Consider the following 57671-nt stretch of genomic DNA (forward strand, 5'->3'; position numbering starts at 1 on the left):
AAAAAGTAATCGACCATGTGATCAAGGAATTCCAACGTGTTTACAAGGCAAAAGATGAAAATATCGAGTATGAAAAGGAACTGAACGCAGAACTGAACAAGCTACGCAAGTCCCGTGAAAAATATATGGACATGTATACCGATGATTTGATTTCCAGAGAGGAATTAAATGAGAAAATCGGTGGAATGAGAAAAGAGATTGATAGATTGGAAAACGAATTGAAGATGGTGTCCTATCATCTGACAAAAGGAGAGCAGTTAGAGGCGATTCTTAACAGTACCTTTAAGCAGATGGAGGATATTACAGATGTTCATGAAATGACCAACACTCAGCTTAAACGCCTGATTCAGAAAATCGAAGTGGACAAGGATGGTAATGTAGATATTTACCTGCGCCTTATTGGAGACCTGGGGCTGGACGAAACCGTGCTGATTGATGATGAAACAACCAAAGACGAGACCGTTCCAAATCGTACCAACCGCACATAAGGATGTAACAGAGCGTCTTGTCCAGATTAATCCAACCCTTGCAAAAGAAGCACGAAAGGTTCTGGACGTGAATAAACAGGAACGTCATATTCGTGGGGGACTTGCTACAAGAGAAAAATATCTGCATCAGCATATGTAAAATGCAATTGAAAATTGACAACTATGTAACAATATGATAATATACATCAAGAAAACTGATTAAAATTATCACTATACAGTACGAAAGATGTATGTTATCATAAGACCCATGAAAAGCAAAGAAGAGGAATAGTAGCTGTAAAGGAACTTACAGAGAGCCATCGGTGGTGGAAGATGGCAGGGACGATGCAGTGAACTGGCCTTGGAGCCTCCGGCTGAAGTATATAGTAGGCTGAGACGGGTTCTCCCGTTACAGAGATAAGCATGGAAGTGCTGATGAGTGCATGGAAACATGAAGTAGAGTGGTACCGCGCAGGATTTTATATCTTTCGTCTCTATTGTCCGTTTCGGATAGTAGGAACGGAAGATTTTTTATATCATAGGAATGGCTTCCTATGATATAAAAAAGCGTTCCGCTAAAGATCGCAGCTCGCGGAGAAGAATTTAGTCGTAAACGACACCGCTCGCGCGCGGCGAATTCCGCAAGCGGAATTCTTTTTTACATTAATAGATTTTTTAGCATCAAAGTTTGGAGGATTGGAAATGAAGAACTACGAAAAGTATGAACGACAGTATTTTATGCCACCAGAAGTAACTTATGATTGGGTGAAAAAAGAATACATTACAGAAGCACCGATTTGGTGTAGTGTAGATTTGCGTGATGGAAATCAGGCATTAATCGAGCCTATGAGTCTGGAAGAAAAACTGGAATTTTTCCAACTCTTAGTAGACGTAGGATTCAAGGAAATCGAAGTAGGATTTCCGGCAGCTTCCGATACAGAATACAATTTTATGCGTGCATTGATTGAACGAAACATGATACCGGATGATGTTACTGTTCAGGTACTGACTCAGGCAAGAGAGCACATTATTCGTAAAACTTTTGAAGCAGTAAAGGGTGCGCCTCATGCAGTGGTACATCTTTACAATTCTACTTCTCTTGCACAGCGTGAACAGGTATTTAAGAAGAGCAAAGAAGAGATAAAGCAGATTGCCGTTGATGGAGCAATTCTTTTGAAAAAACTGGCAGATGAAACAGAAGGAAACTTTACCTTCGAATATAGCCCGGAAAGTTTTTCCGGAACAGAAGTAGATTATGCATTAGATGTCTGCAATGCAGTACTTGATGTATGGCAGCCAACTGCAGATAATAAGGCAATTATCAATTTGCCAACTACCGTAGAAAATGCAATGCCTCATGTTTTTGCAGGACAAGTAGAGTACATGAGCAAGAACATGAAATATCGTGAAAATGTAGTACTTTCCCTTCATCCGCACAACGACCGTGGTGTAGGTATCTGTGATGCAGAGTTTGGTATTTTAGCAGGAGCAGACCGTATCGAAGGAACTTTGTTTGGAAACGGAGAGCGTACCGGAAACGTAGACATCGTAACACTTGCCATGAATATGTTTTCACATGGAGTTGATCCAAAGCTTGACTTTACAGATATGTCAAAAATTGTAGAAGTCTATGAGAGATGTACCAGAATGCAGGTTTCTCCACGTCAGCCATATGCCGGAGAACTGGTATTTACTGCATTTTCCGGGTCCCATCAGGATGCTATTGCAAAGGGAATGGCATGCAGAGAAAAGAATCCGGATGGAAAATGGACGGTACCATATCTGCCAATCGACCCGAAGGATGTGGGACGTACTTATGATTCTGACGTTATTCGTATTAACAGTCAGTCCGGAAAGGGCGGCGTTGCTTATATTCTGAAACAGAATTATGGAATGACTATTCCTGATAAAATGCGTGAAGAAGTGGGCTATACAGTAAAAGGAGTTTCTGACAGACGTCATATGGAACTTTCTCCACAACTGGTTTACCAGATTTTTGAGGAGCACTATGTCAATGATATGCCATATTTCCAGATTGCAGAGTGTCATTTCAAGCAGGTTGATGGAATCATGGCAGAGGCAACCATTTCTCATGGTGGACAGGTGCGTACGGTAGCAGGAAATGGAAATGGACGTTTAGATGCGGTAAGTAACGCTTTGAAGCAGTATTTCAACGTAAGCTATGAATTGTCCGTATATGAAGAACACTCCATGTCTACCGGTTCTTCCGCAAAGGCAGTAACCTATGTGGGAATCAGCTGTAACGGAAAGATGTACTGGGGCGTTGGTATTGATGAAGATATTATTAAGTCCTCTATCGCAGCACTTTGCGTAGCAGTAAATAAATTGGATGCGGTAAAACAGTTAGACCAGTGCAGAGATGAGCGTTTGAATGAAATCATGAACTACATTCAGGAAAACTATCTGACTGTAACCTTGGAAGAACTGACAGAGCAGATGCATTTATCTAAACCGTATCTGTCAAAGTATATCAAGGAAAAGTCAGGAAAGACCTTTGGAGAAATTGTAAAATCCGTGCGAATGAAAAAGGCACGTACCCTTCTGAAAAATACAAGCATGACGGTGGAAAACATTGCCGATAGCGTAGGGTACCAAAACGTGGAGCATTTTAACCGCTTGTTTAAGAAAAAATATGGAATGACACCGGTACAGTATCGCAATAGCAAACAGGATGTGAAATAGAAAAGTTCGGGTTTCCGAACTTTTCCCCTTGTAAATACACGATTCCTCCTATATAATAGGGAAAGATAGAAATAAGTTGTAGGAGGAAAGAACTTTGAATAAAGAGACAGTAATCGTTCTTGACTTTGGCGGACAGTACAATCAGTTGATTGCACGTCGTGTGCGTGAATGTAATGTCTACTGTGAAGTAAAGCCATATACAATGAGTCTGGATGAAATCAAAGCAATGAATCCAAAGGGAATTATTTTTACCGGCGGACCGAACAGTGTTTATGATGAAACATCTCCTCATTATCAGAAGGAAATCTTTGAGTTGGGTATTCCAATTCTTGGAATCTGCTATGGTTCACAGTTGATGGCATATACTTTAGGCGGAACAGTAGAGACAGCTCCTGTCAGTGAGTATGGTCATACGGAAGTAGAAATAGACAACACAGATGTGATTTTTGAAGGAGTATCTTCAAAAACAGTTTGCTGGATGAGTCATACGGATTATATTGCAAAGGCACCGGAAGGATTTAAGGTAACAGCACATACTCCGGTTTGCCCGGTAGCAGCTATGGCATGTCCGGAGCGAAAATTATATGCAACTCAGTTTCACCCGGAAGTAATGCATACTCAGGAAGGAATGAAAATGCTCAGCAATTTCGTTTACAAGGTATGTGGATGTACCGGTGACTGGAAGATGGATTCCTTTGTGGAAACTACCATTCAGAGCCTTCGTGAGAAAATCGGAAACGGTAAGGTGCTGTGTGCATTGTCCGGTGGTGTAGACTCTTCTGTTGCAGCAGTTTTACTTTCAAAGGCAATCGGAAAGCAGTTGACTTGTGTATTCGTAGATCATGGTCTGCTTCGCAAAAACGAAGGAGATGAGGTGGAGGCTGTATTTGGACAAAACGGACCTTATGAGCTGAACTTTATCCGTGTAAATGCACAGCAGCGTTATTATGATAAATTAAAGGGCGTAACAGAGCCGGAAGAAAAACGTAAGATTATTGGTGCGGAATTTATCCGTGTTTTTGAAGAAGAAGCGAAGAAAATCGGAGCTGTGGACTATCTGGTACAGGGAACCATTTATCCGGACGTTATCGAGTCAGGACTTGGAAAATCCGCAGTTATCAAGTCTCACCACAACGTGGGAGGACTTCCGGACGTAGTTGATTTCAAGGAAATCATCGAGCCGCTTCGTATGCTTTTCAAGGATGAAGTAAGAAAAGCAGGATTAGAACTTGGTATTCCGGAATATCTGGTATTCCGTCAGCCATTCCCAGGACCGGGACTTGGTATCCGTATCATCGGAGAAGTAACGGAAGAAAAGGTAAAAATCGTGCAGGATGCAGATGCTATCTACCGCGAGGAGATTGCAAAGGCAGGACTGGACAAGCAGTTAGGACAGTATTTTGCAGCACTTACTAATATGCGTTCTGTAGGAGTTATGGGAGATTTTAGAACTTATGACTATGCAGTAGCACTTAGAGCAGTAAATACTTCTGACTTCATGACAGCAGAAGCAGCACAGATTCCGTGGAAAGTGCTGAGCAAGGTGACAAATAGAATTGTGAATGAAGTGAAAGGGGTTAACCGCGTATTTTATGATTGTACGGGAAAACCACCTGGAACGATTGAGTTTGAATAATTTTCAAAAGCTCGCAAAAGCCTATAAAATGGGCATTTGCGAGCTTGTTTTTTGCCGTTTGGTACTATAATGGTACTAAAGTGAGCTGTGCATGAATAGAAAATTGATGGCTTGGAATGCTTGCATTCCATAGACAGCAAGTTTCTATTCATATAGGGCGAACGCCCTCCATCGAGATGAAGCGAAGCGGAATCGAGATGGTGCACAGCGGATGATAAGCAATATGCTTTACGCATGCGGCCATGTGATTTTCCACTCAAAGTATTCATTTGGAGAAATATCTCCATTATTTAATTTCGTTTTCATTTCACACCAGTCTGACAAAAAGTCATTTACCAATCCATATTCAAAAGTTAATGCAACGGGTGCACCTGCGCAGTCATAATCATCTTCGTTATAAGTTGGTTTTGCTGTTTCAGAAGGCTTTGAAGGTGTCATTGCAGTTAAGTGAATCAGATTACCTGGTGCAGTGTACTCAGGAAATCTTGTCCCTTTTCCTCGTGCAGGAAGAGAAGAGGCACTTTCCTCGAGCCAGAAGAGTGTTTCGATAATATCTTCCGCAGCACCTAAACTGTAGTCAGAGATTGCTTTGTAATTACAGTGCAATGCGTCGGCAAGCTTTTGAATCATATCATCACCGGGAATGCGGGCACCGGTTTCGTATTGAGAGATACGGACAGACATATTTTTTCCCTCAAAACCGAGAGCACCACCCAGGTCATCCATTGTCATTTTGCGGAATACCCGTATTTTCTTTATTCTTTCACCTATTGTCATAGTGTAGTTCCCTCCATTTAGATGTGTTATGGACTTTTAAGGAGAGTATAACACGAAAAAAATGAAAAGGGAAGTTTTTCTATACAAAAACATTAGAAAAACTTCTTGACAATTCAATATGATATGGTATAGAATAATCACAATCTATTTATCTATACTATATAGTATTGAAAAAATGAATGAGCGATATCGGAAATCTAACAGACATTTGCCAAGACCTTTCAAGAAGCGAGCGAATGAAGACACTCCCCTAAGTGGACTGAATACCTCGAGCAGGAGCGGGCGGTATTATCTGAAATAATCTTTCGGGTAATGAGGCTGGTTGGAACACCGGCAGAGCCGATATGAGAACGCCAACATTTTTGAATGCTATGGAATGTGAACAGTTGGACGGAAAAATCTGATTACAATTCCTACGGACAAATACATAATACAGAATTTATGCAGCAGTTATTGTGACTGTATCATAAATCTCTGTATTTAAACACAGGAAGAAGGGAGGCGCAGTGCATGAACGAGAAGTTTTTAAAAGTAGATGATGTGATGCAGATACTGGGCATTTCAAAATCGGCTGCTTATAACATTATGCGACAGTTGAATAACGAACTGAAAGAAAAAGGCTATGCAGTTATTCGTGGCAAGATTAGTCGTAAGTATTTTGAAGAGCGATTTTATGGAATGACAGAAGCTGTATAACAGCAAAAAATATTAGTACACAAAGCCGGTGGGACTTAAGATGTCCTATCGGCAATAGGAAAAGGAGATGATGAGTATGCCAGCATATAAGGATAGTAAGACTGGTACTTGGTTTGTCAAATTCTATTGCAAGGACTGGACTGGGGATAATAAGCAAATAAAGAAAAGAGGATTTGCAACAAAGAGGGAAGCTTTGGATTATGAGCGTAACTATAAGATTCGTCAGGAAAATAATCTGGATATGACATTCGGAGAGTTCTGGAAGTTATATACAGAAGATGTGAAGAATCGGGTTAAGCTCAATACCTGGCTTACCAAGGAACACATTGTGGAGACAAAAATCTTACCGTACTTCAAAAATCTGAAGATGAATGAGATTACAGCAGGAGATGTGAGAAAGTGGCAGAACGAGATGGTAGGATTTCGATATGAAAATGGTGAGAGTTATTCTCAGACTTACAGAAAAACCATGCATAATACGCTGAGTGCGATTTTTAACCATGCCTGCAGGTTTTATAATCTAAAATCAAACCCGGCGAGACAGGCAGGAAACATGGGAAAAGAGGAAAATAAAGAAATGCTTTTCTGGACTACCGAGGAGTACAAAAAGTTTTCTGATGCAATCGTGGATAAGCCTATATCATTTTATGCATTTGAAATGTTGTATTGGACTGGAATGAGACTTGGTGAGTTGCTAGCTCTTACAACGGAGGATTTTGATTTTGATAAGAATACAGTCCGTATCAATAAATCGTATCAGAGGTTGCAGGGGCAGGATTTTATTACAACACCCAAGACTCCAAAAAGCAATCGAACGATAAAACTTCCTAAGTTTTTGTCGGAGGAGATGCAGGATTATTTTGCAATGCTTTATGATCAGGAACCTACAGAAAGAATCTTTCAGGTGACAAAAAGTTTTCTTCACCACGAGATGGAGAGAGGCTCAAAGCTTGCAGGAGTAAAGAAGATTCGAATCCATGATCTTCGTCACAGTCACATTTCACATTTGATTGACCTTGGATTTTCAGCTGTGGCAATCGCTGACAGAGTTGGTCATGAGAGTATAGATATCACGTATCGCTACTCGCATTTGTTCCCGTCAAAGCAGGTGGCTATGGCAGATAAATTGGATGAGGTCAACGCAAGCTATGAAGATGGTGTGCAAGATGAAGTTGTGGAAGATGTTGAGGTAAATAAGGTTATTGAAGAAAAAGTAACGTCGGAAGAATCAATCGAGAACGATAATAAGATTCTTAATATACAAAAGTATCTTGCAGGATAAAAACAAGGGGATGTGATGGCATCCCATGGGTAGGAGATGAATCAAATGAGCGAAAAGAGATTAGATGCAAAAAACAGATGGAGAAATGTAGTGGTGGCGTTTCGTATGTCACCGGAGGAGGCACAGGAACTTAATGTGAAAGTTGCGTTGAGTGGTCTTTCCAAGCAGGACTATATTATACAGTGCTTATTAAAGCACGAAGTGAGAGTGGTTGCGGGAAAGAAAGTCGCAAGAAAAATGGAAATGTATCTTGAAGCGATGCTGGAAGAATTGCAGTTTTTGCAGGATGAAAATATGAGCGACATTGATTTTGATGAGATGCTCATGCCATTGAAGCATATTTTAACTATTTTAAAAGAAACGGACTAGAAAGGATTGGTGGTTATATGAATACAACAGAAACTGACGAAATGACATTTTTTGAAAGGAATGGAATCAGGTACGAACAGAGAGGAGATTTTTTATATCCTGTTCTTGGAGCATGTGATAATGCAACAATTACAGGTGTTGGCAAGTATGGAACACTGTGGATGACATGGTTGTTTGAGTTGGACAGAAGACTCCATCGTAAGTATCTGTTAGAGGGAACATTGATTGAAAAAGCTATGGAATTTCAGGAGTATGCCTGTGAACTTGAGAATGAAATAATTAATGCGACAGGAATTTCACTTGGCTCAACAGATGATTATTTGTCGGTGCTTGTGCAGCAGAGACAGAAATGGGAAGTGGCACAGGAAATAATTACCCACGATGGACGTGTTGCAATTATGAAAAATAAAGAGCTTCGTGAAAAAGAAATAAAGAAGAGATTGGAGGAAGCGTTATATGAGAGAGCTTAGAATTGACGGAACTTTGATTTTGGCTGTGGATCATGGTTATGGAAATATAAAAACAGCTAATACAGTATTCAGTAATGGATTTGTGGAGAGAGATACAGAGCCGGTAATGAGTACTGATTATTTGTATTATGGTGGCAAATATTACGTGCTGGATCAGGGTCATAAAAATTATACGAAAGACAAAGTGATGGATAATGATTTTTACATCCTCACTGTTGCGGCAATTGCAAAGGAACTGTACTTGAGGAATGTTAGATGTGAGAAAATTCATCTAGCAGTGGGAGTTCCGCTTAAATGGATGGATTCACAAAAGGAGTCATTTCAGGCATATATGCTTCAAAATTCTGAAATTAGATTTGTATATAAAGGCAGAATATTTGAAGTGGAAATTGCAGGTTGTAGTGTTATGCCACAATGTTATGCTGCGGTTGCAGAACTTCTGCCAGAATTTAAAGGTTTGAACATGATTGTAGACATTGGGAATGGAACGATGAATGCAATGTTCTTACAAGATGGAAGACCGGTAGAAAATAAAATGTGGACGGAATTGTTTGGAGTACGTCAGTGTGCTTTGAAAATCCATCAGACGTTATTAGATAAGTTTCAGGAAGATGTGCCAGATTCAATCATCAACACATTTCTAATGAATCGTATGGCAGATATTGATCCCGAATATGAATATTGGATGGAGGCAACAGCAAAGGAGTATGTGAGGGAGTTGACTGCAAAAATATTTGATTTTGGATACAACGAAAAGACAATGAAAATGTATGTCTTGGGCGGAGGAGCAAAGCTTTTGGAACATTTCAGCACATTTGACAGAAGCAGAATCACATTCAACTTTGACATCAATGCAAATGCAAAGGGCTATGAGTATTTCTGTTATGTAGCCTTGAAAAAGAAGAAACTTGGAATAGCCGGATAACTGAGAAGTGAGGGCAGGTGAGACAATGAAGAAGAAAGAACAGAAAATTGTCAGATTCTATTCAGATAATCCTGAGCATCAAAAGGCGTTTGACATTCTTCAGAAGATTAATGCTGAAAAACATTCTTCCATACAGGATTTCATAATTTCAGCAATCAATCTTCTTGGGGGTATGGAACTAAATGAAGAATGTCCGACAGTTGACAGGAAGGATTGGGAAGAACCGCTCATTGAAAGAATAGCTGGAGCAGTTGAAACGATCATTGATGAAAAGCTTCCTCAGATTATTGCATCGTACCTTATTGGAATTCAAACAGGTCAAACTTCAAATCCTTTGCCTGCTTCACATGCTTCTGGTTTACCAGCGACAAATATGATGTCTGATGCTGAAAGAGTAGCAAAAGAAGGCGGCGAGATTAAAAATGGCATGGAAAAAGATGTTGAAGCAAATGACATGCTGGATTTGGATAGTTTTTTCTCGTGATAGCATGGCTGCTATCACAATCAGGTGAAATGATATCAAAACCGGCACTTATGATAGCGAAGAAAACTGAAATGGTGTAGTGCTATCAAAAAGTGCCAGAAAGATATCAATATCATAATATCTGCTATCAAGTGTGATAGCAGTAAAATATATCGGGTGCAGGTGCTCCTGCCAAGACGAAAAAAAGATGTAAACGCTGATGGCGTTTATATATTTTTCGGGAAAAGGTCCGACCTTTTCCGCATCTTGCAAAACCAGTGAACACTACGAATTTCATGCTTGCATGAGAATGAGTAGTGTGAACGCCAAACACACCGAGCATAAAATGCGAGGTGCAAAACCTATAAGCAAAGCTTTTTGAAAGGATGAAAGAGCAATGGGACAGATAAAAAGAAATTGGTTTAAGACAATATTTTTAAGACACGAAAGGGGATTTGATTATGGCAGATGGAAAGAGAAGATACAAGTCTGATAGGAAAGACTATAAGATTTCGGTGAAACTGTCGGAGAAGGATATGGATATTCTGGATGCAGCAGTTAGAAAAAGTGGAAAGACAGTAAGTGAATATGTGCGGGAATTGATTCGGTTAGGTGGAAATGTTGATTTTCGATATCCAGAGGACAGGGCAAGAGTTATCAGGATTTTTTCTGGTATCGCAAATAATATCAATCAGGCGGTCAGACTTGGAAATACACAAGGAGAACTGTATTTCAGCGATATTGATAAGTTGCAGAGAAGTCTTGATGAAATCAAAATCTTATTCAGGGAGGTGCTGGAGACATGGCGATTACAAAGATCCTGAATATTAAGGAATCAAAAGGCAGAAATCCGGCATCGCATCTGGAAAATGCTTTGCAGTATATCCAAAATCCTGACAAGACGGAAGAATGTGTTTTGGTGGGCAGTATCAACTGCCTGCCGGATACTGCATTTGAGCAAATGGTAGAAACAAAGAATATATTTCACAAGACAGGTAACAGACAAGGATATCATGTGATTATTTCGTTTTCTCCGGAGGAGAAAGTTACGGCAGAACAGGCAATGTATGTATTGGAACATTTTGCGAAGGATGTACTTGGGGATGATTATGAAGCTGTATTTGCGGTTCATACAGACAGGGAACACATGCATGGACATTTGATATGGAACAGTGTGAGTGTAACAACTGGAAAAAAATATAATTCGCCAAAAGGAAACTGGAAGAATCATTTGCAACCGATTACCAATAAGTATTGCAAAGAGCTTGGGCTTGGTATTATTCCGGCAGAATACAGTAAGAAACCAAAGAACATCAGCAGGGATAAATGGGAAAAAGAAATGTCAATGAAAGAAATTATCCTGCGTGACGCACAGATGTGTGCTTATGCCGCCGGAGATGTGGAACACTTCAAATATCTGATGAGAAGACTGGGCTATATATTTAAGTCAGGTGTGTGGATGGAGGTGCTGGCTCCAGGATATAGATATTATCACAGTCTTGCAAAAATGGATGAAATGTTTTCAGAGAATAAGATTAGATATTATGTGGATATGCCTTGGATGGTGCATCCACATTTTTATTCTAAGAATATTCGGTATTTGAAATGCGCAAATCTATCAGAATTTCAGAAGAAATACTATGCCAAGATGTATCGACTTCGTATGGTGGAGCAGAACAGGTTCAAAGTCAATGCAGTAAAATACGCAGAGGATTTGAAAAGGTTTCATCAGTTGCAGGATGAGTATTTGATGCTGGTGGATAACAATATCAGAGACTTTTCTGATTTGCTGGATTATAGAAGTGAACAGGAAAAGAAAATGAAGGAGATTGATGACAGGCAGCATGAGATTTATAGGCTTAGTTCCGGTAAAAAGAGAGCAATCAAGACGGACGAACAGTATCGAGATTATCAGTTGTGGCATATGGTTATGCAGAAGAAATTGGATGTATTAAAGCAACAGAAGAAAGAGGCTAAAAAGCAGATTGGTCTGGTGGATATGGCGATAAAGGAAAATCTGTATACTGCGTATCATGATGTGCCGGAGATAGAAGAACTGGTTGATGATAATGAGATTGTGATACCTCAGATGGAAGAAGCGGTGGCTTGTAAGGTACAAACAGAAGAGGTTCATGCAGTGGAAGTGGAAGGAGCGGATGTAGGCGTTTCTGTTGTAGATACAATGCATTGGGAGAAAAAACAGGAAAAGGACGCTTCGGAAGATGTGTGTGTTGATGCCTTAGAGTATATCGAAAAGGCGAGGGATGGTGAAACTACTATTGATGTGCCTGTACAGAAATATTGTGGAGCTGATTTGAAAGAATTATACGAAAATAATACAGAGGATATGTATCGCAGTAACTCGGAGCCTGCAATGGACATGGAAGAGGTGGTGACTGAGACGAATGTAAAAGATAAATCATTTTATTCGTATGCAGATTATCATGTCAGTTCTGATGAGGAGAAGATACGAATGGCAGGCGTTAATGAAAACGATGATGTACTTGCAGTATATGAGAAACTTAATAGCTTCTTTAAGCAAATTGGTCACGAAGCTGATTTTGACAGGCTTTATGAGGAATCAAAGCGTTTAGTAGATGTTGTTAAAAAGAATGTTGTGGCAGATAAGGCAGAAAAGGTAGCAAGAGAACTTTTGGCTTGTGGTCCATATAAGTACCTTAAAACTTCTGTGAAAGCAAATGCTTTTATGTTCGATGTAAGTGATGCTAGTGGTAATTTGAAACTATTTATGAGTGTACTGGATAAATTGGGTGTGAAACTTGATGGGGATCAACTGTACGAGGAGTATCAGAAGATTTATGAGGAGACAGTAAGCGGGAATGAGAGGCATGAGATGGAACAGGAGAAGCAGTGGAGTAGAGGCAGAGGGAGATAGTTCCTCTGTCTATTTCATGAACTATTATGACGGTTTTGGATTACATTATTGAAGAGAAAGAAGAGGTACAAAAAGCAGGTACAAAAAGCAATCCATAGAAAATAGACATACTTAGTAATACTCTATGTTTCGAGAACTCAAAAGTTATAATTGTAAATATGAAAGATAGATGATATAATTATTTTTGAGAAAAAAGGACTATTTGGCGTGATAAATCGGAGGAAAGAACATGTCAGAAAATCAGGTGAAAATATCTTATAAGCCCTTATGGAAACTATTGATTGATAGGGATATGACGAAAACTGAATTAAGAAAAAGAACACAAATTGCACCAAGCACATTTACGAAGATGAATAATGATCAGCAGGTATCGTTGGATATACTGGCGAGGATATGTGTTGAATTAAAATGTGGGTTTGATGATATTGTGAGGATTGAGTCCGAAGAATAGAAAAAAGTATGGAAAGAGAGGCTTTATTGTGGCGGATAAGAACAATGCAAATATAGGATTTGAAAAAGAAATATGGGATGCAGCGTGTGTGCTTTGGGGACATATTCCGGCAGCAGAGTACAGAAAAGTTATTATTGGACTTATTTTCTTAAGATACATATCAGCGGCATTTGATAAAAGATATAAAGAACTAGTAGAAGAGGGCGATGGTTTCGAGGATGATATAGATGCATATACTATGGAAAATGTTTTCTTTGTACCAGAGGAAGCAAGATGGTCAACTATAGCATCTGCAGCTCATACTCCGGAAATTGGAATTGTGATTGATAATGCTATGAAGGCTATTGAGGCAGACAATAAAAGTTTGAAAGATGTTCTTCCAAAGAATTATGCTAGTCCAGATTTGGATAAAAGAATCCTAGGTGATGTTGTTGATATATTTACAAATAGTATTGATATGACTGATACGGAAGCAAATGAAGATTTGCTTGGAAGAACATATGAGTATTGTATTGCACAGTTTGCCGAAAAAGAAGGTGCAAGTGGCGGAGAATTTTACACTCCTTCAAGTATAGTAAAAACATTGGTTGAAATCTTAAAACCATTTGAAAACTGTCGTGTATATGACCCTTGTTGTGGTTCAGGTGGAATGTTTGTACAGAGTGCAAAGTTCATTCAAGCACATAATGGAAAAAGGGGAGCAATTTCTGTATATGGACAGGAAGCGAATGCTGATACATGGAAAATGGCAAAAATGAATATGGCAATCAGAGGCATAGATGCTAACTTTGGACCATATCAGGCAGATACATTTACGAATGATTGGCATAAGACTTTAAAAGCAGATTTTATACTTGCGAATCCTCCATTCAACTATCATCCATGGAATCAAGAAAGGTTGGTAGATGATCCACGTTGGAAATATGGTCTGCCACCAGCTGGGAATGCCAACTATGCATGGATTCAGCATATGATTCATCACTTGGCACCGAACGGAAAGATAGGATTGGTACTTGCAAATGGGGCATTATCTACACAAACAAGTGGAGAAGGAGAGATTCGTAAGAAGATAATTGAAGATGATAAAATTGAAGGTATTATTGCGATGCCTACGCAGCTTTTCTATAGTGTAACTATTCCGGTAACTTTGTGGTTTATTACAGATAACAAAAAACAGAAGGGAAAAATATTATTTATAGATGCTCGTAATATGGGGCATATGGTAGACAGAAAACATAGAGATCTGGATGATGAAAAAGATATTAAATTATTGGCAGACACTTTTGAAGCATTTCAGAATGGAACATTGGAGGAGAAAAAAGGCTTCTGTGCAATAGCAACGATAGAGGATATCGCTAAACAGGATTATATTCTTACTCCGGGACGATATGTTGGGATTGCAGAACAGGAAGATGATGGAGAACCATTTGAGGAAAAGATGGGAAGGCTTACATCAGAACTGTCGGATATGTTTGCTAAGTCCCACGAACTTGAAGAAGAAATTCGCAGAAAGTTAGGCGCAATAGGATATGAAATCAAATGATAAAAGATATATTTTGATATTTGATACCAATATATTACATCAATCATATCAAAGTCATGCCGATTTTACTTCATTTTCACTTAATTCTGCATTTGAGAGTGTTATTGAAATGATTAATCAGCTTGATATATATGAAAATGTCGAAATTGCGATTCCTGCTGTTGTTTGGAATGAATTAAAGAAACAAATTGTAGAAGCTCATGAGAAAAGAATTGTTGAATTTGAAAAATGGAAGTTTCCCGAATATGCAGTCAAACGTTTGCCATTAGGGGATTACAGTGTTTATATAGACAGGCAAATAGATGAATACAAGAAGTCTATCTCAAGAGGAATTAATAAAATAATTGAATTGCCTATTCCGAAAGAGAAGTGTTTTGGGAGAATAGTTACACGTGCATTTGAAAAAGAGGCACCGTTTGAAGGAAAAGAGAAGAATTCAGATAAGGGATTTAAGGATGTCCTAATTTGGGAAAGCATTTTGGAATTGGCAGAAAAAAATCCAAAATCAGAGTTTATTTTCTATTCACAAGATAAAGGGTTTAAGGAGCAATTAGTTGCTGAGTTTACAGGTCTATTTCCAGATGCTGTTATTGATATATGTTCAAAGAGAGAAGAAGTAAAAGAACAGTTGCAAATTTGGGCAAAAGATATAGATGCGTATTCTTATTTGCCGATTCAGGAAGCAGGAGATTATCAGGAATTCAATGATTGGGTTACTTCAGGTGATTTTACTATTCAACTGATTGATCACGATTTTGGTATTGTAGAAAAAAGTAGATTAATCAAAAGTACATCTATTCATTTGATTGGATATGAAAATGTAGAAATATCTGATGAAAAGGAAAATGTAACGATGTATTCGTTTGATACAAAATTAGAAATTCGGTACATCTTTTATGATGGTGCATCAACAGAGGAGATTATTGACGTTCATGTTGAAGTGGAATACCTTCTTGATGAAATTTTTAGTATTATAGATGTTTATAAAATAAATGAGTCAGAGTACGAAAGTGAGGGATGAACGATATGTCCACTATATGGCGAATGGAAAAATTAAGTGTCTGTATAGAGATTAATCCAAGAGAAGCACTGAATAAAGGTGTATTGGCAAAAAAAGTTGGAATGGATAAGTTACAACCATTTTGTAGAGATATAAGCGAATATGAAATAACTGAATATTCCGGTGGAGTAAAATTTCGTAATCGGGATACAGTAATGGCACGTATTACACCTTGTTTAGAGAATGGTAAGACGGCAATGATTAGTATACTTGATGAAAATGAAGTGGGCTTCGGTTCGACAGAGTATATTGTATTCAGAGCTAAGGAAGGTGTAACAGACCCATATTATGTTTTTTATTTGGTTTGTAGTCCAATGGTTAGAGATATTGCTATCAAATCTATGGTAGGATCTTCAGGACGCCAGCGAGTACAAACGGATGTTGTACAAAATATTGAAATACCATTTCCTGATCTTGAAATACAAACAAGAATATCATCAATATTAAAATTATTAGATGATAAAATTAGCATAAATAATGAGATAAACAATAATTTAGCGGCTTAAAGGTCGATGTCTGAAACATCAAGCTCGCCGGACATCAGACGAGGCAACAGAGAGTCTCTGATTTCTGTTAATCGCTTTGATTCTCTTGTTTTGGATAGAATCATAGAAAATATAGGTTTTATAATTCCGTCAAACTCATTCAGTACTTCATCTGTCGGTAAGTTGGTGGGATAATTCTTTAGAATATCCGTTTTCAGGTTTGTAAATACACTGCCATTGCCAAGTGCAATCAAATTATCTCGAATGTGTTTGAAATACAGATATAAGTATTCGTTTGAAAACTTGGACGACGGAAAATATAGCCACCCATCGTGTATGCAAGTATCTATGTCAAGAATTTTGGGCAAACCGGGTGTGGCGCTATTTGATAAAACTAAACTTCCTGCTTTGAGAAAAACAGTTTTTTTCAAACCATCTTCAATGATGTATTCCTTGATTTCATTGATGAATGGGGAACTTATATTTGTTGCATCGGATATTTTCAACCAATGCAACCCACTATCGGATAAGAAATTTTGAATGGGGCGAGGTGAACCGCCACGCTTTATTTCAACAAAATCGCCAAGAACGCCATTTTTCCAAGTCGTTGGAACTTGTCTGTCAAATGGTTCATAGTCAATGAACCACAATTTGAAAAGTGCCATTGCTTGCTGCTCTAAATTATTGTTTAACAGAAAGGATGTTTATATGGACTTGAAAAATGAAATATTAGATGAATTCAAAAAAATACCGACGGATGTAAAATCTCGTCTTGTCGAGCAAAAAGAAGATAATGATGAGTATTCATTTAATTCTGGTTATCAACTGTGCCTAATCAAAACATTAGACCTCTTAATTGATTCAAAATTAAAAAATGATGAAATCACTGCACTTTTGCAAAAACATTTTGATTTGCGATTGAGCGAGGTTGAAAATATGATAAGAACAGCCCAAAATAGAAAAGCACGAAACAAAAAATAAAAACAGATAATACTTCTACCAACGGCAGAAGTTATAACAAGAACTGCCGTTGCATGTCGTTCTCTAAGAATTATTCAAAGGAGAATTGACTGTGAAACAAGATTTAATCAAAGATGTTATCCAGGGAATGTTACCTTTTCTGAATAACGCACAAAATGAGAAGTTGCAGGAGGTTTTACAATATTCCCTTGCAAAGTATGAGGTAACCGAGAAGCAAAACCAAGAGAATAACGCGAAGCAGAACTATGTGGAGCTGTTCTTATCGGCAAAGCGAATTGAGGGCTGTTCCGAGAAATCTCTTAGATACTATAAGGCAACTATTGAAGCGATGCTCGATGAGCTGAACAAAGATGTTAAGCACATTGTAACGGACGACATTCGTGGATACCTGACCGAGTATCAGGAAAAGAAGAAGTCAAGCAAGGTTACGATAGACAATATCCGTCGTATCTTGTCCAGCTTTTTCTCTTGGCTGGAGGACGAAGATTACATACTGAAAAGTCCTGTCAGACGAATACACAGAGTAAAGACTGGCACAAACATAAAGGAAACTTATTCCGATGAAGCGTTGGAACTTATGAGGGATAACTGCACGGAACTGAGAGACTTGGCAATTATAGATATGCTGGCTTCAACGGGGATGCGTGTCGGAGAAATGGTGCTGCTTAACCGAAATGATATTGATTTCAATGAGAGAGAATGTATCGTATTTGGTAAAGGCAGCAAGGAACGAGTGGTCTATTTTGACGCTCGAACAAAGATACATTTGCAGAATTACTTAGAGAGCAGAACGGACGATAATCCGGCGCTATTCGTGTCGTTGAAATCGCCGCACGAAAGGCTGAAAATCGGCGGAGTTGAGGTTCGTTTGCGTGAATTTGGAAAGCAATTAGGGCTGCAAAAAGTACACCCGCACAAGTTCAGGCGTACACTTGCAACAATGGCAATAGATAAAGGAATGCCCATAGAACAGTTACAACAGCTCTTGGGGCATAGGAAAATAGATACGACCTTGCAGTACGCAATGGTCAAACAGAGCAATGTTAAGATTGCTCACAGAAAATACATTGGATAGAGAGGATAACGATTATGGCTGAATGGAATGAATACACAGTTGCAGATGTGATTTCTACTGTGATTGATTATAGAGGAAAGACACCTAAAAAGTTGGGCGGAGATTGGAGTGAGTCAGGATACAGAGCATTATCCGCCAAAAACATCAAAACAGGAAAGATTGTTCAGCCGGATAGTATTAGATATGTTTCAGAGGAAATGTATAGATGCTGGATGAAGGAAGAGGTTCAAAAGGGAGATATTTTAATAACTTCCGAAGCGCCATTTGGTCAAATTTATTATTGGGATAGTGACGAAAAAATTGTTTTGAGTCAAAGATTATTTGCAGTAAGGGTTAATAACACCTTTTATCCAAAATACATTTACTTTTATATGACATCATCATTCTTTCAAGCAGAACTTGATGGTAGAGCTACAGGAACAACTGTTGTTGGTCTGCGACAGCCTGAATTATTAAAATGCAAGATTTATGCACCTGACTATCAAGAACAAAAAAGAATTGCAGATACATTATGGTGTATAGAACAAAAAATAAATAATAATGAATTGATAAACAATAATTTAGAGCAGCAAGCTCAGGCAATTTATCATCAAATGTTCATCGAAAACCGAAATTCGAACTGGAAAGAAGGAAATCTTTCTGATTTAGTTTCAGTAAAATACGGCAAAGACCATAAAAAACTTGATGATGGTTGTTATCCAGTATATGGTTCTGGCGGCATAATGCGATATGTAGAGAAGCCACTTTATACTGGTGAATCTGTCCTTATCCCCCGTAAAGGTACACTGAACAATGTTATGTATGTTAATGGTGCATTTTGGTCGGTGGATACAATGTTCTACACCGAAATGCTTCGTCCTAATATTGCAAAATTTGTGTATCACTTTGTAAAAGGCAAAGACCTTGCTTCTCTGAATGCCGGCTCTGCTGTGCCAAGTATGACAACCAACATTCTAAATGCAATGCAGTTATATATTCCCGACGATGTAACACTGTGCATTTTTGAAGAAACGGTTGCACCAATGTATTCTCAAATGCAGGAAAATGAAAAGCAATCGGTAAATCTTGCAAAACTTCGAGATACATTACTTCCTCGTCTGATGTCCGGCGAACTTGATGTCTCCGATATTGAGCTTTAAGCCACTAAATTATTGTTTACCATTTTTACAGAAAGGATATAAGATATGGAGATTAACGAAAAATTAGAACATTTAACAGAGACGCAAATTGAAGAAGTTGTTACTATGTATATGGATAAATCAATCAAAATATCGGATATACTTAGTAAATATAATATAGATGTAAAACCTGGGGGATTATTGAAGATTTTACCACCAGTAAGAACTAATGATGTATGCGTGATTTGTGGAGAGTTCTTGTATAAAAATATAGAAGCAAGAACTGCGTATTCGTATAGTGGTGAACAGAGTGATAGGTTTTGTTTGAATTGTGGTCACAAAGAGTATGCAAATAATGGGTGGAGAAGAAAAAAGTGCGATTGTAATGGTTGTAAAGCTATTGAGATGATGGAGTATGAGCGCAAGAAAAAAGAAATCAGAAAAACATATGAAAAAGAAAATGATAGAATCGATTTTGCAGAATTAATTCTTGCAGATCAGGTTAAATTAATATATTTGTTGTTCAATAATTCGTTTCATAATACTTCACAGATTGCACCAATGGAAGTGAAAGAAAATTGGATCGAATATATTAATCGGATGGTTGAAATCAAAGCAATATCCGTTTCACCAGAAAGTGAAGTAAAAGCTTTTTGCGAAGAGGATTTTCCGAACAAGTATTATGTTGCTAAGGTTCATTATGATGTAAATGTTATTATTGATGAAGCAACATTGCACAAAATGAATAAAAATACTTATTTCTTGGAATGCAATGAGGACGAGGAATTAATTACATTATTTAAAGAATATATATACAATGATTTGATAATAAAATTTGAAGAGATGTTGGAAGCTAGAAGACTTCAATTGCATATTTCCGAGAATGCTAATAATAGGTTTATTGAATTGATAGACAAAATAAGCTATACGCAAATATTAGCTTTGTGTAATCGTGTTGCTGTATTTTTCTCAGATAAAGTTTTGATTGGAGATATGACAAAGAGTGTTGCGAAAAATGCGGCATTGTTGAATGTTTCAAAGTTTTATGATAGAGCAGTGGAATCGGAATGGACTTTGAATCATGCTGAAATTGATTATGTAGGTAGAGAATTAAGATTCTTCATTGAGAAGGTATTGAATAAAGATATTACAATATTGAAGGACGTAGCTTCAGTAGAAAATTTGAAAAATTGGAGTAAACGAGAAATAGATTATAGTAAAAGAATTGGCTATGCAGAAGATTAGTGAGGTGATACACATGTCCACAACATTTACAGAAGCAGATTACGAAAATTCCATAATAGAGTTATTCCAAAATATGGGATACCAATATGTTTACGGACCAGATATCGAACGAGATTTCTACAGTCCATTATACAAGGATGTACTTATGGAATACATACATAGACTAAATCCTTCTCTACCAGAGGAGGCTATTTCTGATGCAATGTACAAGTTACAAAATTATGAAAATGGAGACCTTGTACAGAAAAATGAAGTGTTTATGGACTATATTCAGCATGGCATTCCTGTAAGATATACGGCAGATGGAGAACTGTGTTCTTCATTGGCATACATAGTGGATTATAAAAATGTGGACAATAACTCTTTTATCGTAGCAAATCAGTGGACATTTATTGAAAATAGCAACAAGAGACCGGATATCATCTTGTTTATAAACGGGCTTCCGGTTGTTCTTATAGAATTGAAATCACCTTCCAGAGAAGAAACAGATGCATCAGAAGGTTATTTGCAGATTAGAAATTACATCCATGAGATTCCTTCTATGTTTATCTATAATTGTATTAGCGTTATTAGCGATCAGTTGACATCGAAGGCAGGTACAATTACTTCGGGTGAAGACCGTTTTATGGAATGGAAAACGAAAGATGGGAATTATGAGAATACGCAGTATGCTCAGTTTGATACATTTTTTGAAGGTATGTTTGACAGAGCAAGATTGCTCGATATTATCAAAAACTTTATCTGTTTTTCAGATGAGGGATTGAAGAAGTACAAGATACTAGCGGGATATCACCAGTATTTTGCGGTAAATAAGGCTGTTCAGATGGCAAAAAAGGCGACAGTTACAGATGGAAAAGGTGGTGTTTTCTGGCATACACAGGGCTCTGGAAAATCTTTATCAATGGTATTTTATGCTCATTTGTTGCAGGAGGCATTGGACAGCCCGACTATAGTTGTAATTACGGATAGAAATGATTTGGATGATCAGCTTTTTGGGCAGTTTGCAAAATGTAGTTCATTTTTGAGACAGGTTCCAGTTCATGCAACATGCAGAAAACTAGGACCAAGTTCAACGAAGGATGATATTGGATTAAAGGATTGGCTGAATGGCAGACAAGCTAATGGAATTATATTTACCACAATGCAGAAGTTTGAAGAATCAGAAGAACCATTATCTGAAAGACGCAACATTATTGTAATGGCGGATGAGGCTCATCGTGGACAATATGGTTTAAAAGAAAAAATAAAAATGGTAGAAAATGAAGATGGAGAAAAAGAGGCTAAGATTGTAACAGGAACAGCCAGGATTATTAGAAATTGCCTTCCAAATGCTACATATGTGGGATTTACAGGTACGCCTATATCTATGAAAGATAGGAGTACAAGAGAAGTCTTTGGAGAGTATATTGATATATATGATATGACGCAGGCGGTTGAAGATGGAGCTACAAGACCAGTTTATTACGAAAGCAGAGTTATCAAGTTAAAGCTGGATGAAGCAACACTCAAATTGATTGATGCAGAATATGATTTAATGGCATCAAATGCAGATGCAGAGGTTGTAGAAAAGAGTAAAAAACAATTAGGACAAATGGAGGCAATCCTTGGTAATGACAAGACAATAGACTCATTAGTATGTGATATTTTAGATCATTATGACAACAATAGAGCTAATCTGCTTACAGGAAAAGCTATGATTGTTGCATATTCACGCTCTATTGCTATGAAAATATATAAGAGAATTTTGGAACTTCGACCGACATGGACAGAAAAAGTCGGGGTTGTTATGACTGATAGCAACAAAGATCCAGAAGCATGGAAAGAGATTATTGGAAATAAACGTCACAAGGATGAGATGGCTAAGAAGTTCAAGGACAATGATAGTCCACTCAAAATTGCGATAGTAGTTGATATGTGGCTTACAGGATTTGATGTGCCATCACTTGCTACAATGTATGTTTATAAACCTATGAAGGGTTATAATCTTATGCAGGCAATAGCCAGAGTAAATCGAGTCTTTAAAGATAAGGAAGGTGGACTTGTTGTTGACTATGTAGGTATTGCATCTGCACTCAAAGAGGCAATGAATGATTATACTTCACGTGATAAGAAAAACTATGGAGATACTGATGTTGCGAAGGTTGCATATCCGAAATTCTTAGAAAAACTTTCAATATGTCAGGATTTCTTCCATGGATATGATTATTCTAAGTTTATGACAGGCTCAGATTTGGAAAGATCAAAAGCCATTAGCGGAGGCGTAAACTTTATAGTTGGTGTTAATAAAGAAAAAGAAAGAACAGAGTTCTTAAAGGAAGCACTACTTTTAAAACAGGCACTGTCATTATGTTCATCAATGGTAGAGGAATCACTTCGCGTCGAAGCCGCCTTTTTCGAATCTGTCAGAGTACTTGTAATGCGACTTATGAATCAGGGACAGGGAAAGAAAATATCCCTTCCAGAAATGAACGCCAGAATAAATGAATTGCTAAAGGCAAGTATAAAGAGTGATGGTGTAATCAATCTGTTCTCTGATGTATCGCAAAATTTCTCACTCTTTGATCCGAAGTTTTTAGAAGAAATATCAAAGATGAAAGAGAAAAACCTCGCAGTGGAATTACTAAAAAAACTGATTGCAGAGCAGGTTCAAATATATCGAAGAACTAATGTTGTAAAGTCTGAAAAGTTTAGTGAAATCATCCAGCAAACCATGAATAGATATCTTAATGGTATGCTTACGAATGAACAGGTAATAGAAGAACTTCTGAATTTGGCTAAGCAGATTGCAGCAGCAAAGGAGGAAGGAGATAAGCTGGGCCTTACAGCGGATGAATTGGCATTCTATGATGCTCTTACAAAACCGCAGGCTATTAAGGACTTTTATGAAAACGAAGAACTTATAGCAATTACTAAGGAGCTAGCTGACACACTTCGTAAAAATCGTACAATCGACTGGCAAAAGCGTGATTCAGCACGGGCTAAAATGCGGATGATGATTAAGAAACTACTAAAAAAACATAAATATCCACCAGAAGGCATGGATGACGCAGTACAGACTGTTATGACTCAATGTGAACTTTGGACGGATAACAATGACATGGGACGAGAAGAAAATGTAGTGGATTTTCATAGCAGTGTCTCCTATGTGAATGAGGATAGAAGTACGATGATGGTAGCTGAGTCACAGACGAAATACGGACAAGAATAGGAGGAATGAGCATTGGATGCGACAAAGGGAAATATATATTCAATACTAAATGGGAATAAGCAGTTTCTGATTCCGGTATATCAGCGTTATTATAGCTGGGATATTGAACAGTGCAGAAGACTTTGGAATGATATTGTTGACATGCAGAAAAAGAATAAGCAGGGACATTTTGTAGGTTCCATTGTTAATATCGCAGAACAGGCGATGCCAACAGGAGTTCAGAAATATATGATTATTGATGGACAGCAGAGAATGACAACATTGACTTTGCTATTGATAGCACTTAGAGATTATGCAATAAATCATCCAGAGGATACCAGCATTAATTCTCGCCGAATAGATAATATGTTGTTAAAAAATGAATATGAAAATGGCGATGAAAGATACAAATTGTTATTAACAGAGAATGATAGAGATATTCTTATAAGATTGGTAGAGAAAAAACCGATACCTGAAAATACTGTGTCACGTTTGTTGATAAATCATAGATTTTTTGTAGAGCAAATAGAGAAGAACGAGTTGAAGCCGGCAGAAATTTATGAATCTATAGGAAAGTTACAGATAGTAAATATAACATTAGATAGAGCTGTGGATGATGCACAGGCAATTTTTGAAAGCCTGAATTCTACTGGTAAAGAACTATCAGAATCAGATTTGATCCGAAATTATATATTGATGGGACTGGAAAATGACGAGCAGAGTTATGTATATGAACATTTTTGGAGACCAATGGAGTTAATGTTTGAGTATGAAAAACAAGACTCTGTTATGGATAAATTTTTCCGTGACTATCTTACAATGAAGTTAACTAGAATTCCCAAAATAGACAAGGTATATGAAGAATTTAAATTGTATCATGTGAACTGCGAATTCTCATCAGTTCGTGATTTGTGTGAAGATTTATTAAAATATGCAAAATATTATACAGATATGGTTTTTGCTAGAAGTTCAAATCCTGTAATTAAAAATTTGTATGTGGATGTGAATGATCTGCGAATGGAAGTTGCATTCCCGTTTTTACTTAAAGTACATAATGATTGTTCAGAGGGACTTATTACAGAAGAGAATTTTATTGAAATACTTAAGATGTGCATAAGCTATGTTTTTAGAAGAAATATCTGTGATATTCCAACAAACTCTTTAAATAAGACATTTGCTACTTTGCGGAATGAGATAAAGCAAGATGATTATATGAATTCCATTAAAGCGTTCTTTGTTTTACGAGATGATTATAAACAGTTCCCGGATGATGATAAATTTGAAGCTGCATTTGTTTCAAGAGATATATATAATATGCGTTCAAGGAACTATATATTAAGCCATCTGGAAAATTATAATAATAAGGCTCCGATTATAATTGAGAATTACACCATTGAGCATATTATGCCACAGAATGCTAATCCTAATGATGAATGGAAGCAAGAATTGGGACCAAATTGGAAGGATGTGCAGAAAAAATATCTTCATACAATAGGAAATCTCACGCTTACGGCTTATAATTCTGAAATGAGCGATAAACCATTTATGGTAAAAATGGAGATGGAAGGTGGATTTAAGGAAAGCGCCTTACGATTAAATTCATATCTCGTGAAATTGTCGGGATGGAATGAAAATCATATTAAAGAGAGAGCGAAATTATTATCGGATAAAGCAAAGGAAGTATGGGAGTATCCTAAAATATCAGAAGAAGAACTTGCACCATACTGTGTGGAAGAAAAGCCGACACAGAAGTATTCATTGGATACATATGATATTAATGTGTTTACAAAGACATTATTTGAAGTATTAGATAAGCGAATTATGAATCTTTCCTCAGATGTAAAGAGGGAATATAAGAAATTGTATATAGCTTATAAATTGGATACGAACTTTGTAGATGTGGTTGTACAGAAGCAGAGATTAAGAATATCTGTGAATATGAAGTTTTCAGAAATTCATGATCCTAAAGGCATCTGCAAGGATATTACTGGTCTTGGACGATGGGGTAATGGTGATGTCGAGTTATTTATGGAGCATACATCAGATGTAGACAATGTTATGGAGATAATTGAGCAATCGTATAGGATGCAGGCAGAATAGAAATTTTTTGCCAAGAGATTATTACAGGTTGCAAATATATCACTTTGCCTTATAGAAGTGGCTATAAGGGTATTATGTATTCTATGTCAAGAACGTTCTTGACCAGAATTAATATCGTACAATTGATAATGTAAATGATTATATTGTCCATTGTATGACCTCCTGTTACCAGTGAATTATAGTAGCTGTTAATATTATTATACAATACATCGTATTTGGAGGATGGTAGAGTTCCTTGTGAAAACAAGGTCCAATTGATTTTAATGCTTACTGATATTAGATATCTACCGGTCGTTACTCAGTAAGCTTTTAGGAGAAAAATGAGTAGAAAAATATATAAAGATAAATATTATACGCACTTAGATGTCAAGAAAAATCATAAGGACTATCAGCAAAGAGTCCAGAATATTAATTGGGTCAGTAGACATGGCTTTTATCCATTTATTCATTTTAAAATGGATTGCAGTAAATACACTGTTATTGAAAATGGAAAAAAAGATATTAAGCCAAAGGAAAGAGATATATATTATGCTGCACATATTGACAGATTTATATATGAGTATTATGGAAACCGTCTTAATAACAGATACAATGAGTATATGAAATCAAATGGGATAAGCCGTGTTTCAACAGCTTATAGAAATTGTACACCAGGAAAATGTAATATTGATTTTGCAAAAGAAGTATTTGAATATATTGTAAAATGTGAATCGGCTTACATTTTTGTGGGTGACTTCAGCCAATTTTTTGATAACCTTGACCATAAATATTTAAAAGAAAAAATAAAATGTGTAATCAACGAGGAGTCATTAGATGCTGCTGATTATGCTATTTACAAAAATATTACGAAGTTTACATATATTGAAGCTGATGATATAGAGTCTGAGAAGGGTTTGCTGAGAAGAGATATGCGAGGTATGGATAAGTATTTTGAAACAGATGAATTTCATGAGTTTAAGAAAAATCATCTTCGCAAGAACCTTAAAGATTATCAGATTCCACAAGGTTCATCTATAAGTGCTGTATATGCTAATGTTTATATGATAGATTTTGATAAAAAAATAAATGACTTTATCACTTCACAGAAAGGGATGTATAGAAGATATTGTGATGATATTATAATTGTTGTTCCTATGACACAAGAAGATGTAAAAGGAAAAAATGAGGAGATTGCTAAATTTATTTACAGTACCAGAGATGGCATTCCTAATTTAGAATTAAACGAGGATAAAACTGAACATTTTTTCTACGATAATGGAATTATAGAAAAGATAAAGGGGAAAAGTAATCTTATTAATTATCTTGGCTTTACATTTGATGGAAAAACTGTTCGGATAAGAGATAAGAGTTTGTTTAAGTTTTATTGTAGAGCATATAGAAAAATAAAAAAAGTAAAAGAGAATACTGATGAAAAGTCTTTTAATGCAGGAAAGAAAGCAATTTATCATTCATATACACATTTAGGTGCAAGCAAGTATTCTAAAGACCATGGGAATTTTCTTACATATGCTTATAAGGCAGATGAAATATTTAGTCAGAGTAAACTGCTTGTTAGCGATATTAGGAATCAAGTGAAAAAACACTGGTATAAGATTGACAGTAAGTTAAAGGAGTAAATAGATTAGAACATGGAGGAGTGATTCTACAGATGAGTAATAGATTGAAATATGATATTAAAGAAAAATATGGTTATGAATTAAATGAGATCAGTAATAAATTAAATCAGCTTGAGGCTGGTAGAATATATGAAAATGGTGGATCAAAAATGGACGGAAGTCTGGCTACAAATATAAAACAACTTCGTAAAATGATAGGTGAATTATTATTAAAAATACAGAATGGTAAGGATGGAACAGATGATGAAATAGCAAAGCTGTTTATAAATAAAGATTATTAATGATGGAGAATTAGAGAAGATTATGAATTGGGTAGATGTTTTAGTTGTAGGATTGCTGTATTTCATAATAAGTATGATGTTTAGTCTAAGATACTATTGCAATACAACGGTTTTTATCCCGATAATATCTCATTTTAGATCAAGATTAGTCCAAGATTAGTCCAAGGTAGAAAGGAAGTGATATTTATGGACATAAAGCAGCTAATTGGTGAAACCACAGATTACGACAAAAAGCTTGCACTTGAAGAGAAGAAACCTAAAAGCTGGTGCAAGAGTATCAGTGCATTTGCCAATTGTTTTGGTGGCAAGTTGATATTTGGTGTATCGAATGATAATGAGTTGGTGGGGCTTGCAGATGCTGAAGGTGATGCCGAGAAAATTAGCGAAGCAATAAAAACACATTTGAATCCAATACCGGAGTTTAAGTTGTATTTTGAAAAAGATGGCGAAAAGATTTTTGTTATTGTGGAAGTTATGAAAGGGCAGCAGACACCATACTATTATGAAGGTGATGGACAACTCATTGCATTTATGCGTATAGGAAATGAAAGCGTTCCGACAACTCCTTCACGGCTAAGAGAATTGGTGCTTCGTGGTAGCGGCGAAAGTTACGATAGTCTGAAATCAAGATATGATTTTGATAATATGTCCTTTACAAAATTAAAATCAGTATATAAACAGAGAACGGGGAATACATTTGAAGATACAGATTATGAATCTTTCGGACTGATTGATGAAAGAGGAAATCTAACGAATGCTGGAGCACTTCTGGCAGATGAATCACCGGTACGTCATTCCAGATTGTTTTGTACAAGATGGAATGGACTTACTAAAGCCTCGGGAATAGTGGATGCACTTGATGATAAGGAATATACTGGCAGTCTTGTCACATTGTTGCAGGCGGGGACTGATTTTGTGAGAAATAATTCCAAGAAAGCATGGCGTAAGGTTGGTGACAGAAGAATTGAAATGCCTGATTATCCAGATAGAGCAGTGCTTGAAGGTGTAGTAAATGCATTGATTCATAGAAACTATATGGAGATAGGTAGTGAAGTCCATATAGATATGTTTGATGATAGAATTGAAATATATTCACCTGGCGGAATGGTAAGTGGAATATCTCTAGAGGGAAAGGATTTGTCAAAAATCCCGTCAAAGCGAAGAAATCCGATATTAGCTGATATATTTAGCCGTTTAAAATATATGGAGCGTAGAGGTAGTGGATTTAAGAAGATATTGGCAGATTATGAGGGACAAGTAGAATTTGATGAAACCAAGATGCCGGTCTTTGAGGCGGATAATGATGAGTTTACATTGATTTTGTATAATTTGAATTATGGTTCTAATTATGCAACACATGCAAACGAAGAGAAAATTCAAGGTGATACCCAAGATGATACCCAAGATGATACTCAAGGTGATACCCAAGATGATACTCAAGAAAAAATCATCAAAATGATAAAGGAAAATCCGCAAGTATCAACGGCAGATATGGCAAAGGAATTGAAAATTGGAATTGCAACAGTAAAACGAAAAATCAAAAAAATGTCTAATGTATCATATGTCGGAAGTGGTTACAGTGGACACTGGGAGATTAACGAATAGAAAGTGCATTATATTATTCAAGTTATGAAAAGAGAAAAATAGTTTTTGAGCTAAATTAGTTCAAGTAATTATATTTTAGTCCAAGATGAAAGAAGAAAATGCTGATAAACAGAGGTTTTTCTTCTTGAACTAAAGATAAAATTAGCTCAAGAGTGAAACAAATAAGTCGAAGAAAAAATATTAGAAATGTGTGAATCAGGTGGCATCTAAGAGTATTCTGGAGTTAGTCTCAAAGAAGTCTCATGAGATTTGAGACTTGTTGAGACTAGCATGAGACTGAGGAGGTTTAAAATCATGGACATAAGCAAAAAAGATTGGAAATTATTTCGAGAAAGATTATCAGACTGGCAGGAAAACTATATGAAAGGTCTTGTCAAAGAGTATGTGGATTTTCTGAATGATGATACAAAGCATGCATCAGAGAAATTCTGGGAACTGGAAAAGCGGATAAAGGAAGATAAGCATCATCCTGGAGTTATTATGGAGATGAGCAAGTCAGAGGCAATATGGGATATCGTTCGTCTTATAAGACTGAAGGTGATTACATATGATGATTTATCAGAATTCAGTGACGAATTGCAACAGGAAGTAAAAAGAATACTTGAGATAAGCAGGTGATACACGTGGAGATAGGTGCAACAAAAGCAGTTCAAGAACGATTAAAAACAACAAAGATTGATGAAATAAAGGGTGCTTCACTTGTGTTTTGCTGGGATACACATTTGACGAAAATAAAAGGAAGAAATGTCCTGTTTATTGTAAATGCCAGCAATCGCTACACAATAGCAATGACCGATATCGAACCAAGAAATTGGAAGTATTATACATTGTATATCAGCCGTGTGATTCATGGTGTGATGCAGGAAATGGGATATTCTGAAGAACAGATAGCACAATATTTTAAGATGTCAGGCGATATGATTGTGACAAAGACACATGGGAAGAAATCGGTTGGCGGAATTAATAGAATGGTAATGGATGCTCAGTATTTTGATAAGAAACTGGAGAAAGATACAAAATACCAGTGGGAACTGAGCGAGTATCTTAACAGAGATATTTGTCAGCCTGAGGGATTCGATGCATATGGATATCCAAGTGAGCTTTTTAAATTAGACATGGAACGCATTGGAATTGTGCCTAAGAGAAATCCAGCAAAGGTGATTGATTTCAGCCAATACATAGAAAATAATCGTGGTACTACTGATTAGTACCACAAAACTTTTTGTTGCAGAAACAGCAGTTTGAGATTATAATTTCCATAGGTGAACTTGCAAACCAACAGACGATTATTCTCTGAATAGTCAATTGACCTGCAAGCCACCGGAACTACACACAATAAAGACAAAAAATAGCTGGTACTGGATTGGTACTAAAAGTGTGTGAAACGAAAAATAATGTGTGGAAAAACCGTTATTTTCAAAATTGTACGGTATAGAAAATAAACCAAAACGAATCAAAATCACATCAAACTTTGCGAGTTTGAATAGTAGCCACAAGTCTTGGAATCCGCTAAATAAGCGGCTTCCGAGGCTTTTCTTTTTACTCTGCTACTATTTTGCTACTAATCGCAACTACTCTCAATTACTCTATTTCACATTGTTTTTGATAGCAAATTATAGAATTATGTATTGTGCAGACGAATCTGCACATTGGTTACATGACTTTTCTTTGAGGCATCGGGATAATGTTTCCGGATGTCTTTTCTTTTGGCATTGGTCCATATGGAAGTGATGGAATTGTGGTATCTGCACTATCTGGTGATACATCATCCATATCATATGAAATACCCATTGTCTCCAGTAGCACATTCCTTGCAGGTGGCTCTGGCGATGGAGTATTTTCTGCTCCTGCACCAAGCTGTTCCAGATTACTGACAAGCTCCTGCTGTTTATGTGGAAACAGATGGGAGTAGGTATTCAGGGTTGTGGATACCTTTTCGTGTCCAAGTCTGTCAGCAAGTACCAGTGCATCACAGCCCTGATTGATAAGTAAACTGGCGTGGGAGTGGCGGATATCGTGGATTCTGATACGCTTCACACCAGTAATCCTACAACCTCTGTCCATCTCGTGGGATAGATAAGATTTTGTAATCGGAAACAACCTTTCTTGCGGGTCAAGCATATATCTTGAGTCCATATATTCCTGAAGTTCCTTGCAAAGAAAATCCGGAATGGGAACCTTTCGCTTGAAGCATCTGAGGATGACTATCGGGAAAAGTTGGAACAGATAAAACTTCAAAAGAAGGATATCCGGGATAAGTTAAAAGCGGTAGTCAGATGTCTTGAACGGGATGGAAGTCTCAAGGACGCAGAATTGGAACTTCGCATACCGGTTGATGAACTGGATGATATTGCAGAGATGTATAAGGTGGAAGTGCCGGAGAATCCGTATCGGGTGCAGAAAGCGGAAACGACTGCGGATCCCGTTGCGGAAACGGATATGGAAGAGAACTGTAAGAGGGAAGATATAGCTGAAGCTGTTTCTGAGGATATTATAGCAGAATGTCTGGACGCAAGCAGAATGGAACTGTTAGAAGAACCAGTAAACGAGTATGCAGAAATTGTGGAGACTAGAGAAGATGCATCTTTTGTAGAATTGAATACAATGACAAAAACTTATGATTTTATATCACAAGGATATCTGTAAATGTGGAGTCTGTGGTGGAAAGCTTCTATCAACCAGACTTCATGGGAACTATGCACTTACAGGATAAACGAATTTAACTAAATAAGTTTGCAAAACCCTTCTGAACAAGAGGGTCTATTTGTCATGCAGTGAACCCGAAAAAACCACTGAGAAATAAATATACTGATTTTCAAAATCAGAAGTTTTTGGTAGAATCAAGGGAAAGGGAACAATTGAAAATCCATAGCACATCGGCTAATCTGACGCGACCTGGTTCAATTGGTGAAAACCGGTGTGCAGTCCAGAGGAATGGGCAGATACCGCTAAAAGTGTAGTCTGCTTTTTCCTCTGTCCTGACGCCGATTGTTCACGTATTAATTTGTTTAACTCTTATACATCATATCAGAAAAACAAACGGATGACTACCCCTAGTATTTTAGCCTTTAAGCCTATTTAGATATTCTTCCAACTCATCAATCGCTTCATACAGTAGCTTGGCAGTTAAAAAAAGCTAAGTCATTGTAAACTACTTCTTCATCTGTGCTGACCATGTTCTGAATAATTGCTGCTGCACCTTTAACTTTATCAATAGACACTTGCATATTTACGCTCCCCCTCTCATCCAAGTAGGTGTATGTTACCTCTCATTTTCACTTTGTCAAGAAAATGTTTTAAGGCATCAGTACCCCAAAGCACCTCAAAATATCCTGAACAGACTGACACACAGCAACTACAGGTACTGGATGCACTAAATCAAACACATAGGTTACAAGGTCTACAAGATTACTTTAGCTATGGTTATTGGTATAAGTTTACGAAAAAGAATGTGACGAAAGAAAATGCAATTATGCGGAACAGGTGTTGCAATGGGGAATGCGATTGATGAAGTGAAAACTAAAGCGGATATCGTTATAGGCTCAAATGATGAAAATGGTATTGCTGATTTCGTTTTACATTTGAAGCTTACAACATAGTTGTAAGCTTCAAAAAGATAATCCGTTATTTTTCCAATTCCAAATGTGTTTTTGTCCAAGTGTTATGTGGCAAGCCTTTTCTCTTTACAATGCTGTTCATCAAGATGATAAATACAATTGGAAAGTAAATAATACAAGCTAATGTAAGGATTGCTCTATCTAAGTGAGATGCACTGGTTGCCATATACGAATTAGCAGTGCTTCCTATCAGAATGATTGAAATAAGAACGATAGTAGGTTCATATAAGTATAAAACAACATTTCTAAATAATAAGTCTTTGAAAGTCACTTTTTCCTGACCTTCCTTATCACTTACAATTTTCACTTTTACAAGTGCATTTCCGATAGTTTGCTTTTTCCAATGCTTGGGAAGAACAATAAAGTACAAAACAAGAAGAATAAGTTTGGGTAATTGTACTTGGAAATAATCCGAAAAAATGAATCTTTCAAAATAACGGTATGCAATATAGTTTACTCCTAAATTGATGAAAACACATACAATCCAGTCAACCGAGAATGCAGTGAATGTACGTACAATGCCAAGCTTTTCCCCTCTTTGAGCAGCAATTTCATCCATGTCTTCAATTGATGGTAAATATTTCATGAGTAGAGGTGCAACCCAGAATCCTATCATACATCCTAAGGTATTGTTCATCAGATCATCAATGTCAGGGCAGCGAAAGGCGTAAGGATAAATACCCCATACTCCGGAAAGCTGTGTCATTTCATAGAAAAGACTTACCAGAAACCCCAATCCAATAGCTTTTTTCCAGGAAACTCTAAAATAATATCTAAGGTAAAATCCCAGAGGTACCTGCATAATAATGTTTGCAATAATCTGGAATAACATTGCTGATGTAAGTAAATTTTTCCAATTTGTTATAAGAAACCATGTACTAGTGTCAGATGCAACAAAACCGGCATGATTCATAGCGGATTGAATGTTGTTAAATAGGTGATGATTAAAAGGTACAGGTTTTCTATTCAAAACCTCTTGAATTGTAGGCAGAGGTAGAAGTGTTAGAAAGAATGCACACATCATATAAAATACAAATGAAAAAATAACTGTAGCACGCATAATGGATAATCCGTTATATTTTCGATAATTCCACACGAGAAATGGTATTGTTATGATGCAAACAACAAGTGGGAATATGGTTACAGCAGTAATAATTGGGAAGGTATAGTTAGAAATATGTGATAGCATATATTAGCCTCCATGTTCTTTCATATTTTCCTCAAAAAATAAATTGTAAACAAGAGCCGCCAACACGTTTACAAAAATATCGTAAATACCAGAGGTGGATTCTCCGTTTACAAATTCAAACGAGAGGGAATTGACCTATGATTGTCGTATTCTTAAATGCATAATACATCAAAAAAAGATGTTTGTATATATGACGGTGTGAAATTTTTTCTGTAAATTTAGATCTTCTATGATAATTGATGCGGCTTGACAGCAGTTTACTGCGGTTAAGCCGTTGTCTATTTAATAGCAAAAACAAGCTGGTATGTCAAGAGCGCCCAGTGAAATCTGGGCGTATATTTACTCTTGATATTCCAGCTTTTATTGCTATATCAGCATTCTGTCAGGGTACATAATCTCTAATTCCCCTCGAACTTTACCCCAGTTTCGGATTGGCATTGTCCACTTCTTTGCAATTTCAAAAGTTCCCAAGTATAGTGCCTTCATCAATGCTTGAGAGCTTGGAAATACGCTGCGCTGTTTGTTCAATCTACGATAACAAGAATTCAGAGATTCAATGGCATTAGTAGTGTAAAATGCGGTACGAACATCCTTGGAAAACTTGAAAATTGGGGAGATTGCATCCCAATTTTCATGCCAGCGATTCATTGCACTTGGATACTGGTCAGACCATTTCTTCGTTACAGATTCTAACTGCTTTCTAGCGGATTCTTCGTTTGCAGCGGTGTAGATTGTTTTTAGATCTTTAGCAAAAGCCTTCATATCCTTGTTTGCGACATATTTAAGGGTATTTCTTACCATATGCACTATGCAACGCTGTTGCTCTGTCTTAGGAAATGCTGTAGAGATTGCATCTTTAATTCCAGTTAATCCATCAGAGCAGAGAATGAGAATGTCTTGGACTCCTCGATTCTTTAGGCTATTCAGTACAGACAACCAATACTTACTACTTTCATTTTCGCCTACAACAATGCTTAGAACGTCTTTCATAAATGAGTCCGGTATTATGGTGTTGTGTAAAGCTTGTGATAGGTATTTGGAGTTGCTGAGGGATGATGGTCAAGAACATGATGATTTTAGATTTTTGTAAAGAAGCAAAATCTGTACCGGAAATTATGGAAAAATTTGGATTTGAAAGCAGAACAAGCTTTAGAAGAAAATATTTAAATGATTTGGTCGAGAATGGAAAGTTAAAAATGACTATGCCTGATAAACCTAAGAGTAAAAATCAAAAGTATTATTCGTAAGAGGATTTCAGAACCACAAGTGTCCTTGTGGTTCTGATAAAAAATACAAAGTGTGTTGTATGGGAACAAAGAAAGAATTGATGAATCATTACATCGTACATATAAAAAAGAAAGAAGCAAGTGAAAATAGGTTCGTAGGTACCTTCGGTACATGGAAGTAAGCGCAATCGTTGATAGGCTCACATACAAGGCTTATCTGATTGATATGGAAGGCGATTCCTACAGATTCCGTGAAACTTTGCGGAGCAATGGAACCGATTTCGAAACAGTCGTTAAATAGTAACTGCATCTGTGGCAGTAATGCTGCAGGTGCCAAACTTGGTCAAAAGTGACCTAGTTTTCAATGAGCGGTTGACCGAATTTTCGGTTGACATATACAAGTTGTATAGAAAATAGTAATCCTGGTCAGAATAAGACCGCATCTTATTTTAGCTTGACAAATAATTCGGTCATGGCTAAAATAAGATTATATCAAATTTTAGCCGTGAGGTAATATGCAATGAAATATATAAAAAGAGATTTGGAAGAGAAGATAGAAGCTTTATCAAAGGAATATGCCTGTATTCTTATTACCGGACCAAGACAAGTAGGTAAGACAACAATGCTAAAAAACTTAATGGATGAAGAACGAGAGTATGTAACATTAGATGATTTAGAAGAACGAAGACTTGCCAAAACAGAACCGGCACTATTTATGCAGATGCATAAAATGCCAATTTTTATTGATGAAGTTCAATATGCACCAGAACTCTTTTCGTATATCAAGATTGAAATTGATAAAGGAGCAACTCCAGGCTCTTTTTGGCTAACAGGTTCACAGGCATTTAAAATGATGGATTTAGCACAAGAATCATTAGCGGGAAGAGTGGCAGTGCTTCATATGCCATCATTATCGCAGCATGAGATTTATGGAAGCGGAAGTGCGGATGTATTTTCGGTTGATTTGGAATCTTTAAAGAATAGAAAAGCAAAAGGAATGCAGACAGATGTTTCAGGGATGTATGAAAGAATCTGGCGAGGTTCTATGCCAGGACTTGTAAGTGGTAAATATTCTGAAAGAGATATTTTTTATAGTAGTTACCTTCAGACATACATTGATAGAGATGTATCAGAATTAGTGAAGCTTACAGATAAATTTCAGTTTCAGGATTTTATAAGAGCTGCAGCATGTCGGGTAGGACAATTACTGAATGTACATGATATTGCTTCTGATGTTGGTGTTTCGGATGACACTGCAAAGAGATGGCTGGGAGTTTTGGAAAAATCGGATATTATTTTCTATCTGAGACCATATTCTAATAATTTATTAAAGCGAACAATAAAAACACCGAAACTGTATTTTTTTGATACAGGGCTTGTAGCGTATTTAACTAAATATACGAGCCCTTCTATTTTAGAAAATGGAGCACTTAATGGGGCGATACTAGAAAACTATACAGTATCAGAATTGCTGAAAACATATCAGAATTGTGCAAAAGAGTGTTTACTCTGGTATTATCGTGACAAAGAGAGTAATGAAATTGATATGGTTATTGAAAGCGATGGTCAATTGCATCCGTTAGAGATAAAAAAATCAGCAAATCCGGGAAGTGAATTAATAGGAGCATTTGAAATATTGGATAAAGGAGCAATACCAAGAGGAAAGGGAGCAGTCCTTTGTATGCGTCCGGAATTGTCGGCTATTAATAGTGAGAATTACATTGTTCCGATATGGATGATTTAGATTATAGATGATAATACTGCTAAAAAATAAGATTTTGAGAGGTTCAAAATGTTCAATGTAATTGCTGAAAATTTTTTTGTACCATTAGCATCTCCAAATAAACTTGTATATTGGGAATGTATATGTAAGCTGTTTAGTGTTATGGATAATCAGCTTTCTTTTGGTATAGAAAGAGAAGCTCTGGTAGAGGAACTGCAATATTATTTTGAACAGAACAATGCGGCGTCTATTGTAGAAGAGGATATAGAATCAGATGACAGTAGAAGTAAGGCAAACTGGATGCTGCGACGACTGGAGTTTTACGGATGGATTGAAATAGAAACAGATAAAAGTTATATCCAAAAGGTAAATTTTAAGGAATATGCTGTTAAGGTAATAAAAACATTGACAGAGATTGAGACAGGGAAGCAGATTGAGTATCAGGGGTATATTTATACCATATATAGTCTGTTACGCAGCAGTACAGACAATCCCGGCATTGTACTTTTGCAGATACTGGAAAATACAGATTTACTTGTTACAGGTTTGAAGAATCTGAATTCCAGCATAAAACATTATATTGATGAGCTTACAAAGCATAAAACAGTGGCAGAAATCATGAATGCTCTTTTTAACGATTATATTACAAATATTGTTGATAAAGCCTATCATAGACTGTTGACTTCAGATAATGTGTCAAAATTCCGTCCGGAAATTATTGAACGTCTGGAAAGTAAAAGCAGAAGCAAAGCATATGTGGAAAGAGCATGTGCGGATATTGCAGGGATACAGGAAATATCTGTAGAAGAGGCAGAAGAGAGAGTGTATCATTATATTCGCCAAATTATAGATGCATTTCAGAATATGGATGATATTTTAATGGAAATTAATCAGAAGAATACACAATACCAGAGAGCTGCAATTAATCGTGCAAAGTTTCTTCTTACAGGAAGTGAAGATGTAAGGGGGCAGTTGAAAGAACTTCTGATTGGTATAAATGAAAGAATGAATGAAGAAAGTATGGAAATGAATGGAATTTATAGAATAGATTTTTTGGACGAACTGGTGAGAATTTACAGTACATCAGTACTGGATGAAAAATCATTCTATTCCCCAATAGAGGGAAGAAAGGAATTTCAACCATCACAGATTGATGATGGAGTAGTGGATTTAGAACTTCGTCAAGAAAAGCTTCAAAGGATGATGGAGAAGATGCAGCGTGTATTGAATCCTGAAAAAATCAATAATTATATAAAAAAACATATGGGAGAAAACAGGCAGATATATGCGTCAAAACTTCCCATGGAGACTACGGAGGATTTTGTAAAGGTTATTTATGTACGTTTATATGGGCAAAGAAAAAATATGCAATATACAATAGATATACAGGATGAAATAGAGATAAATGGGTATCGTTTTAAGGATTTTAAGATAACACTGAAATAAGAGAGGAAAAAAGATGGAATTTTTGGAAGGAATGCTTCAACGTGATAAAGATGAATTTACAAGAATATGTAACAGGCTTCTGAGTAACTGCTTTTTATGTAAAGGCAATTCAGTGACACGTGCAGATTACTATTTTGTATTGAAATATAAAGAAAAATTTTCTGCTTATCTGTCTGTGTTGGGGTATCGTCTAGAAATCAATGAAGAGTATGGTATTGTACAGCTTACAAATCCGCAAAATTATAACCGTTATAATCTGAAATTATTTGAATCCATTTTACTGCTGATATTAAGAATACTGTTTGATGAGAAAAAGCGGGAATTATCTGTTAGTGATGAAGTGATTATAAATATAGGAGATATTCACGACAAATTTTTAAGCCTTAAAATTCGGGAAAAAATGATTGATAAAACAACATTGCGGAACGCGCTTAGTGCTTTTCGTAGATTTCAGATTATTGAGACATTGGATAAGGATTTGAGTAAAGAGGATTCAAGAATTATCATTTTTGATTCTATATTAATGGCAGTCAGGGTAGAAGACATTCGGCAGGCATACGATAAACTTGAAAACTATAGGAAGGGAACAAAAACAGATGAAGAAGTTGACGAGAGTGAAGCTGATTAATTGGCATAGATTTACCAATAATACGATTGACATAGGCGATTCCACATTGATTTCGGGAGAAAATGGTGCCGGTAAATCTACACTGTTAGATGCTATCCAGTTTGTTGTTACCTGTTCTGCAAATTACTTTAATAAAGCAGCTCATGAAAATGGAAAGAGAAAGCTGACTGGATATATACGTTGCAAGACCGGAAGGGAGAATAGGCCGTATGAGCGTATTGGTGAAATTAGTGCTCATGTTGCATTGGAATTTTATGAAGAAAAGAAGCAACGTTATTTTATTGTAGGTGCAGTCATTGATTCAGCCTCTGAAGGACAGGAAAAATGGGCACGATACTTAATGGATGGAGTACAGATTGAAGAAGACATGTTTTTTTCGGATAAGACACCGAAATCTATAGCCCAGTTCCGTACTGCTAATGCAAAGCACATTAAAACCTGGTGCACAACAGATAAGGATGCTAAGGTGATGATAAAAAATCGATTCGGCAGGATTGAGGATAAATTTTTCCGTCTGATACCAAAAGCAATGGCTTTCCGACCAATTGATGATATCAAAGACTTTGTATATTCTTATGTGCTGGACGAGAAAGAGGTAAATATTGATATACTGAGAGAAAATGTGAGATCATATCAAGACTTACAACGCACATTGGAAAACGTAAAAATAAGAATTGGAAGATTGGACAAGATTGAGCGCTACCATGAACAGGTACAGGATGGTATGGAAAAAGACAGCATGTATGAATATTTTCTTGCAAGAGCAGAAGCTGACATCATAGAGGAAGATATTTCTAAGTTGCAGCATGAGGTAAGTGCAGATACCTATCGGTTAAAGGAAAGTGATACAAAGATTATAGCTTTGGCAAAGGAGAAAAAAGAGAAGCAGGAAATACGAGACAATTTAAGAGCAGAGTTAGCACAGGATAAGGACTTTATTGCCAGAGACGAATTGAAGAAAAAAATGGAACGTCTGGAAGAAAGAAAAGCTGAACTGGAAGATGAGAAAAGACATTTACAGAAAAGTATGCGGGATGCTGCAAAGCAGGCAAGTGAACTGCTTAAGGTGACAGATGTTGATGCATGTGTGCAAAAGTATAAAGAGTATCTGGATTGTGGAGAAAACATAGAAGAAATGGCAGAATTTAAGCAGACATTGCAAGATGTAATTGCTTATAAAACAAAAATGTACGAAAAAGTTCAGATGAAAAAGGCAGAAGTAAGCATCAGCATTAATCAGGCAGATGCAGAAAGAAATGAGCTGGAGAAAACCATTGAAAGGTTGGAGAAAAAGAAGTTTTCCTATCCCGTGGATGTGGAACGTGTTATGGATGCAATTAAGGAGGAATTTGTCCGAATAGGAAGAACACCGGAACCGAAGGTTCTGTGTGAGTGGCTTGATATCACAGATGACACATGGAGAAATGCGGTGGAAGGTTATCTGAATACACAGAGGTTTTATATTTTGGTGGAACCGGAAAATTTTGATATTGCACTAGGTACATACGACCGTCTTAGAAAAGAAAAAAAGGCATATGGTGTCGGGGTGATTAATGCGCAGAAGCTGGAAGAATATGATACCGCTCCGGAAGGTTCATTGGCCACAGTTGTGATTTCGCCCAATAAGCATGCGAAAAGGTTTATTAATATGGTGTTAGGAAAAGTCCATATGTGTGAGCATTACAATGAACTGAAGAAATATACAACCTCAGTAACAAAGGAATGCATGAAATATCAGAATCATGTAGCAAGTGCCATAAAGCCGGCTATTTACGAAACACCTTTTATTGGAAAAAATGCAATCAAGGTTCAGTTGGAACAGGCATTGAGGAAGAAAGATACTTTGATGGAACGACTGAACAAGCTGCAGGAACAAAAAAGACAGTTGGATTATGTTATGGAACCGTTGTCTGTCAATGCAGATACGGATATTAAGTATAGAGTGGATGTATTGGCTGAAATACGGTCTGTTAAGAATGAGATAGAGAAGTGCAAAATAAATATTGCAACTTTGGAGAAGAACTCTAATATGATACAAAAGCAGATTCAACTGACTACATTGGAAGAGTTACTTAGAGAGTTAGAAGAAGAATTTGTAAAAATCAATCAAAAAATTGGCTCCATAAAGGAACGGATTCGAAAAACGAAAGAAGAGATTTCTAAAAAACAGGAAAAGGGAGCAGAGCAAAAAGCTTTTTATATTGAATTAGGAGCAAAAGCGGGCAATGAGATTATTTCATGGAATCGTGATTATGATAAGCAGACCACAGATAAAGCATTAGAACAGTTCCGAGATAATTTTGCACGGAGAAAAAAGGCGAATCTTACAATTGTAGAAAAGAGCCAGAGGGATATGGAAAAAGTCATGGTGGAATATAAGACAGCCCATGATTTTGGTGCAGCACCTACCATGGAGGGGTATCCCGACTTTGCAGCAGAATATGATAAATTAAAAAATTCGGAGTTGTTGACCTATGAAGAAAAGGTTGAGTCGGCGAGAAAAGCAGCAGAAGAAGAGTTTAGAGAACAGTTTTTGTCAAAACTCCAAGAAAATATGAAAGTTGCCCAGGGCGAGTTTAAAGAACTAAATAAGGCATTGAATGACATTGTTTTCAGTAATGAAAAGTATGAGTTTATCTTTATGCCAAGTAAGCGGTATCGTCAGTATTATGAAATGATTATGGATGATTTTAATGCAATGCAGGGAGAATCTATTTTCAGCGGTATTTTTCATGAAAACCATAAAGAAGTCATTGAGGAACTGTTTGAAAAACTTGCATTGGATAATGAGAATAATGTAAAGGTATTGGATGAGTTCACAGATTATAGAACATATATGGATTATGATATTAAAATTATTCACAGTGATGGAAATTATTCTTTTTATTCTAAGGTTTGCGAAGAAAAGAGTGGAGGAGAAACACAGACACCATTCTATGTAACAGTGGCTGCGTCCTTTGTGCAGTTATATAAGAACAATATAGGCGGAGATGCAGTGGGATTGGTGATGTTTGACGAAGCATTTAATAATATGGATGATGAGAGAATTGGTGGAGTACTTGAATTTTTACGACGTCTTCCGCTTCAGATTATTATTGCTGCACCGCCGGATAAAATACAGTATATTAGCCCTTTTGTAGAAGAAACATTGCTTGTTATGACAGATGAAAAGACAAGCTTTGCAGAGAGGTATTATAATGGTGCAATATGAAAAGAGAGTACTCAATGCTCTTTTGGATTCTTATGAGAACAGCCTTTTATTTACAGGAGAAAATAAGGTGAAAATCAGCATAGATTTTCCATTTACAAAAAAGAAGATGCCAGAGTATTTTGATGAAAGTTCCTATGAATATGAAAAGATACATATTTCCATGAAAGAACTTGAAAAAAAGGGGTTTCTGGAAATTATTTGGAAAAAGGGCAAAGAAAATCATATCATATCAAAGGTTATCTTGAAAATAGAAAATTTAGAGCAGATTTATGCATATACAAAGAGAGCTTCTAAATCAGACTTGATTGTGAAAAATCTTAAGCTACTTAGAGAATATCAGAAAAAGTATGATACTCCGGTATGCTTGGAACTGAGTGAATATTTGATAGAACGAATTGAAAAAAATCAGTCTGTAAAAGAATATATCGACCTTGCAAAGGGTAAGGAAACAGAAATGTTGTTTAAAGGAATTTTTGCAGTAGAGGCGAATAAAAGACAGTATTATATTCGGGAATTTTCTATAGAAGTATTTCATGATACGAAGGTTTTTGAACAAATTATTGGAAAAGTTGTCAAGGCTCTTCGGAATTTTAGTGACGGATTTGAAGAAAAAGAAACATCGGAAGTATTGGCGGAATATGGGATATATCATACTCCAAACTATGTTTATTTCAAAGGAGATATCAGATTGATGGTTTGCCAGGAAGAGTACAACATTGGCTCACTGAAACAGGGAATTGGAATTTCCGGTGAGGATTTGTCGGCAGTCAGGTTTCTGGATATGGCAGCAGTTCATCAGGTGATTACAATAGAAAATCTTACCACGTTCTTTCGCTGGAAGGAACCGGAAAGTCTGATTATTTATTTGGGAGGTTATCACAATGCGGTTCGACGCGAACTTTTGAAATCAGTGTATGAGGCACTGCCTGAGGCAAAATATTATCATTTTGGTGATATAGACGCGGGAGGATTTGAAATATATCGTGATTTATGCGAAAAAACGAGAATACCTTTTAACATGTATAGAATGAATCTGGCGATTTTACAGAAATATCAAAAATATGGTAAACCACTGAAAGAAAATGACAGGGTGCGTTTGAATAAAATGTTAAATGGTCCACTAGGAAAAATGGAAGGATTTTGCGAAATGGTACAATATATGCTAGAGAACAATGTGAAGCTGGAGCAGGAATGTATCTTGCAGAAGGATACCTAAGCGGAGGGAGCAATAGCATGAAAACCAAAAGCGCATAAGGACTCTGGTAACCTTGACAGCCATCACAGAAAAAGCTAATATTGAATCAGCAAAGATAGAAACACAGTTCCGGTTGGTAGTCCGGACGTATTCAATGTTTTGAATATCAGTAGCCCTCCCTCCTTGGGTCGTCCATTCTTTGTGTATGATACAAACAGAAATTAAGGAGGGATTGTCATGGACAAAGAATCGGGAACATTAACAGTATTTTTTCAGGAGCCATTTTGGATAGGCGTTTTTGAACGGATAACGGAAGAAGGCTTATCCGTATGTAAGGTTACCTTTGGGGCAGAACCCAAAGACTATGAGGTGGCTGAGTTTATCTTAAAAAATTACTACCGGTTACGATTTAGTCCGGCTGTGGCAACTGAGGTAAAAGAAACAAAGCGGAATCCGAAAAGAGTACACCGACAGGTGCGCAAGCAAATGCAGGAAAACGGTATAGGTACAAAATCGCAGCAAGCTTTGAAATTACAGCAGGAGCAGATGAAAACGGAACGCAGGTCCGTAAGCCGGGAACAACGGGAAGCGGAGAAACTGCGGAAGTTTGAACTGAAACAGCAAAAAAAGAAAGAGAAGCATCGGGGCAGGTAATACCTGCCCCGACTTCGTATAGATTATAAGAAATTTTCACATGTCATTACATTTGCAAATCTTGGATGCAAAGAAGCCATATATACATGTTGAACGACTTTAGCGGAAAGTTTTTCACCGTTTTGCTCTAAGTCCTTGGTTGCACAGGCGTCTGAAATAAGTGTAATATTATAGCCCAGTTCTTTTGCAGCACGGACAGTTGTGTCAATACACATATGTGTCATCATCCCACATATCACCAATTCTGTGATAGAATCCTTTTCCAATTCTGCCTGTAAAGATGTCTCGAAAAAGCTATTTGGAGAATGTTTTATAATAACCTTTTCAGAAGCGAGGGGCGTAATAGAATTATGAATATTTACACCGTCAGTATCAGGAACAAAGAAGGAAGCAGTTTTATCTGCAATATGCTGAACATAGTAAACAGGAAGGTCGTTTTTTCTAAAATAAGATAGTAATGCTTCTATGTTTTCTAATGCCGGTTCCGGTTGGTAGAGTTCGCATTTCCCATTTGGAAAATAATCATTTTGAACATCAATAATTAATAATGCTTTTTTCATTTTTTCAGTCCTTTCTGTAATCTGTGACGATAGGTTCTGAAAAAATGATACAAGAAAAGAAATGGGATGTAAATTACTTACTTTTTTGTGTATAGGAGCGGTTCATAACAAATTCCTTTTTTATCTAGGATATCAGTCATTCCGTGTTCTACCATATATTCCACGCCTATTTCCTGCATGATTTTGATGGCAGATAACATTTTTTCACCCCGTGCAGTGAGGAAATATTCGACCTTTAGGGGAAAACCGTCATAAGAATTCTTATCAGCCATTCCGAATTGTTTTAGTTCATTCAACTGTTCCAATAACATTTTTTCACTGATTCCGTTGATCGTGTGATGGAGGTCAGAGAAAGAGCATGCTCCGTTTCTGAGTTGAAAAATAATGATGGTTTTCCATTTTCCCCTTATGATATCATGGACTAATTCTAAAGGGCAGGTATAGTTTTGGCGTAGTTTCATTTCTTAAATAGCCTCCTGTGTGATTCGTTAATATAGCAGTATTCTAGCATAGTGAAATTTGTTTTGCAAAAATATCAAACATGACATACATTTGTCGTGTTTTTTGAGTTATGATATAATAAAAACAATAGGAGAGAATATATGGAATTTATAAAACTTACCCCGGAAAATCTTGAAAAAGAGCATATCTGTTGTGCTATTTCTAACAACAAAGATTGTCAAGTATCCTCAAAGAAAGCATGGCTTTCTGAGCGTATGCAGGAAGGGCTAGTATTTCTAAAAGCAAATGTGCGTGGCAAATGCTTTATTGAATATCTGCCGGCAGAATATGCATGGGCACCAATCGAAGCACCTAATTATATGTACATAGACTGTCTCTGGATTGCCGGACAATTTAAGGGACAGGGAATTTCTAATGAACTGTTGGAAGCCTGTATTCAGGATAGCAAGCAGAAAGGAAAGAGCGGGCTTGTAATCTTATCTTCCGACAAGAAACGGTCCTATCTATCCGATAAAAAATTCCTTTTACATAAAGGATTTCAAATGGCGGATAAGGCAGAACCGTATTTTGAACTAATGTATCTGCCATTTGAGGAGAATGCACCGGTGCCACGGATGAAAGATACAGCAAAAAAGGCACAAGTCAGTCAAAAGGGTTTTGTACTTTACTATACCAATCAATGTCCTTTTACTGCAAAATATGTGCCAATGATTGAACAATGTGCAGAGGAAAAAAATCTACCGTTTACGAGTATTAAGATAGAAAGTTGCAGTGAAGCACAGAGTGTTCCGGTTCCATTTACCACATATGCTCTTTTTTATGACGGAAAATTTGTAACCCATGAGAATTTATCCGTAAAGAAGTTTGAAGCGTTGGTAGAAAAATTATTTTCTGAATAGCAGGTAGGAGTGCCTATGAAAATTGATCGCCTAATTGGAATTTTATCCATCTTGTTGCAGCAGAAACAAGTAACAGCACCATATTTAGCAGAGCGTTTTGAAGTATCCAGACGTACGATTAACAGAGATATCGAAGATTTGTGCAAAGCCGGTATTCCGGTAGTGACCCAGCAGGGCGTAAATGGTGGTATCTCCATTATGGAAGGATATAAAATTGACCGTACCCTTTTGACGTCCACAGACCTGCAGGCAATTTTTGCGGGATTGCGTAGCTTGGATAGTGTAAGCGGAACAAATCGTTATGGTCAGCTTATGGAAAAATTATCTGTTGGTGCGTCTAATGTGATACCGGGAGATCAACATATTTTGATAGACTTGGCCTCTTGGAATAAAGAGTCATTGGCCCCCAAAATTGAAATAATTCATGGAGCAATAGAGCGTCAGGAGTTACTTTCATTTACCTATTTTTCACCTAAGGAAGAGAGTGAAAGAGAGATAGAGCCGTATCATCTGGTGTTTCAGTGGTCAAGCTGGTATGTCTGGGGATGGTGTAGAAAACGATGCGACTTTCGTTTGTTTAAACTGAATCGAATCACCCATTTGCACTATAGTGGGAAAACATTTGAGAAACGAAAAGTTCCCATGCCGGATTTGTCAGCAGAAAAGGTTTTTCCGCATAAATTGCAGGTCAAGGCTATATTTGCACCGGAATGCAAGTGGCGGTTGATAGAGGAATTTGGAAGTGGCAGCTTTACAGAGCAGCCGGATGGAAATTTGTTGTTTACCGTTGGATTTACGGACCGCGAAAATTTGCTTAGCTGGATGCTTACCTTTGGTGATAAAGCGGAATTATTGGAGCCGGTTGAAGTAAGGGAAGAACTTTTGCGAATTGGAGAGGCAATTCAGAAAAAATATAAATAAGAAAAAACATGACATATAGTTGTCGTGATTTTGGTGTTAGGATATCTGTGTTAGAATAAAGAAAACGGAGGAAGTAAAGATGCGATTAGATGGATTTGGAATTTTTGTAAAGGATATGCAGAATATGATACGGTTTTACCGTGATGTATTGGGATTCGAGATAAAGGAAAGCGAAGATGCCGATAATGTTTATTTGGAAAAGGATGGGACATTGTTTCTTTTTTTCGGAAGAAATGATTTTGAAAAAATGACAAGTAGAAAATATCAATATGTGGAGGGAATCAATGGTCATTTTGAAATTGCGCTAGGTGTAGAAAACTATGATGCAGTAGATAAAACATATGAGGAAGTGGTAGCAAAGGGGGCCAAGCCGATTCTACCACCGGAAACTGAGCCATGGGGACAGCGTACCTGTTATGTAGCTGACCCGGAAGGAAATTTGGTAGAGATTGGTTCATTTGCAAATTGAGTGAAAAAGAAGAAACAGAATGAGAATAGGCGAAGTAGGTTTATTTAGAGAGTTTTCACATATAGGAGGTTTGTAAAGTATGAAATATGAATGGATTGATGAGTTTCTTTTAGCCAAAAAAGGAGTCTCGAAGGATTTGAAAAAAGAATGGAACTGGATACGTTATCAGATAGAAGACAAGATGTTTGCGGCGATTTGTTTGGATGACCAAGATAAGCCTTATTATATCACATTAAAATTAGAACCGTCAGAGGGAGATTTCCTTCGTCAGCAATACGAAGATATTATACCGGGATATTATATGAATAAAGTCCATTGGAATTCTGTCAAAGCCGACGGAAATGTGCCGGATGAGTTACTAAAGGATATGCTGGATAAGTCTTATCAATTAGTTTTAAAGGGATTTAGCAAAAAGAAGCAATTACAGATATTGGGGGAATCATAATATGTCATTTGATTACAAAAAGGAATATAAAGAATACTATATGCCACCGAAAAAACCAACCATCGTAACCGTACCTAAAATGAACTATATCGCAGTTCGGGGGCAGGGGAATCCGAACGAGGAGGATGGAGAATACAAGCAGGCAATCGGTCTTTTGTATGGAATAGCCTTTACCATTAAGATGAGCTATAAGGGAAGTCATAAGATTGATGGTTATTTTTCCTATGTGGTACCGCCATTAGAAGGACTCTGGTGGCAAGAGGGTGTAGCCGGAATTGACTATACCCACAAGGAAAATTTTCAATGGATTTCCATGATAAGACTTCCGGACTTTGTAAAAAAAGAAGACTTTGAATGGGCAGTTGCAGAAGCTACAAAAAAGAAAAAAATGGATTATTCAAAAGTAGAATTTTTTACATATGAGGAAGGTTTGTGTGTACAATGTATGCATATCGGTTCTTATGATAACGAGCCGGCAACCATAGAGGCAATGGAACAGATGGCAAAGGAAAATGGTTATGAAATAGATATCTCGAAAGAACGTTTTCACCATGAAATCTATTTAAGCGACCCAAGAAGGGCAGCAGAAGAAAAGTTAAAGACAGTAGTCCGTCATCCGATAAAATAGCAAAGCTTATATATGCAATAGAATGTTTTCAGGAGATAGTAAACTTTTTCTTGCTATTTCCTGAAAAATGTGTATGATAAGAATATACCAAAATTCACAAATGAAAAGCATATCAGGAATTCCCAATACTCTTTATCAGAGTAGCATATCAGTGAGAGTTCCTATCGTTCCATTTCAGGAACAAAATCCAATATATTTTAATCAAAGGCAATAACAGAAAAACAAGGGAGGAAATGAATGGGAGAAAAAGATAATAAGACGTTGGAATATTTTAAGGACAGCCGACGTTTTGCGGATTTAATTAATGCCAGATTTTTCAAAGGAAAAGAGGTAGTAAAGCCGGAAAATCTGCAGGATGCAGACAAGGAACTGATTTATCCATGGACACAGAACGGGGAAAAGGTCTTGCGTGATAATGTAATGAAATGGATGGGAAACACTTTACTTGCCATATTTGTAACGGAGCATCAGAGTAAGGTAGATTACCATATGGTGTTTCGGATTATGTTGGGGGAAAGTTTGGCATATCAGCGTCAATGGAACAAAAAGAAAAAAGAACATCGTAAACAAGGAGATTTAAAGACAGGATCTGAGTTGCTATCAGGGATGAAGAAAGAAGAAAAGTTTTGTCCTGTGCTTTCGCTAGTAGTTTATTATGGAAAAGAGCCTTATGACGGGGCTACCAATTTACGCGAAATGCTAGAGTGGACAGAAGAAACAAATGAGCTTGCAAAATATATACCGGATTATCAGATTAATGTATTTGATTATCACAATCAGAAAAATTTTGGGGAATTTCACACAGAACTCCAACTATTATTTGAATTTCTGAGGTATGCGTCAGACAAAGATGCCTTGAAGAAATTGCTTGCAGACCGGAAAAAAGATTATTATAATGTAGACAACGAGACATATCAGATGATAGCAATGCTGACAAATTCAAAGGAACTTTTAGAATATAGTGAAGAGCATGAAAACGAGGAGGGAAAGGATATGTGTCAGGCAATTAAAGAAATGATTGAGGATGGAAGAGCAGAAGGAATAGCAGAGGGAATAGCACAAGATAAAATAAATGTTGCAAAAAATCTGCTTGATATTCTTTCAGATGAGGTAATCGCAGAAAAGGTTGGGCTGGATATTGAGGTAGTGCGTGAACTGAGAAAGTAATGGAAGAGAATGATGATGTTGAGCCATAGATAGAAAATTCCTAAATGTTATTAGGATAAGAAATAAAACGAAAGAGCGGTATGTAGAAATACATATTTTGCTCTTTTTTTCTTGACAAAAATTGAATATTGATTTATAGTAATGACATATAAATGAACAAATGAACATACATTCAAATAAAAACAAAGGAGAAACGAGATTATGAATAAATATCAAATCGCAGGACTTATTCTATTAGCAATTTATTATGCCGCATATTTTATTAAAATGATAGGACAGCGGAAAAAGGGGATTCAGACCCGCCAACTTGGAGTAGGAAAAAAAGCAAAGAGAACGGTGATGATAGAAAAAACGTTACAGGTTGTTTCTGTTCTTACTGTAATTGTAGAACTGGCAAGCGTAATAATTAATACAGGAGATAGTACATCAACAGCACTTCGACTGACGGGGCTTGGAATAGCAGCACTGGGAACCGTGACATTTATCACTGCTATGCTGACTATGCAGGATAGTTGGCGTGCAGGAATTCCCGAAAAGGATAGTACCAGCCTTGTTACCCGCGGAATCTATCGCATAAGCAGAAATCCGGTATTTCTAGGGTTTGACTTGATATATATTGGAATAGGCATCTCATTTTTCAATATTATATTACTTGTGGTAAGTATAGTGGGAATTGTGATGATGCACCTGCAAATTTTAGAGGAAGAGAAGTTTTTGGTTGAAGCGTTTGGAACAGGGTATGAAGAGTACAGGAAACAAGTCGGAAGATATTTTATCTGGATATAGAAGGGGGCATGGAAAATGACTGGAAATGCATTATATGCACGAATTGCAAAAGTATATGACCTTTTAGATATGACCTATTTTCGTAAAGAGGAAAGTAGTCCAAGAATTGCTGTATCACGTCAGATAGAGGATGGGGACCGAGTTCTTGATATCTGTACCGGAACAGCTACAACAGCCATTAAGGTTGCAAAGGAGAGAAAAAAGGCGGCTATAGCCGGCATAGACCGTTCCAAAGAAATGCTTCAAATTGCCAGGAAAAAAATAGAGTCAGAGCAGATAAAAAATATAAAATTGTATCAAATGGATGCCACCAAGTTGAAAATCCCGGACAAAAGCTTTGACAAAGTTCTGATTTCACTGGTGTTGCATGAGGTAGAAGAAAAACTTGCAGAGAATATCATACTAGAGGTAAGAAGGGTTTTGAAGGATAACGGAAGGCTGATAGTGACAGAATGGAACAAACCTGAAAAACTCATCCAGAGACTATTATTTTTTCCGATTTCCATTGTAGAACCGAAACCATATCGAAGCTTTATAAAGAAAGATATGAAAGCATATTTTAGAAAATACGGTCTGGAAATGGAACATATGATTATGTGTGATTATACAAAGGTTATGGTGTTAAGAAAAATAAAGTAGTTAAGATAGTAAAAAGCACAGAAGATTGATAACGATCTTCTGTGCTTCTTTATAGGAAATTGCGTCCTGTTAAGGATACGATTAATCATCCAAATAAGAATCCAAGAATTCAGGAAACCACATAGAGATTTCACGTTTTGCATGCTCTACAGAGTCAGAGCCATGTACCGTGTTGTCGGTTTTTCCATGTCCGTATTTATAACGGACGGTTCCTTCAGCTGCTTCGGAAGGATCTGTGGCACCATTTACCCCTCTGACGGTATTTACGGCATCTTCTCCCTCTAAAATCATGGCAACCAGAGGACTTCTGGAAATAAAGTCAACCAATTCCTGATAAAAAGGCTTGTCTTTTAAATCGATATAGTGCTGACGTGCGAATTCTTTATTCACCTTAATCATTTTAAGTGCAACAATTTTAAGTCCAGCCTTTTCATACATATCAAGGATTTCTCCTACATGATTTGCTTCTACCCCGTCTGGTTTTACCAGTGCTAATGTCTTTTCTACCATAAAAACGCCTCCTAATTTTGTCTTGTATTAATAATATACCATAAAAATTGATTTTTGTAACTAAAATTGTGAAAAATATATAAAATTATTCGGAAAATTCTCCTTCTTGCAATAGCCAGTTTGCACGAAACAGTCGCATAATTTGCCAATAACTCATCCCTCTTAATTTATATTCCTGTACCAATCCAAATTTGCCATGAATACTGCGCACATCTTCAAACCATACTTCGTGAGTTAGCCCGTCTTGAATATAGGTAAAAAAGGGGGATTGGGCAACCGTGTCAAATTGAATTTCCACACCTTGTGCAATGGCAATCTGTACAGCTTCTATATTACCGATGCTTTGAGCCTTGGAAGTGCCACGGACAAAGGGAAGTGTCCAGTCATAACCGTAGTTTGGAATTCCCAGATTGATTTTTTCAGCAGGAATTTTTGTTAAGGCGTATTCCACTACCTCCCGTACCTTGTTCAGTGGGGCAACAGCCATGGGCGGTCCATAAGTATATCCCCATTCATAAGTCATGAGTAGCACATAGTCCGCAGCTTCTCCTAATAGTGCATAGTCTTTTCCTTCGTAGAGTACGCCGGCTTGTGTATCTGAAGTTTTGGGAGCAAGTGCTACAGATACAGGATAGCCCAGTGTATTGATGGCAGCTCGTACTTCGGATACAAAGGTTGCAAAGGGAATTCGGTCTTCTGCAAGAATGTATTCAAAGTCAACATCCACGCCTTCAAATTCCCGTTCTGTTACTTGGTCTACCAATTCAGCAATTAGTCTTGCCTTTGCGGTTTCATTATTGATTACCTGTGTAATGAGAGCGTTGCTGAACATGCCATCCGGACCTAATGGTGTTAGTGTCAGAATAGGCGCTACACCGTAGTTTTTTGCAAGAGTAATCATAAAGGTGTCATCTAGCGTTGGAGGAATTAACTCACCTTCCGTTGTAAATCCATAAGAAAAAATAAAAAGGTCCGTTAGATAAGGTAGTGTTTGTTCCAATACCCAACGACTGATAAAGGGATAGGCATATCCGCCGGAATAAGCAGAGCGACCAGAGTCTGATACCAGAATATCCTCAGAAGTCAGTGTATAAGAGGCATCCGCCAGTAACAAAGAAGCACCGATTGCAAGGGCATAGGGATATGGAATCTGATTGTCATAGGCGATATCATTTGCAGAAATGTTATAACGGTCAGCAATGCTATCAAGTGTATCTCCGGGACGAACCGTATAAATGACCATAAGAAGCCACCTTTTAAAAGTGTTTCTATATTTTATGAAAAAGAAAAATATCTGTGTGTAAAATCCGTTTCATTCAGTCATAATTTTCTGCCTGTCCTCATATTCTGTCATAGAAAACAAGGACAACTGTAGAGACGATGGAGTGGAGGAAACTATGACAGAACCAAGAAAAAACAACGAGGAAAATATACGGGGAAGGAATGTGTTAGAGGATGAACAGCATAAGTCTATCGTTACCTGCTTTTTAGAACAGCTGAATGATCCTCTTATTTTCATATTGTTTGTGGCAGCAGCCATTTCTATGCTGCTAAAAGAATTTAGTGATATGATGATTATTTTAGCAGTGATTCTGGTAAACGCTGTCATCGGAGTAATTCAGGAAGGAAAAGCCCAGAAGGCGTTAGAAGCGTTAAAAGAAATGACCAGTCCAAGAGCAGTTGTGAAAAGGGCGGGGCATATCCAAGAGATAGCAGCAGCAGATTTAATACCGGGAGATATTGTATGTCTGGAAGCAGGGCGACAAGTACCGGCGGATTTACAGTTGACTTCAGCAGTGAACTTAAAAATCGAAGAAGCGGCACTTACCGGAGAATCTCTTCCGGTGCTTAAGGATATTCAAAAAGATAACAAGGCGTATATGTCCACCAATGTTACATATGGCAGAGGTGAGGGCGTAGTAACGGCAATCGGTATGGATACGGAGATAGGAAAGATTGCACGAATGATTCAGAATGCGCCTGTGGAAACCACACCTTTGCAGAAACGTCTGGCAGACCTTGGAAAAGTATTAAGTGGTGTTTCTGTATTCCTATGTGTTTTACTATTTTTGATTGCGGTATTACAGAAACGTGACATTATGGAAATGCTGATTACGGCTATTTCTCTTGCAGTGGCAGCAGTACCGGAGGGGCTTCCGGCGATTGTCACCATGGTATTGGCGTTAAGTGTATCAAGAATGGTAAGGGTAAATACCATTGTAAAACGTTTGCCAAGCGTAGAGACACTTGGTTGCGTCAGTGTTGTGTGTTCCGATAAGACCGGAACGCTAACCCAGAACCGTATGACGGTAACACGGTGTTATACCGATGGAAGAGTCTGTGAGACTAATGCATTACATAGTGCGCAGGATAAGGATTTTTTGTATGGATTTACTTTGTGTAATGATGCCTCTTTGTTGGAAGGAAGTCGTATTGGAGACCCGACAGAACTGGCATTGCTGGATATGGGAGCCGCCTTTGGGATTGTGCGTGAAGAACTGGAACAGCGGATGCCAAGAAAAAATGAAATATCCTTTGATTCTGCACGAAAAATGATGTCGACCCTTCATCAAGAGGGTGGAAAGTACCTTTCTTATACGAAAGGGTCCCCAGATGAAGTTTTAGAGCGGTGCAGTTACATTCGAATCAATGGAAAAGACCTGCCTATGAGCCGAGTGCATCGGGAAAAAATACAAAAGACTTTAAAAGAATTTACAGGGGATGCTTTGCGTGTGCTGGCATTAGGTATGCGTACCGGAGTAAGCGGATTAAAGGAAGAAGAACTGATTTTTATTGGCATGGCAGGTATGGCAGATCCGGTTCGCCCGGAAGCAGGAAAGGCAGTAGAAGAATTTCGCCATGCAGGGGTCAGAACAATTATGATTACGGGAGACCGTAGTGATACTGCCTTTGCCATCGCAAAAGAGCTTGGCATTGCAGAAAAACCGGAGCAATGCATGACCGGAGAGGAACTTCAGAAATTGGGTAAGTCTACATTGCAAAAAAGGCTGCCCAATGTGCGGGTTTTTGCTCATGTGTCACCAGAGCATAAAGTACGAATTGTTTCTGCCTTGAAAGAACAGGGGGAAATTGTTGCCATGACAGGAGATGGGGTTAATGATGCCCCATCCCTTAAGGCGGCAGATGTGGGAATAGCCATGGGAATGGCTGGAACGGATGTAGCAAAAAATGCAGCAGATATTGTGCTGACGGATGACAATTTTGCTACCATTACCAAAGCCATTGCCCAGGGAAGAAGTATCTATGAAAACATTAAAAAGTCTGTATTGTTTTTGTTGTCTTCTAATTTTGGAGAAATCATAACCATGCTTGCGGCAGTAGCAATGGGATTGGCGGCCCCTCTAAAACCAAGCCATATTCTGTGGATTAATCTGATTACAGATTCTCTTCCTGCATTGGCATTAGGGGTAGATGAAGAGGATAGTAGAAATTATATGAATCGACCACCTCGTGGAAAATCGGAAAGCCTGTTTGCAGGTGGGGGATTAAGTTGTACTGTTTTCTATGGGGCATTGATTGCGATGATCAGTACGGTAGCATTTCTACACTTGCCAATACAAATTATGCTTTCGCAGAATATGGAGTTTAGTCTGGCAAATTTAAGACTTTTGTTTTTGAATCAGGAAATGTTAAGCAGATGCCAGACTTATGCCTTTACGGTACTTGGAATGTCACAGTTGTTTCATGCCATTGGAATGCGGGATGTGGAGCGTTCCCTGTTTACGATTAATCACTTGAAAAACAAGCTGATGATAGCAGCTTTTGCTATTGGAATCGGATTGCAACTGCTGGTAACAGAAATTCCTTATTTTGTAACGGCTTTTGGTACCTGTGCTCTATCAGGAAATGAATGGATAAAGCTTCTTGTATTAGCAGCAATGCCGCTTTTGGCCCATGAGTTGCTGATTGTTTTTTCAGGGAATGGCTCAAAAAAGCTTCAAGAAAGCCAGGAATATTAAAAGTGCACCACTGACCCAGCAGAGATTTTTCTGCACATGGCAGGAGAGCTTTTTACCAAGAAAACTACCACAAAGAATGGCAAGAATTCCCATAAAAAAAGAAGCGGCAATGGCGGCTGGAATGCAGGAAGGGGGTAAGGCAGCACCAATTCCGGCAGCTGCACTGTCGATAGAAAGGGCGAAACCGAGAGAAACAGCCTCTACCGGGGAGAGCAGTTTATCTCGGTCTTTGTCTGCTTTGTCCGCCTGGTCGCAACAGGAACGGTCAAAAAGTTTTGCTATTCCCAGTAGGAGTAGCACAAGAAAACTGATATGGCAGGTTTGACTTGGCGTAAGAAGTCCGGTTAAGAGATTTCCTGTTAACAAGGAAAAGGCAAGGATAAGGCTGGAGATAGAAGCGAGAATACTAAGGGAGGAAAACGGAATTCGGGTACGGCTGACGCCATAGGCGAAACCGGCGGCAAAAGCATCTATAGATAAAGCTGTTACCAGCAGGAAAATTTCTAAAATAAATTCTAACATCATATGTCACCGAATATATTGTTTCTTTAAGGTATTCCGTTTGGAATGTCCATGTTCCCTGAAAAAGGCGAAATAGCAACAAAAAAGCGGAAAAAATATTGAAATTTATCTTCAATATTTTTATAATAAAACTATATAGTAGACAGAAGTATATTTGAATTATCATGCATAGGAGGAAGCAATATGAAGTCATTTATTGGAGTGGGGACAGGAAATGCAAAAAATGCTGTGCAGGAAGCAACTCGAGGATTAGATTCACCGGAGGCAATTATTTTTATTGCACCTTTTGATATAATGGGAGAGGTTGCTGCGTTGTTGAAAGAGCAGTATCCGCAGACGCCATCGATAGGAACAATAGGAACAAAACTTGTGAATGGACAGGTAAGTGATAAGAATGTGTCGGTTTTAGGTTTATTTTCCGATGCGAAAATAAGATGTGGAGTAATCGAACATATCAGTGAGTGTCCGGTTACATCTATAAGGGAAGTTGAGAAAAAGATTGCAGAGGTATCGGCGGGAAGAGAAGATACGGTATGTATTGAATACTGTACCGGAGAAGAGGAAAAACTGGTAACTACTTTTACATCCTGTTTGGAAAAAAAGGGTATTCAGTTGGCAGGAGGAACTGTTTTCGGAGTACCGGAAGGAGAGGAGCCTGTAGTAGCATATAACGGAAAGCTTTATAAGAATGCCTGTGTATATGCAATTATTAAGAATACAACCGGAAGAGTAAAGGTTTATAAAGAAAATATCTATAAGAAACAGCCGTCCAATATTCATCATTTTGCAACCAAGGTTGATACTTCAAGAAAGGCATTGATAGAACTGGATGGAAAACCAGCAGCAGAGGTTTATAGCAGAGAACTTGAAATACCAAAGGAAAAAATTGTAGATAACGTACTGAAGAATCCAATGGGACGTGCGGTAGGGGAAGAAGTATTTATTTCTTCTATGATGAGCATGGAGCCAAATGGAGCATTAGTGAACTATAAGCGTATTAACAAGAATGACTGTATTTATTTTCTGGCGTTGGGGGATTATCAGGAGATAGAGCGTGAGACCAGAGAACAGATTAAAGGGGATATGAGACAAGTTTCACTGGTATTGTCTATTGACTGTATTTACCGATATTTGCTTTATGATGGAGAAGGATATTTCACTACCTATGCAAAGGATATGGCATCTCTTGGAAATCACATGGGAGTTGTTGGCGGTGGAGAACAGTATAATAACCAGCATGTAAATCAGACTATGGTATGTGCTGTGTTTGAATAGGAGGAACAATATGTTTGGAAAGAAAAAGACAGAAGAAAGACAGGAAGTAAGAAGTGAATTCCAGGCGAGAAAAAGAGGAAAGATACGG

At 37.3% G+C, this 57671-nt stretch carries 55 protein-coding genes, 3 pseudogenes and 1 other annotated feature (2 of these 59 only partly in view); of the genes and pseudogenes, 48 read left to right on the top strand and 10 right to left on the bottom strand.

Features of this window, described 5'->3' with window-relative positions; all coding sequences use genetic code 11:
- From BIV20_RS02455 to guaA, 4 genes and pseudogenes are all read left to right on the top strand, one after another.
- Positions 1–488, top strand: the 3' portion of a protein-coding gene (locus BIV20_RS02455) for a recombinase family protein (RefSeq protein ID WP_075722036.1). Its footprint begins 1084 nt before the window's first position; only the last 488 of its 1572 coding nucleotides appear in the window; its start codon lies off the left edge, out of view; the stop codon is at positions 486–488.
- A pseudogene (locus tag BIV20_RS02460) lies at positions 478–627 on the top strand (sporulation transcriptional regulator SpoIIID); the annotation flags it as partial. The gene BIV20_RS02455 and the pseudogene BIV20_RS02460, both read left to right, overlap by 11 nt.
- 109 nt (positions 628–736) lie before the next feature.
- Positions 737–966 (top strand) — a binding site (T-box leader).
- A 203-nt stretch (positions 967–1169) separates the two neighbouring features.
- The gene (locus BIV20_RS02465; protein WP_075717734.1) at positions 1170–3170 is read left to right on the top strand and encodes a 2-isopropylmalate synthase; all 2001 of its coding nucleotides are present in this window, start codon (positions 1170–1172) and stop codon (positions 3168–3170) included.
- Between the two features lie 94 nt (positions 3171–3264).
- Complete coding sequence (guaA, locus tag BIV20_RS02470; RefSeq protein ID WP_330554401.1) at positions 3265–4806, top strand: glutamine-hydrolyzing GMP synthase; 1542 nt, start codon at positions 3265–3267, stop codon at positions 4804–4806.
- A gap of 228 nt (positions 4807–5034) precedes the next feature.
- Here guaA and BIV20_RS02475 read toward each other — a convergent pair whose 3' ends face one another.
- On the bottom strand, positions 5035–5583 hold the full coding sequence (locus BIV20_RS02475; protein ID WP_075717738.1) for a helix-turn-helix domain-containing protein: 549 nt from the start codon (positions 5581–5583) through the stop codon (positions 5035–5037).
- Positions 5584–6093: 510 nt separating this feature from the next.
- On the opposite strand from BIV20_RS02475, the gene BIV20_RS02480 reads away from it, so the two are divergent.
- The 12 genes from BIV20_RS02480 to BIV20_RS02535 all read left to right on the top strand — a co-directional run bounded on the left by BIV20_RS02480 (position 6094) and on the right by BIV20_RS02535 (position 16244).
- Positions 6094–6279: a helix-turn-helix domain-containing protein gene (locus tag BIV20_RS02480; RefSeq protein WP_075717740.1), complete on the top strand. Its 186-nt coding sequence runs from the start codon at positions 6094–6096 to the stop codon at positions 6277–6279.
- A 76-nt stretch (positions 6280–6355) separates the two neighbouring features.
- On the top strand, positions 6356–7561 hold the full coding sequence (locus BIV20_RS02485; RefSeq protein ID WP_075717742.1) for a site-specific integrase: 1206 nt from the start codon (positions 6356–6358) through the stop codon (positions 7559–7561).
- 45 nt (positions 7562–7606) lie between these two features.
- Positions 7607–7930 carry a plasmid mobilization protein gene (locus tag BIV20_RS02490; RefSeq protein WP_075717744.1) on the top strand — a complete coding sequence of 108 codons (324 nt, stop codon included), beginning with the start codon at positions 7607–7609 and terminating at the stop codon, positions 7928–7930.
- A 17-nt stretch (positions 7931–7947) separates the two neighbouring features.
- On the top strand, positions 7948–8400 hold the full coding sequence (locus BIV20_RS02495; protein ID WP_075717746.1) for a TnpV protein: 453 nt from the start codon (positions 7948–7950) through the stop codon (positions 8398–8400).
- Complete coding sequence (locus tag BIV20_RS02500) at positions 8387–9325, top strand: ParM/StbA family protein (RefSeq protein ID WP_075717748.1); 939 nt, start codon at positions 8387–8389, stop codon at positions 9323–9325. The genes BIV20_RS02495 and BIV20_RS02500 overlap by 14 nt, the downstream gene beginning before the upstream one ends.
- A gap of 25 nt (positions 9326–9350) precedes the next feature.
- Positions 9351–9809: a hypothetical protein gene (locus BIV20_RS02505; protein ID WP_075717750.1), complete on the top strand. Its 459-nt coding sequence runs from the start codon at positions 9351–9353 to the stop codon at positions 9807–9809.
- A gap of 440 nt (positions 9810–10249) precedes the next feature.
- Complete coding sequence (locus BIV20_RS02510; RefSeq protein WP_075717752.1) at positions 10250–10612, top strand: ribbon-helix-helix domain-containing protein; 363 nt, start codon at positions 10250–10252, stop codon at positions 10610–10612.
- Positions 10591–12684: a relaxase/mobilization nuclease domain-containing protein gene (locus BIV20_RS02515; protein ID WP_083655065.1), complete on the top strand. Its 2094-nt coding sequence runs from the start codon at positions 10591–10593 to the stop codon at positions 12682–12684. Before BIV20_RS02510 ends, BIV20_RS02515 begins: the two co-directional genes overlap by 22 nt.
- 244 nt (positions 12685–12928) lie before the next feature.
- Positions 12929–13135: a helix-turn-helix transcriptional regulator gene (locus BIV20_RS02520; protein WP_330554495.1), complete on the top strand. Its 207-nt coding sequence runs from the start codon at positions 12929–12931 to the stop codon at positions 13133–13135.
- Between the two features lie 28 nt (positions 13136–13163).
- The gene (locus tag BIV20_RS02525; protein ID WP_075717756.1) at positions 13164–14678 is read left to right on the top strand and encodes a type I restriction-modification system subunit M; all 1515 of its coding nucleotides are present in this window, start codon (positions 13164–13166) and stop codon (positions 14676–14678) included.
- Positions 14665–15699, top strand: coding sequence for a PIN domain-containing protein (locus tag BIV20_RS02530; RefSeq protein WP_075717758.1), 1035 nt, complete (start codon positions 14665–14667; stop codon positions 15697–15699). The genes BIV20_RS02525 and BIV20_RS02530 overlap by 14 nt, the downstream gene beginning before the upstream one ends.
- A gap of 5 nt (positions 15700–15704) precedes the next feature.
- Positions 15705–16244 carry a restriction endonuclease subunit S gene (locus BIV20_RS02535; protein WP_075718206.1) on the top strand — a complete coding sequence of 180 codons (540 nt, stop codon included), beginning with the start codon at positions 15705–15707 and terminating at the stop codon, positions 16242–16244.
- Here BIV20_RS02535 and BIV20_RS02540 read toward each other — a convergent pair.
- Positions 16241–16888 (bottom strand): restriction endonuclease subunit S, encoded by a 648-nt coding sequence (locus BIV20_RS02540; protein ID WP_075717760.1) that lies wholly within the window; start codon positions 16886–16888, stop codon positions 16241–16243. The two genes, BIV20_RS02535 and BIV20_RS02540, sit on opposite strands and share 4 nt — an antisense overlap.
- Before the next feature lie 43 nt (positions 16889–16931).
- Here BIV20_RS02540 and BIV20_RS02545 point away from each other — a divergent pair, with 43 nt between their 5' ends.
- The 11 genes from BIV20_RS02545 to BIV20_RS02595 all read left to right on the top strand — a co-directional run bounded on the left by BIV20_RS02545 (position 16932) and on the right by BIV20_RS02595 (position 30639).
- Complete coding sequence (locus tag BIV20_RS02545; protein ID WP_075717762.1) at positions 16932–17204, top strand: hypothetical protein; 273 nt, start codon at positions 16932–16934, stop codon at positions 17202–17204.
- 91 nt (positions 17205–17295) lie between these two features.
- Entirely contained in the window at positions 17296–18279 is a 984-nt protein-coding gene (gene xerA / locus BIV20_RS02550) for a site-specific tyrosine recombinase/integron integrase (RefSeq protein ID WP_075717764.1), read from the top strand.
- Positions 18280–18293: 14 nt separating this feature from the next.
- The gene (locus BIV20_RS02555; protein ID WP_075717766.1) at positions 18294–19418 is read left to right on the top strand and encodes a restriction endonuclease subunit S; all 1125 of its coding nucleotides are present in this window, start codon (positions 18294–18296) and stop codon (positions 19416–19418) included.
- Between the two features lie 45 nt (positions 19419–19463).
- Positions 19464–20642, top strand: a complete 1179-nt coding sequence (locus tag BIV20_RS02560) for a hypothetical protein (RefSeq protein ID WP_075717768.1) — start codon at positions 19464–19466, stop codon at positions 20640–20642.
- Positions 20643–20655: 13 nt separating this feature from the next.
- On the top strand, positions 20656–23850 hold the full coding sequence (locus BIV20_RS02565) for a type I restriction endonuclease subunit R (protein WP_075718208.1): 3195 nt from the start codon (positions 20656–20658) through the stop codon (positions 23848–23850).
- Between the two features lie 12 nt (positions 23851–23862).
- The gene (locus BIV20_RS02570; protein WP_075717770.1) at positions 23863–25929 is read left to right on the top strand and encodes a DUF262 and DUF1524 domain-containing protein; all 2067 of its coding nucleotides are present in this window, start codon (positions 23863–23865) and stop codon (positions 25927–25929) included.
- Between the two features lie 320 nt (positions 25930–26249).
- On the top strand, positions 26250–27545 hold the full coding sequence (locus BIV20_RS02575; protein WP_075717772.1) for a reverse transcriptase/maturase family protein: 1296 nt from the start codon (positions 26250–26252) through the stop codon (positions 27543–27545).
- A 32-nt stretch (positions 27546–27577) separates the two neighbouring features.
- Positions 27578–27826: a hypothetical protein gene (locus tag BIV20_RS02580; RefSeq protein WP_075717774.1), complete on the top strand. Its 249-nt coding sequence runs from the start codon at positions 27578–27580 to the stop codon at positions 27824–27826.
- 186 nt (positions 27827–28012) lie between these two features.
- Positions 28013–29431 (top strand): ATP-binding protein, encoded by a 1419-nt coding sequence (locus tag BIV20_RS02585; protein WP_075717776.1) that lies wholly within the window; start codon positions 28013–28015, stop codon positions 29429–29431.
- A 294-nt stretch (positions 29432–29725) separates the two neighbouring features.
- Positions 29726–30049: a hypothetical protein gene (locus tag BIV20_RS02590; RefSeq protein ID WP_075717778.1), complete on the top strand. Its 324-nt coding sequence runs from the start codon at positions 29726–29728 to the stop codon at positions 30047–30049.
- 5 nt (positions 30050–30054) lie between these two features.
- The gene (locus tag BIV20_RS02595; RefSeq protein WP_075717780.1) at positions 30055–30639 is read left to right on the top strand and encodes a DUF6933 domain-containing protein; all 585 of its coding nucleotides are present in this window, start codon (positions 30055–30057) and stop codon (positions 30637–30639) included.
- Between the two features lie 445 nt (positions 30640–31084).
- Here the strand turns inward: BIV20_RS02595 and BIV20_RS02600 are convergent, their stop codons facing one another.
- On the bottom strand, positions 31085–31669 hold the full coding sequence (locus BIV20_RS02600; protein WP_075717782.1) for a tyrosine-type recombinase/integrase: 585 nt from the start codon (positions 31667–31669) through the stop codon (positions 31085–31087).
- Between BIV20_RS02600 and BIV20_RS02605 the strand changes: the two genes are divergently transcribed.
- Together BIV20_RS02605 and BIV20_RS16670 are read left to right on the top strand one after the other, a co-directional pair.
- Complete coding sequence (locus tag BIV20_RS02605) at positions 31649–32077, top strand: hypothetical protein (RefSeq protein WP_075717784.1); 429 nt, start codon at positions 31649–31651, stop codon at positions 32075–32077. The two genes, BIV20_RS02600 and BIV20_RS02605, sit on opposite strands and share 21 nt — an antisense overlap.
- 818 nt (positions 32078–32895) lie before the next feature.
- Positions 32896–33030: an HAD hydrolase family protein gene (locus BIV20_RS16670; RefSeq protein ID WP_143524485.1), complete on the top strand. Its 135-nt coding sequence runs from the start codon at positions 32896–32898 to the stop codon at positions 33028–33030.
- Between the two features lie 25 nt (positions 33031–33055).
- Here BIV20_RS16670 and BIV20_RS02610 read toward each other — a convergent pair whose 3' ends face one another.
- Positions 33056–34237 (bottom strand): VanZ family protein, encoded by a 1182-nt coding sequence (locus tag BIV20_RS02610; RefSeq protein ID WP_075717786.1) that lies wholly within the window; start codon positions 34235–34237, stop codon positions 33056–33058.
- A 366-nt stretch (positions 34238–34603) separates the two neighbouring features.
- Positions 34604–35224: pseudogene (locus tag BIV20_RS02615) on the bottom strand (IS256 family transposase); the annotation flags it as partial.
- Positions 35225–35289: 65 nt separating this feature from the next.
- On the opposite strand from BIV20_RS02615, the gene BIV20_RS02620 reads away from it, so the two are divergent.
- The 8 genes and pseudogenes from BIV20_RS02620 to BIV20_RS02650 all read left to right on the top strand — a co-directional run bounded on the left by BIV20_RS02620 (position 35290) and on the right by BIV20_RS02650 (position 44320).
- Positions 35290–35484: a Fic family protein gene (locus tag BIV20_RS02620; RefSeq protein WP_075717788.1), complete on the top strand. Its 195-nt coding sequence runs from the start codon at positions 35290–35292 to the stop codon at positions 35482–35484.
- A gap of 17 nt (positions 35485–35501) precedes the next feature.
- Positions 35502–35645 (top strand): annotated as a pseudogene (locus BIV20_RS16735) (SEC-C metal-binding domain-containing protein); the annotation flags it as partial.
- Between the two features lie 338 nt (positions 35646–35983).
- Positions 35984–37207, top strand: coding sequence for an ATP-binding protein (locus tag BIV20_RS02625; RefSeq protein ID WP_075717790.1), 1224 nt, complete (start codon positions 35984–35986; stop codon positions 37205–37207).
- A 48-nt stretch (positions 37208–37255) separates the two neighbouring features.
- Positions 37256–38632: a Wadjet anti-phage system protein JetA family protein gene (locus BIV20_RS02630; RefSeq protein WP_075717792.1), complete on the top strand. Its 1377-nt coding sequence runs from the start codon at positions 37256–37258 to the stop codon at positions 38630–38632.
- 13 nt (positions 38633–38645) lie between these two features.
- Complete coding sequence (locus BIV20_RS02635; protein WP_075717794.1) at positions 38646–39260, top strand: DUF4194 domain-containing protein; 615 nt, start codon at positions 38646–38648, stop codon at positions 39258–39260.
- Entirely contained in the window at positions 39229–42471 is a 3243-nt protein-coding gene (locus tag BIV20_RS02640) for an ATP-binding protein (RefSeq protein ID WP_075717796.1), read from the top strand. Before BIV20_RS02635 ends, BIV20_RS02640 begins: the two co-directional genes overlap by 32 nt.
- The gene (locus tag BIV20_RS02645) at positions 42458–43687 is read left to right on the top strand and encodes a Wadjet anti-phage system protein JetD domain-containing protein (RefSeq protein WP_075717798.1); all 1230 of its coding nucleotides are present in this window, start codon (positions 42458–42460) and stop codon (positions 43685–43687) included. Before BIV20_RS02640 ends, BIV20_RS02645 begins: the two co-directional genes overlap by 14 nt.
- Before the next feature lie 216 nt (positions 43688–43903).
- Positions 43904–44320 (top strand): YjdF family protein, encoded by a 417-nt coding sequence (locus BIV20_RS02650; RefSeq protein WP_075717800.1) that lies wholly within the window; start codon positions 43904–43906, stop codon positions 44318–44320.
- A 23-nt stretch (positions 44321–44343) separates the two neighbouring features.
- On the opposite strand, the gene BIV20_RS02655 is transcribed toward BIV20_RS02650, so the two are convergent.
- Entirely contained in the window at positions 44344–44880 is a 537-nt protein-coding gene (locus BIV20_RS02655; protein WP_075717802.1) for a cysteine hydrolase family protein, read from the bottom strand.
- A gap of 77 nt (positions 44881–44957) precedes the next feature.
- Positions 44958–45341, bottom strand: a complete 384-nt coding sequence (locus BIV20_RS02660; protein ID WP_075717804.1) for a winged helix-turn-helix transcriptional regulator — start codon at positions 45339–45341, stop codon at positions 44958–44960.
- Positions 45342–45482: 141 nt separating this feature from the next.
- Between BIV20_RS02660 and BIV20_RS02665 the strand changes: the two genes are divergently transcribed.
- From BIV20_RS02665 to BIV20_RS02700, 8 genes are all read left to right on the top strand, one after another.
- The gene (locus tag BIV20_RS02665) at positions 45483–46241 is read left to right on the top strand and encodes an N-acetyltransferase (protein WP_075717806.1); all 759 of its coding nucleotides are present in this window, start codon (positions 45483–45485) and stop codon (positions 46239–46241) included.
- A gap of 15 nt (positions 46242–46256) precedes the next feature.
- Positions 46257–47162: a helix-turn-helix transcriptional regulator gene (locus tag BIV20_RS02670; RefSeq protein ID WP_075717808.1), complete on the top strand. Its 906-nt coding sequence runs from the start codon at positions 46257–46259 to the stop codon at positions 47160–47162.
- 79 nt (positions 47163–47241) lie between these two features.
- Positions 47242–47631, top strand: coding sequence for a VOC family protein (locus BIV20_RS02675; protein ID WP_075717810.1), 390 nt, complete (start codon positions 47242–47244; stop codon positions 47629–47631).
- A gap of 79 nt (positions 47632–47710) precedes the next feature.
- A complete protein-coding gene (locus tag BIV20_RS02680; protein WP_075717812.1) occupies positions 47711–48076 on the top strand; it encodes an MmcQ/YjbR family DNA-binding protein in 366 nt (121 codons plus the stop codon).
- 1 nt (position 48077) lies between these two features.
- Positions 48078–48704, top strand: a complete 627-nt coding sequence (locus BIV20_RS02685) for a GyrI-like domain-containing protein (protein ID WP_075717814.1) — start codon at positions 48078–48080, stop codon at positions 48702–48704.
- Positions 48705–48941: 237 nt separating this feature from the next.
- Complete coding sequence (locus BIV20_RS02690) at positions 48942–49871, top strand: Rpn family recombination-promoting nuclease/putative transposase (protein ID WP_075717816.1); 930 nt, start codon at positions 48942–48944, stop codon at positions 49869–49871.
- Positions 49872–50072: 201 nt separating this feature from the next.
- The gene (locus tag BIV20_RS02695; RefSeq protein ID WP_075717818.1) at positions 50073–50657 is read left to right on the top strand and encodes a methyltransferase family protein; all 585 of its coding nucleotides are present in this window, start codon (positions 50073–50075) and stop codon (positions 50655–50657) included.
- A 15-nt stretch (positions 50658–50672) separates the two neighbouring features.
- Positions 50673–51296: a class I SAM-dependent methyltransferase gene (locus BIV20_RS02700; protein ID WP_075717820.1), complete on the top strand. Its 624-nt coding sequence runs from the start codon at positions 50673–50675 to the stop codon at positions 51294–51296.
- 81 nt (positions 51297–51377) lie between these two features.
- On the opposite strand, the gene ndk is transcribed toward BIV20_RS02700, so the two are convergent.
- On the bottom strand, positions 51378–51806 hold the full coding sequence (gene ndk, locus BIV20_RS02705; protein WP_075717822.1) for a nucleoside-diphosphate kinase: 429 nt from the start codon (positions 51804–51806) through the stop codon (positions 51378–51380).
- A gap of 85 nt (positions 51807–51891) precedes the next feature.
- Complete coding sequence (locus BIV20_RS02710) at positions 51892–53049, bottom strand: glycosyl hydrolase family 18 protein (protein WP_075717824.1); 1158 nt, start codon at positions 53047–53049, stop codon at positions 51892–51894.
- Between the two features lie 154 nt (positions 53050–53203).
- Between BIV20_RS02710 and BIV20_RS02715 the strand changes: the two genes are divergently transcribed.
- Positions 53204–55786 carry a cation-translocating P-type ATPase gene (locus BIV20_RS02715; protein ID WP_075717826.1) on the top strand — a complete coding sequence of 861 codons (2583 nt, stop codon included), beginning with the start codon at positions 53204–53206 and terminating at the stop codon, positions 55784–55786.
- Here BIV20_RS02715 and BIV20_RS02720 read toward each other — a convergent pair.
- Positions 55754–56308 (bottom strand): manganese efflux pump, encoded by a 555-nt coding sequence (locus BIV20_RS02720; protein ID WP_158024896.1) that lies wholly within the window; start codon positions 56306–56308, stop codon positions 55754–55756. The two genes, BIV20_RS02715 and BIV20_RS02720, sit on opposite strands and share 33 nt — an antisense overlap.
- A gap of 183 nt (positions 56309–56491) precedes the next feature.
- Between BIV20_RS02720 and BIV20_RS02725 the strand changes: the two genes are divergently transcribed.
- Positions 56492–57583 (top strand): FIST signal transduction protein, encoded by a 1092-nt coding sequence (locus BIV20_RS02725; RefSeq protein ID WP_075717828.1) that lies wholly within the window; start codon positions 56492–56494, stop codon positions 57581–57583.
- A gap of 10 nt (positions 57584–57593) precedes the next feature.
- Positions 57594–57671, top strand: partial view of a methyl-accepting chemotaxis protein gene (locus BIV20_RS02730; protein ID WP_075717830.1) — the 5' end (the start) only. Its footprint extends 897 nt past the window's final position; only the first 78 of its 975 coding nucleotides appear in the window; the start codon lies at positions 57594–57596; its stop codon lies beyond the right edge, outside the window.

Origin of the sequence: Roseburia sp. 499 (assembly GCF_001940225.2) — a bacterium.
Lineage (GTDB): Bacteria > Bacillota > Clostridia > Lachnospirales > Lachnospiraceae > Petralouisia.

Coding starts and splice junctions, on each gene's coding strand:
- BIV20_RS02500 (WP_075717748.1), top strand. CDS start 8,387: ATGAGAGAGCTTAGAATTGACGGAACTTTGATTTTGGCTGTGGATCAT.
- BIV20_RS02545 (WP_075717762.1), top strand. CDS start 16,932: ATGGACTTGAAAAATGAAATATTAGATGAATTCAAAAAAATACCGACG.
- BIV20_RS02560 (WP_075717768.1), top strand. CDS start 19,464: ATGGAGATTAACGAAAAATTAGAACATTTAACAGAGACGCAAATTGAA.
- BIV20_RS02585 (WP_075717776.1), top strand. CDS start 28,013: ATGGACATAAAGCAGCTAATTGGTGAAACCACAGATTACGACAAAAAG.
- BIV20_RS02665 (WP_075717806.1), top strand. CDS start 45,483: ATGGAATTTATAAAACTTACCCCGGAAAATCTTGAAAAAGAGCATATC.
- BIV20_RS02690 (WP_075717816.1), top strand. CDS start 48,942: ATGGGAGAAAAAGATAATAAGACGTTGGAATATTTTAAGGACAGCCGA.
- BIV20_RS02650 (WP_075717800.1), top strand. CDS start 43,904: ATGGACAAAGAATCGGGAACATTAACAGTATTTTTTCAGGAGCCATTT.
- BIV20_RS02675 (WP_075717810.1), top strand. CDS start 47,242: ATGCGATTAGATGGATTTGGAATTTTTGTAAAGGATATGCAGAATATG.
- BIV20_RS02670 (WP_075717808.1), top strand. CDS start 46,257: ATGAAAATTGATCGCCTAATTGGAATTTTATCCATCTTGTTGCAGCAG.
- BIV20_RS02555 (WP_075717766.1), top strand. CDS start 18,294: ATGGCTGAATGGAATGAATACACAGTTGCAGATGTGATTTCTACTGTG.
- BIV20_RS02645 (WP_075717798.1), top strand. CDS start 42,458: ATGGTGCAATATGAAAAGAGAGTACTCAATGCTCTTTTGGATTCTTAT.
- BIV20_RS02475 (WP_075717738.1), bottom strand. CDS start 5,583: ATGACAATAGGTGAAAGAATAAAGAAAATACGGGTATTCCGCAAAATG.
- BIV20_RS02485 (WP_075717742.1), top strand. CDS start 6,356: ATGCCAGCATATAAGGATAGTAAGACTGGTACTTGGTTTGTCAAATTC.
- BIV20_RS02610 (WP_075717786.1), bottom strand. CDS start 34,237: ATGCTATCACATATTTCTAACTATACCTTCCCAATTATTACTGCTGTA.
- BIV20_RS16670 (WP_143524485.1), top strand. CDS start 32,896: ATGCAATTATGCGGAACAGGTGTTGCAATGGGGAATGCGATTGATGAA.
- BIV20_RS02685 (WP_075717814.1), top strand. CDS start 48,078: ATGTCATTTGATTACAAAAAGGAATATAAAGAATACTATATGCCACCG.
- BIV20_RS02695 (WP_075717818.1), top strand. CDS start 50,073: ATGAATAAATATCAAATCGCAGGACTTATTCTATTAGCAATTTATTAT.
- BIV20_RS02535 (WP_075718206.1), top strand. CDS start 15,705: ATGTCCACTATATGGCGAATGGAAAAATTAAGTGTCTGTATAGAGATT.
- BIV20_RS02495 (WP_075717746.1), top strand. CDS start 7,948: ATGAATACAACAGAAACTGACGAAATGACATTTTTTGAAAGGAATGGA.
- ndk (WP_075717822.1), bottom strand. CDS start 51,806: ATGGTAGAAAAGACATTAGCACTGGTAAAACCAGACGGGGTAGAAGCA.
- BIV20_RS02490 (WP_075717744.1), top strand. CDS start 7,607: ATGAGCGAAAAGAGATTAGATGCAAAAAACAGATGGAGAAATGTAGTG.
- BIV20_RS02625 (WP_075717790.1), top strand. CDS start 35,984: ATGAAATATATAAAAAGAGATTTGGAAGAGAAGATAGAAGCTTTATCA.
- BIV20_RS02465 (WP_075717734.1), top strand. CDS start 1,170: ATGAAGAACTACGAAAAGTATGAACGACAGTATTTTATGCCACCAGAA.
- BIV20_RS02620 (WP_075717788.1), top strand. CDS start 35,290: ATGATGGTCAAGAACATGATGATTTTAGATTTTTGTAAAGAAGCAAAA.
- BIV20_RS02635 (WP_075717794.1), top strand. CDS start 38,646: ATGGAATTTTTGGAAGGAATGCTTCAACGTGATAAAGATGAATTTACA.
- BIV20_RS02720 (WP_158024896.1), bottom strand. CDS start 56,308: ATGTTAGAATTTATTTTAGAAATTTTCCTGCTGGTAACAGCTTTATCT.
- BIV20_RS02480 (WP_075717740.1), top strand. CDS start 6,094: ATGAACGAGAAGTTTTTAAAAGTAGATGATGTGATGCAGATACTGGGC.
- BIV20_RS02565 (WP_075718208.1), top strand. CDS start 20,656: ATGTCCACAACATTTACAGAAGCAGATTACGAAAATTCCATAATAGAG.
- BIV20_RS02715 (WP_075717826.1), top strand. CDS start 53,204: ATGACAGAACCAAGAAAAAACAACGAGGAAAATATACGGGGAAGGAAT.
- BIV20_RS02700 (WP_075717820.1), top strand. CDS start 50,673: ATGACTGGAAATGCATTATATGCACGAATTGCAAAAGTATATGACCTT.
- BIV20_RS02655 (WP_075717802.1), bottom strand. CDS start 44,880: ATGAAAAAAGCATTATTAATTATTGATGTTCAAAATGATTATTTTCCA.
- BIV20_RS02630 (WP_075717792.1), top strand. CDS start 37,256: ATGTTCAATGTAATTGCTGAAAATTTTTTTGTACCATTAGCATCTCCA.
- BIV20_RS02680 (WP_075717812.1), top strand. CDS start 47,711: ATGAAATATGAATGGATTGATGAGTTTCTTTTAGCCAAAAAAGGAGTC.
- BIV20_RS02505 (WP_075717750.1), top strand. CDS start 9,351: ATGAAGAAGAAAGAACAGAAAATTGTCAGATTCTATTCAGATAATCCT.
- BIV20_RS02660 (WP_075717804.1), bottom strand. CDS start 45,341: ATGAAACTACGCCAAAACTATACCTGCCCTTTAGAATTAGTCCATGAT.
- BIV20_RS02515 (WP_083655065.1), top strand. CDS start 10,591: ATGGCGATTACAAAGATCCTGAATATTAAGGAATCAAAAGGCAGAAAT.
- BIV20_RS02725 (WP_075717828.1), top strand. CDS start 56,492: ATGAAGTCATTTATTGGAGTGGGGACAGGAAATGCAAAAAATGCTGTG.
- BIV20_RS02580 (WP_075717774.1), top strand. CDS start 27,578: ATGAGTAATAGATTGAAATATGATATTAAAGAAAAATATGGTTATGAA.
- BIV20_RS02575 (WP_075717772.1), top strand. CDS start 26,250: ATGAGTAGAAAAATATATAAAGATAAATATTATACGCACTTAGATGTC.
- BIV20_RS02530 (WP_075717758.1), top strand. CDS start 14,665: ATGAAATCAAATGATAAAAGATATATTTTGATATTTGATACCAATATA.
- BIV20_RS02540 (WP_075717760.1), bottom strand. CDS start 16,888: ATGGCACTTTTCAAATTGTGGTTCATTGACTATGAACCATTTGACAGA.
- BIV20_RS02710 (WP_075717824.1), bottom strand. CDS start 53,049: ATGGTCATTTATACGGTTCGTCCCGGAGATACACTTGATAGCATTGCT.
- BIV20_RS02640 (WP_075717796.1), top strand. CDS start 39,229: ATGAAGAAGTTGACGAGAGTGAAGCTGATTAATTGGCATAGATTTACC.
- BIV20_RS02510 (WP_075717752.1), top strand. CDS start 10,250: ATGGCAGATGGAAAGAGAAGATACAAGTCTGATAGGAAAGACTATAAG.
- BIV20_RS02590 (WP_075717778.1), top strand. CDS start 29,726: ATGGACATAAGCAAAAAAGATTGGAAATTATTTCGAGAAAGATTATCA.